58 protein-coding genes and 1 other RNA gene (1 of these 59 only partly in view) are annotated in these 54,738 nt (G+C 69.0%); 18 read left to right on the forward strand and 41 right to left on the reverse strand.

What is annotated here, in order from left to right:
* The 4 genes from IEY84_RS19235 to IEY84_RS19250 all read right to left on the reverse strand — a co-directional run.
* A protein-coding gene (locus IEY84_RS19235) for an AGE family epimerase/isomerase (protein ID WP_229788838.1) crosses the window boundary here: on the reverse strand, positions 1-618 show its 5' portion. It extends 588 nt beyond the left edge of the window; 618 of the gene's 1,206 nt are visible here — the first part of the coding sequence; its start codon is at positions 616-618; its stop codon lies off the left edge, out of view.
* Between the two features lie 5 nt (positions 619-623).
* Positions 624-1,496, reverse strand: coding sequence for a carbohydrate ABC transporter permease (locus IEY84_RS19240; RefSeq protein ID WP_183545921.1), 873 nt, complete (start codon positions 1,494-1,496; stop codon positions 624-626).
* Positions 1,493-2,452: a carbohydrate ABC transporter permease gene (locus tag IEY84_RS19245; RefSeq protein ID WP_183545923.1), complete on the reverse strand. Its 960-nt coding sequence runs from the start codon at positions 2,450-2,452 to the stop codon at positions 1,493-1,495. Before IEY84_RS19245 ends, IEY84_RS19240 begins: the two co-directional genes overlap by 4 nt.
* Positions 2,453-2,552: 100 nt before the next feature.
* A complete protein-coding gene (locus tag IEY84_RS19250; RefSeq protein WP_183545925.1) occupies positions 2,553-3,824 on the reverse strand; it encodes an ABC transporter substrate-binding protein in 1,272 nt (423 codons plus the stop codon).
* Positions 3,825-3,991: 167 nt separating this feature from the next.
* On the opposite strand from IEY84_RS19250, the gene IEY84_RS19255 reads away from it, so the two are divergent.
* Together IEY84_RS19255 and nemA are read left to right on the forward strand one after the other, a co-directional pair.
* Positions 3,992-5,164 (forward strand): ROK family transcriptional regulator, encoded by a 1,173-nt coding sequence (locus IEY84_RS19255; RefSeq protein WP_183545927.1) that lies wholly within the window; start codon positions 3,992-3,994, stop codon positions 5,162-5,164.
* Between the two features lie 23 nt (positions 5,165-5,187).
* Entirely contained in the window at positions 5,188-6,279 is a 1,092-nt protein-coding gene (nemA, locus tag IEY84_RS19260) for an N-ethylmaleimide reductase (RefSeq protein ID WP_183545929.1), read from the forward strand.
* Positions 6,280-6,398: 119 nt separating this feature from the next.
* Here the strand turns inward: nemA and IEY84_RS19265 are convergent, their stop codons facing one another.
* Complete coding sequence (locus IEY84_RS19265) at positions 6,399-7,040, reverse strand: NAD(P)-dependent oxidoreductase (RefSeq protein WP_183545931.1); 642 nt, start codon at positions 7,038-7,040, stop codon at positions 6,399-6,401.
* Between the two features lie 22 nt (positions 7,041-7,062).
* Positions 7,063-7,434, reverse strand: a complete 372-nt coding sequence (locus IEY84_RS19270) for a DoxX family protein (protein WP_183545933.1) — start codon at positions 7,432-7,434, stop codon at positions 7,063-7,065.
* Positions 7,435-7,539: 105 nt separating this feature from the next.
* Between IEY84_RS19270 and IEY84_RS19275 the strand changes: the two genes are divergently transcribed.
* On the forward strand, positions 7,540-8,157 hold the full coding sequence (locus IEY84_RS19275) for a TetR/AcrR family transcriptional regulator (protein ID WP_183545935.1): 618 nt from the start codon (positions 7,540-7,542) through the stop codon (positions 8,155-8,157).
* 95 nt (positions 8,158-8,252) lie between these two features.
* Positions 8,253-9,713 (forward strand): NCS2 family permease, encoded by a 1,461-nt coding sequence (locus IEY84_RS19280; RefSeq protein ID WP_183545937.1) that lies wholly within the window; start codon positions 8,253-8,255, stop codon positions 9,711-9,713.
* 28 nt (positions 9,714-9,741) lie between these two features.
* Here the strand turns inward: IEY84_RS19280 and IEY84_RS19285 are convergent, their stop codons facing one another.
* The 13 genes from IEY84_RS19285 to IEY84_RS19345 form a co-directional block, all read right to left on the reverse strand.
* A complete protein-coding gene (locus tag IEY84_RS19285) occupies positions 9,742-10,767 on the reverse strand; it encodes an Atu2307/SP_0267 family LLM class monooxygenase (protein WP_183545939.1) in 1,026 nt (341 codons plus the stop codon).
* A gap of 13 nt (positions 10,768-10,780) precedes the next feature.
* On the reverse strand, positions 10,781-11,527 hold the full coding sequence (locus IEY84_RS19290; protein ID WP_183545941.1) for an urease accessory protein UreD: 747 nt from the start codon (positions 11,525-11,527) through the stop codon (positions 10,781-10,783).
* Positions 11,508-12,248 carry an urease accessory protein UreG gene (gene ureG / locus IEY84_RS19295; protein WP_183545943.1) on the reverse strand — a complete coding sequence of 247 codons (741 nt, stop codon included), beginning with the start codon at positions 12,246-12,248 and terminating at the stop codon, positions 11,508-11,510. The genes IEY84_RS19290 and ureG overlap by 20 nt, the downstream gene beginning before the upstream one ends.
* An 88-nt stretch (positions 12,249-12,336) precedes the next feature.
* Positions 12,337-12,999 (reverse strand): urease accessory UreF family protein, encoded by a 663-nt coding sequence (locus IEY84_RS19300; protein ID WP_183545946.1) that lies wholly within the window; start codon positions 12,997-12,999, stop codon positions 12,337-12,339.
* A 5-nt stretch (positions 13,000-13,004) separates the two neighbouring features.
* On the reverse strand, positions 13,005-14,699 hold the full coding sequence (locus IEY84_RS19305; protein WP_183545948.1) for an urease subunit alpha: 1,695 nt from the start codon (positions 14,697-14,699) through the stop codon (positions 13,005-13,007).
* A complete protein-coding gene (gene ureB, locus IEY84_RS19310; RefSeq protein ID WP_308424457.1) occupies positions 14,699-15,043 on the reverse strand; it encodes an urease subunit beta in 345 nt (114 codons plus the stop codon). The genes IEY84_RS19305 and ureB overlap by 1 nt, the downstream gene beginning before the upstream one ends.
* Positions 15,044-15,066: 23 nt before the next feature.
* A complete protein-coding gene (locus tag IEY84_RS19315; protein WP_183545950.1) occupies positions 15,067-15,369 on the reverse strand; it encodes an urease subunit gamma in 303 nt (100 codons plus the stop codon).
* A 25-nt stretch (positions 15,370-15,394) separates the two neighbouring features.
* Positions 15,395-16,072 carry an ATP-binding cassette domain-containing protein gene (locus tag IEY84_RS19320; protein WP_183545958.1) on the reverse strand — a complete coding sequence of 226 codons (678 nt, stop codon included), beginning with the start codon at positions 16,070-16,072 and terminating at the stop codon, positions 15,395-15,397.
* On the reverse strand, positions 16,072-16,830 hold the full coding sequence (urtD, locus tag IEY84_RS19325) for an urea ABC transporter ATP-binding protein UrtD (RefSeq protein ID WP_183545960.1): 759 nt from the start codon (positions 16,828-16,830) through the stop codon (positions 16,072-16,074). Before urtD ends, IEY84_RS19320 begins: the two co-directional genes overlap by 1 nt.
* Positions 16,827-17,972: an urea ABC transporter permease subunit UrtC gene (urtC, locus tag IEY84_RS19330; RefSeq protein ID WP_229788839.1), complete on the reverse strand. Its 1,146-nt coding sequence runs from the start codon at positions 17,970-17,972 to the stop codon at positions 16,827-16,829. The genes urtD and urtC overlap by 4 nt, the downstream gene beginning before the upstream one ends.
* On the reverse strand, positions 17,969-18,853 hold the full coding sequence (gene urtB, locus IEY84_RS19335; RefSeq protein WP_183545962.1) for an urea ABC transporter permease subunit UrtB: 885 nt from the start codon (positions 18,851-18,853) through the stop codon (positions 17,969-17,971). The genes urtC and urtB overlap by 4 nt, the downstream gene beginning before the upstream one ends.
* 4 nt (positions 18,854-18,857) lie before the next feature.
* Positions 18,858-20,099, reverse strand: coding sequence for an urea ABC transporter substrate-binding protein (gene urtA, locus IEY84_RS19340; RefSeq protein WP_183545964.1), 1,242 nt, complete (start codon positions 20,097-20,099; stop codon positions 18,858-18,860).
* Between the two features lie 111 nt (positions 20,100-20,210).
* Complete coding sequence (locus IEY84_RS19345; protein WP_183545966.1) at positions 20,211-20,609, reverse strand: MarR family winged helix-turn-helix transcriptional regulator; 399 nt, start codon at positions 20,607-20,609, stop codon at positions 20,211-20,213.
* A gap of 95 nt (positions 20,610-20,704) precedes the next feature.
* Between IEY84_RS19345 and IEY84_RS19350 the strand changes: the two genes are divergently transcribed.
* A complete protein-coding gene (locus IEY84_RS19350; RefSeq protein WP_183545968.1) occupies positions 20,705-21,823 on the forward strand; it encodes a substrate-binding domain-containing protein in 1,119 nt (372 codons plus the stop codon).
* Between the two features lie 54 nt (positions 21,824-21,877).
* Positions 21,878-22,300 carry a carboxymuconolactone decarboxylase family protein gene (locus IEY84_RS19355; protein WP_183545970.1) on the forward strand — a complete coding sequence of 141 codons (423 nt, stop codon included), beginning with the start codon at positions 21,878-21,880 and terminating at the stop codon, positions 22,298-22,300.
* Positions 22,301-22,312: 12 nt separating this feature from the next.
* On the opposite strand, the gene IEY84_RS19360 is transcribed toward IEY84_RS19355, so the two are convergent.
* Both IEY84_RS19360 and IEY84_RS19365 read right to left on the reverse strand, forming a co-directional pair.
* Positions 22,313-23,611, reverse strand: coding sequence for an HNH endonuclease (locus tag IEY84_RS19360; RefSeq protein ID WP_183545972.1), 1,299 nt, complete (start codon positions 23,609-23,611; stop codon positions 22,313-22,315).
* A 489-nt stretch (positions 23,612-24,100) separates the two neighbouring features.
* Entirely contained in the window at positions 24,101-25,891 is a 1,791-nt protein-coding gene (locus tag IEY84_RS19365; protein ID WP_183545974.1) for an Asp23/Gls24 family envelope stress response protein, read from the reverse strand.
* A gap of 610 nt (positions 25,892-26,501) precedes the next feature.
* Here IEY84_RS19365 and IEY84_RS19370 point away from each other — a divergent pair.
* Both IEY84_RS19370 and IEY84_RS19375 read left to right on the forward strand, forming a co-directional pair.
* The gene (locus IEY84_RS19370; protein ID WP_183545976.1) at positions 26,502-27,422 is read left to right on the forward strand and encodes an AEC family transporter; all 921 of its coding nucleotides are present in this window, start codon (positions 26,502-26,504) and stop codon (positions 27,420-27,422) included.
* 102 nt (positions 27,423-27,524) lie between these two features.
* Positions 27,525-27,959 carry a DUF1707 SHOCT-like domain-containing protein gene (locus IEY84_RS19375; protein ID WP_183545977.1) on the forward strand — a complete coding sequence of 145 codons (435 nt, stop codon included), beginning with the start codon at positions 27,525-27,527 and terminating at the stop codon, positions 27,957-27,959.
* A 9-nt stretch (positions 27,960-27,968) separates the two neighbouring features.
* Here IEY84_RS19375 and IEY84_RS19380 read toward each other — a convergent pair whose 3' ends face one another.
* The gene (locus IEY84_RS19380; protein ID WP_183545979.1) at positions 27,969-29,588 is read right to left on the reverse strand and encodes a glycoside hydrolase family 13 protein; all 1,620 of its coding nucleotides are present in this window, start codon (positions 29,586-29,588) and stop codon (positions 27,969-27,971) included.
* 320 nt (positions 29,589-29,908) lie between these two features.
* On the opposite strand from IEY84_RS19380, the gene IEY84_RS19385 reads away from it, so the two are divergent.
* Positions 29,909-30,112 carry a cold-shock protein gene (locus IEY84_RS19385; RefSeq protein WP_091053181.1) on the forward strand — a complete coding sequence of 68 codons (204 nt, stop codon included), beginning with the start codon at positions 29,909-29,911 and terminating at the stop codon, positions 30,110-30,112.
* An 84-nt stretch (positions 30,113-30,196) separates the two neighbouring features.
* Here IEY84_RS19385 and IEY84_RS19390 read toward each other — a convergent pair whose 3' ends face one another.
* A complete protein-coding gene (locus IEY84_RS19390) occupies positions 30,197-30,679 on the reverse strand; it encodes a YbaK/EbsC family protein (protein WP_183545981.1) in 483 nt (160 codons plus the stop codon).
* Positions 30,680-30,689: 10 nt separating this feature from the next.
* Positions 30,690-31,388 carry a spermidine synthase gene (locus IEY84_RS19395; protein WP_183545983.1) on the reverse strand — a complete coding sequence of 233 codons (699 nt, stop codon included), beginning with the start codon at positions 31,386-31,388 and terminating at the stop codon, positions 30,690-30,692.
* Positions 31,389-31,579: 191 nt separating this feature from the next.
* Between IEY84_RS19395 and IEY84_RS19400 the strand changes: the two genes are divergently transcribed.
* Complete coding sequence (locus IEY84_RS19400) at positions 31,580-32,788, forward strand: MHYT domain-containing protein (RefSeq protein ID WP_183545985.1); 1,209 nt, start codon at positions 31,580-31,582, stop codon at positions 32,786-32,788.
* Positions 32,789-32,839: 51 nt separating this feature from the next.
* Here IEY84_RS19400 and IEY84_RS19405 read toward each other — a convergent pair whose 3' ends face one another.
* From IEY84_RS19405 to IEY84_RS19455, 11 genes are all read right to left on the reverse strand, one after another.
* Positions 32,840-35,812, reverse strand: a complete 2,973-nt coding sequence (locus tag IEY84_RS19405) for a bifunctional [glutamine synthetase] adenylyltransferase/[glutamine synthetase]-adenylyl-L-tyrosine phosphorylase (protein WP_183545987.1) — start codon at positions 35,810-35,812, stop codon at positions 32,840-32,842.
* A gap of 54 nt (positions 35,813-35,866) precedes the next feature.
* A complete protein-coding gene (locus IEY84_RS19410; protein WP_183545989.1) occupies positions 35,867-36,643 on the reverse strand; it encodes a type 1 glutamine amidotransferase in 777 nt (258 codons plus the stop codon).
* 109 nt (positions 36,644-36,752) lie between these two features.
* Positions 36,753-38,090 carry a glutamine synthetase family protein gene (locus IEY84_RS19415; RefSeq protein ID WP_183545991.1) on the reverse strand — a complete coding sequence of 446 codons (1,338 nt, stop codon included), beginning with the start codon at positions 38,088-38,090 and terminating at the stop codon, positions 36,753-36,755.
* A gap of 49 nt (positions 38,091-38,139) precedes the next feature.
* Positions 38,140-38,331, reverse strand: a complete 192-nt coding sequence (locus IEY84_RS19420; RefSeq protein ID WP_183545993.1) for a hypothetical protein — start codon at positions 38,329-38,331, stop codon at positions 38,140-38,142.
* Between the two features lie 11 nt (positions 38,332-38,342).
* Entirely contained in the window at positions 38,343-39,092 is a 750-nt protein-coding gene (locus IEY84_RS19425) for a hypothetical protein (RefSeq protein WP_183545995.1), read from the reverse strand.
* Positions 39,089-39,724, reverse strand: a complete 636-nt coding sequence (locus tag IEY84_RS19430) for a SatD family protein (protein ID WP_183545998.1) — start codon at positions 39,722-39,724, stop codon at positions 39,089-39,091. Before IEY84_RS19430 ends, IEY84_RS19425 begins: the two co-directional genes overlap by 4 nt.
* Before the next feature lie 71 nt (positions 39,725-39,795).
* A complete protein-coding gene (locus IEY84_RS19435; RefSeq protein ID WP_183546000.1) occupies positions 39,796-40,431 on the reverse strand; it encodes a maleylpyruvate isomerase family mycothiol-dependent enzyme in 636 nt (211 codons plus the stop codon).
* Positions 40,432-40,496: 65 nt separating this feature from the next.
* The gene (locus IEY84_RS19440) at positions 40,497-41,291 is read right to left on the reverse strand and encodes a MerR family transcriptional regulator (RefSeq protein ID WP_189129315.1); all 795 of its coding nucleotides are present in this window, start codon (positions 41,289-41,291) and stop codon (positions 40,497-40,499) included.
* 40 nt (positions 41,292-41,331) lie between these two features.
* Entirely contained in the window at positions 41,332-43,356 is a 2,025-nt protein-coding gene (locus tag IEY84_RS19445; protein ID WP_183546004.1) for an NAD(+) synthase, read from the reverse strand.
* Between the two features lie 62 nt (positions 43,357-43,418).
* On the reverse strand, positions 43,419-44,486 hold the full coding sequence (locus IEY84_RS19450) for a 3-keto-disaccharide hydrolase (RefSeq protein WP_183546006.1): 1,068 nt from the start codon (positions 44,484-44,486) through the stop codon (positions 43,419-43,421).
* A gap of 128 nt (positions 44,487-44,614) precedes the next feature.
* Entirely contained in the window at positions 44,615-45,211 is a 597-nt protein-coding gene (locus IEY84_RS19455) for a GNAT family N-acetyltransferase (RefSeq protein WP_183546328.1), read from the reverse strand.
* A 117-nt stretch (positions 45,212-45,328) separates the two neighbouring features.
* Here IEY84_RS19455 and IEY84_RS19460 point away from each other — a divergent pair, with 117 nt between their 5' ends.
* Together IEY84_RS19460 and panB are read left to right on the forward strand one after the other, a co-directional pair.
* Positions 45,329-45,865, forward strand: coding sequence for a GNAT family N-acetyltransferase (locus tag IEY84_RS19460; RefSeq protein ID WP_183546008.1), 537 nt, complete (start codon positions 45,329-45,331; stop codon positions 45,863-45,865).
* Between the two features lie 117 nt (positions 45,866-45,982).
* Positions 45,983-46,855 carry a 3-methyl-2-oxobutanoate hydroxymethyltransferase gene (gene panB, locus IEY84_RS19465; protein WP_183546010.1) on the forward strand — a complete coding sequence of 291 codons (873 nt, stop codon included), beginning with the start codon at positions 45,983-45,985 and terminating at the stop codon, positions 46,853-46,855.
* A gap of 74 nt (positions 46,856-46,929) precedes the next feature.
* On the opposite strand, the gene IEY84_RS19470 is transcribed toward panB, so the two are convergent.
* Positions 46,930-47,580, reverse strand: coding sequence for a potassium channel family protein (locus IEY84_RS19470; RefSeq protein WP_229788841.1), 651 nt, complete (start codon positions 47,578-47,580; stop codon positions 46,930-46,932).
* A 43-nt stretch (positions 47,581-47,623) separates the two neighbouring features.
* Between IEY84_RS19470 and IEY84_RS19475 the strand changes: the two genes are divergently transcribed.
* Complete coding sequence (locus IEY84_RS19475) at positions 47,624-48,841, forward strand: PQQ-dependent sugar dehydrogenase (protein WP_183546012.1); 1,218 nt, start codon at positions 47,624-47,626, stop codon at positions 48,839-48,841.
* Between the two features lie 17 nt (positions 48,842-48,858).
* Here IEY84_RS19475 and IEY84_RS19480 read toward each other — a convergent pair whose 3' ends face one another.
* The 3 genes from IEY84_RS19480 to IEY84_RS19490 are packed head-to-tail and all read right to left on the reverse strand — an operon-like array spanning position 48,859 to position 49,879.
* Positions 48,859-49,068: an SPOR domain-containing protein gene (locus tag IEY84_RS19480; protein WP_183546014.1), complete on the reverse strand. Its 210-nt coding sequence runs from the start codon at positions 49,066-49,068 to the stop codon at positions 48,859-48,861.
* Positions 49,069-49,103: 35 nt separating this feature from the next.
* Positions 49,104-49,415, reverse strand: coding sequence for a 4a-hydroxytetrahydrobiopterin dehydratase (locus IEY84_RS19485; RefSeq protein WP_183546016.1), 312 nt, complete (start codon positions 49,413-49,415; stop codon positions 49,104-49,106).
* A 41-nt stretch (positions 49,416-49,456) separates the two neighbouring features.
* On the reverse strand, positions 49,457-49,879 hold the full coding sequence (locus IEY84_RS19490) for a tetratricopeptide repeat protein (protein ID WP_229788842.1): 423 nt from the start codon (positions 49,877-49,879) through the stop codon (positions 49,457-49,459).
* 88 nt (positions 49,880-49,967) lie between these two features.
* Between IEY84_RS19490 and IEY84_RS19495 the strand changes: the two genes are divergently transcribed.
* Positions 49,968-50,159: a DUF1918 domain-containing protein gene (locus IEY84_RS19495; protein WP_183546018.1), complete on the forward strand. Its 192-nt coding sequence runs from the start codon at positions 49,968-49,970 to the stop codon at positions 50,157-50,159.
* Positions 50,160-50,174: 15 nt separating this feature from the next.
* Positions 50,175-50,539, forward strand: an RNA gene (rnpB, locus tag IEY84_RS19500) — RNase P RNA component class A.
* Between the two features lie 85 nt (positions 50,540-50,624).
* Here the strand turns inward: rnpB and IEY84_RS19505 are convergent.
* On the reverse strand, positions 50,625-51,476 hold the full coding sequence (locus tag IEY84_RS19505; RefSeq protein WP_183546020.1) for an alpha/beta fold hydrolase: 852 nt from the start codon (positions 51,474-51,476) through the stop codon (positions 50,625-50,627).
* 126 nt (positions 51,477-51,602) lie between these two features.
* Here IEY84_RS19505 and IEY84_RS19510 point away from each other — a divergent pair, with 126 nt between their 5' ends.
* The 3 genes from IEY84_RS19510 to IEY84_RS19520 are packed head-to-tail and all read left to right on the forward strand — an operon-like array spanning position 51,603 to position 54,066.
* A complete protein-coding gene (locus IEY84_RS19510) occupies positions 51,603-52,217 on the forward strand; it encodes a TetR/AcrR family transcriptional regulator (protein WP_183546022.1) in 615 nt (204 codons plus the stop codon).
* On the forward strand, positions 52,214-53,206 hold the full coding sequence (locus tag IEY84_RS19515) for an NADP-dependent oxidoreductase (protein WP_183546024.1): 993 nt from the start codon (positions 52,214-52,216) through the stop codon (positions 53,204-53,206). Before IEY84_RS19510 ends, IEY84_RS19515 begins: the two co-directional genes overlap by 4 nt.
* Complete coding sequence (locus IEY84_RS19520; protein ID WP_183546026.1) at positions 53,203-54,066, forward strand: alpha/beta fold hydrolase; 864 nt, start codon at positions 53,203-53,205, stop codon at positions 54,064-54,066. Before IEY84_RS19515 ends, IEY84_RS19520 begins: the two co-directional genes overlap by 4 nt.
* 40 nt (positions 54,067-54,106) lie before the next feature.
* Here the strand turns inward: IEY84_RS19520 and IEY84_RS19525 are convergent, their stop codons facing one another.
* The gene (locus IEY84_RS19525; protein WP_221208854.1) at positions 54,107-54,706 is read right to left on the reverse strand and encodes a TetR/AcrR family transcriptional regulator; all 600 of its coding nucleotides are present in this window, start codon (positions 54,704-54,706) and stop codon (positions 54,107-54,109) included.
* Positions 54,707-54,738 lie beyond the last annotated feature (32 nt).

Here is a 54,738-nt window from a genome sequence, read left to right on the forward strand (position 1 = left end):
CAGGTCGTAGTTGTGCGAGCGGGCGACATCGTGGATCAAGTGCTCGGCGATCGCCAGCGCCCGCTGGTGCCAGACACCGTCGCCGGTGACATCACCCGCGGCCAGGAACGCCTCCACTGTGTGCATGCTGGAGTTTGCCCCGCGGTAGGCCTCCCCCGAGCCGAGATCGCGCTCGAGACTGTCGACCACTCGGCCGGAGTCGTCGAGGAAGTGCTGCTGCATCACCCCGAGCGCCTCGTCGAGCAGGGCGTCCGCGCCCGGCACCCCGGCAGCGACACCGCTGCTCGCGGCCAAGATCACGAACGCGTGAGCGTACGCCTCCTTCAGCGTGCCGACCGGCGAGCCGTCTCCCGACACCGAGGCGTACCAGCCACCGTGCTCGTCGTCGCGCAGCGCGCCTGACAGCGCCCGGATGCCGTGGGCGGCGAGGTCGGCGGCGTCGTCGACGTCCCCGCGCAGGTGCGCGAGCGCGAAGACGTGGGTCATCCGGGCGGTGATCCAGGTGTGCACCGGTTCGGCCGGGTCCGGGCGGCCCGACTCGTCGAGCCACCAGAAGCCGGCGGGCGAGGCCGCCGACGGCCGGGCGAACCCGGCCAGCCGGCGGCACTCGGCGTCCATATCGATCATCCCTTGACCGAGCCTGCCATCAGCCCGCCCACGAAGTAGCGGCCGAGCAGGATGTAGATGATCAGGGTCGGGACCGACGCGATCAGCGCGCCCGCCATGCTGGCGGAGTAGTCCTGGAGCTGACCGCTCGCCAGGAAGTTCAGCGCGATCGTGACCGGCCCGTTCTGCGAGGTCGAGAAGAAGAGCGCGAACAGGTAGTCGTTCCACGCCGAGGTGAACTGCCACATCAGCACCACCACGAACGCCGGCGCGGAGATCGGCAGGATGATCGAGGCGTACGTCCGCAGCATGCCGGCGCCGTCGACCCGCGCGGCCTCGACGAGCTCGACCGGAACTCCGGCGTAGTAGTTGCGGAAGATCAGCGTCGTGATCGGCAGACCGTAGACCACGTGCAGCACGATCAGGCTCGGCACACCCGAGGGGACGCCGAGGTTGCCCATCAGCTGGACCAACGGCACCATCACGGCCTGGTAGGGGATGAACATCCCGAACAGGATCAGCGTGAACACCACGTCGGCACCCGGGAAGCGCCACTTCGAGAGCACGAACCCGTTCATCGAGCCGAGCACCGAGGAGATGATCGAGGCCGGGATGACCATCGCGAACGTACGCCCCAGAGCCGGTCCGAGCTGCTCCCAGGCGCGCACCCAGCCGGCCGTCTCCCAGGACTCGGGAAGCTTCCAGGCATTGGTGGGGGTCGCGTCGCCGATCCCCTTGAAGCTGGTGACGAACAGGACGTACGCCGGGAGCAGGACGACCAGCGCGAAACCGATCAGCAGGACGTACTTGATGGTTCGCCAGATCCCGCGCGAACGCTCGCCGGGAACCCGGGACGCGACGGCTGCCGGGATGGCATCTGTGGTCGTCATCGGCGACGCTCCTGACGGTAGGTGGAGACGAGGTAGGGCACGATCAGGACGGCCACGATCAGGAGCAGGACCGTCCCGATGGCGGCCGACCTGGCGTAATCACCGCGGGTGAACTCGATCCACATCTGGGTGGCGGGCACCTGGGTCGTGTAGTTGGTCTGGCCTGCGATCGCCATGATCAGGTCGAAGACCTTCAGCGACATGTGGCCGATGATGATGATCGCCGAGAGGGCGACCGGGCTCAGCTGCGGGAAGATGACGTGCCGGTAGAGCTGCCACTCGGAGGCGCCGTCGATCCGCGCCGCTTCGCGCAGCTCCTCGGGGATCCCGCGGAAGCCGGCGAGGAAGAGCGCCATCACGTAGCCGCTGAGCTGCCAGATCGCGGGGACGGCGATCGCGAGGATGCCCCAGCGCTCGTTGGTCCACCAGGGGTTCTGCAGGAAGTCGAGATGGAGGGTCTCGAAGAGCCGGTTCAGGCCGGAGGCCCGGTCCCCCTCGGCGTTGTTGAGCAGCCAGCGCCAGACCACACCGGAGGCGACGAACGAGACCGCCATCGGGAACAGGTAGATCGCCCGGAACAGCGACTCGCCGCGGGCCTTGCGCTCGAGCAGCCAGGCCCACAGGAAACCGAGGCACAGGGTGCCGACGAGGAACGTCGCGGTGTAGAGGAGCAGGTTGCGCAGCGAGTAGATGAAGTCGTCGTCGGTGAACAGGTCGCGGTAGTTCTCCAGCCCCGCGAAGCCCTGCGACGGCCCGATGTTGTGCCGGTCCTGCAGGGAGGTGTGGATGTTGGATCCGATGAGGCCGTAGACGAAGACGCCGATGACGATGACGGTCGGCAGGATCAGGAGTACGGGCGCGACCCACCCGCGACCGCCGGGGCGGCGGCCCTTGGGGCGTCTGGGCTGCTGGGACCGTCCGGGTCGCTTGACGGCGCCGGGCACCGTGGAGGACATGTGTCCGTCCTTTCACAAAGGGCGGCCGAGGAGCTGCGGCGGATGCTGCCCGCCGCAGCCCCTCGGACCGGGTGGATCATCAGGCTCGGACGAGCCCGGGTCACTCGGGCTTGTTGTCCTCGGCGGCCTCGACGAGGCCCTCCTGGAGCTCGGCGGCGTCGTTGTTGCTGCCGAACTTGGCGACGGCGGCGGTGATGTCGGTCAGCCAGTTGACCGAGGTCGCCGCACCGTGGGCGACCGAGGAGACGATCTCGTCCTCGGCCCACGACTTGATCGCGGTCTGCTGGTAGGCACCGAAGTCGGCGGTGTCTGCCGTGGTGCTGGCCGGGATCGAGCCCTTCGCCTTGTTGAAGGCCACCTGGCCCTCGTCGCTGGCGATGGTCTCGAGCCAGGCCTCGGTGCCGCTCGGGTTGGGACCGTCGACCGGCTTGGTGAACGAGTCGGCCAGGAAGTCGAAGACACCCTCCGTTCCGGGGACCGGGACCGCGGTGTAGTCGGTGTCGAGCGTCTTCTTCTGCTCCTGGAAGGCCGCCTCGGCCCAGTCGCCCATGACGTTGAACGCGGCCTGGCCGTCGATGACCAGCTGGGTCGCGTCGGGCCAGTCGAGCCCCTGACGGTCGGTGTTGGTCAGCGATAGCAACGTGCTGTAGTCCGCCAGCGCGGCCTCGACCTCGCTGCCGCTCCAGTCGGTGGTGCCGTCCCAGAGGCCGTTGTACGCCTCGGCGCCCAGATCGGCGAGGAGCACGGTCTCGAGCAGGTGGACCTGGGTCCAGTCGGTCGCGATCGAGAGCGGGATGATGCCCTTGGCCTTGATCTTCTTCAGGTCGGCGATCCAGGCGTCGAGCGAGTCGTAGGTCTTGTTGGCCTCGATGCCCGCCTTCTCCAGGACGGCAGGGTTGGCCCAGAGCATGTTGGCGCGGTGGATGTTCGAGGGGACGGAGTAGATGCCGCCGTCCTGCTTCAGCCGCTCGAGGAGACCCTCGGGGAAGCGCTCGTTCCAGCCCTTCTCCTCGTAGAGGTCGGTGAGGTCCTCGATCTGGCCGGCGTTGATGTAGTCGGTGAGCTCGGCACCGGCGTGCGCCTGGAAGGTGGCGGGCGGCTCGCCGTTCTGCAGGCGGGACTGGAGCACGTTCTTCGCGTCGCTGCCGGCACCACCGGCGACGGCACCGTTGACGAACTTCAGATCGGGGTTCTGCTCGTCGAACACCTTGACCAGGGCGTCGAGCCCGGCCTTCTCACTTCCCTCGGCCCACCAGGTGAAGACCTCCACCTCGTTGGTGTCGCCGCTCTCGCTGTCGCTCCCGCAGGCGGAGACCGCCAGCAGGCTCAGGGCGGCCAGGCCGGCAGCCAGGGCCTTACGCGTTGCGTTCATCTTGAATCCTCCGGTTGCGCGGCCGTCACGTCGGGGGTGATCTGGGTTACTCGCGGCCGCGTGCCGGGACAACGTACGCCTCGTGTTTCTGCCTAGTCAACGCATAACGCCAGACGTTTCCAACCTGAGATCTGTCGCAATTAGACATAATCACCTACAGTCTCGGCATGACCCCTCCGGAGTCGCGGCTGCGCGTCGCCAACCGTTCCCAGGTTCTGCATCTCCTGGGACGCTCGGCGCCGGTCAGCCGCGCCGAGCTCGCCCAGCGCACCGGGCTGTCTCGCAGCACCGTGTCGAGCATCGTCCAGGAGCTGCTCGCCTCCGAGCAGATCGTCGAGACCACAGGTGCCGCCCTGCCTCGCGGGGGAGGGCGACCGCCGTCGCTCCTCACCGTCAACGGTGCTCCCGGCACGCTCGTCGCTGTCGACATCGGCCACCGCCACGTCCGGGTCGCGGTCGCCGACCTGGCTGCGAAACCTCTCGCGGAGCACGAGATCCGGCTCGACGCCGACAACTCCCCCATCGAGACCATCGACCGCGCCGCCGCGATGGTGCGCGAGTGCCTGGTGGAGGCGGGCGTCGACCCGAGGACGGACCGGATCCTCGGCGTCGGCATGGGGATCCCCGGACCGGTCGACCCACACAGCGGCATCGTCGTCTCCCCCATCCTGGCCAACTGGATCGATCTGGCCCCGGGCCAGGAGATGGCCCGTCGCCTCGGCATGCCCGTGCACGTCGAGAACGACGCCAACCTCGGCGCGCTCGCCGAGTTCGTGCACGGCGCGGCCCGCGACGTCGACGACGTCATCTACGTCAAGGCCTCCAGCGGCATCGGCGCCGGGCTGATCCTGGCGGGCAAGCTCTTCCGGGGCGTGACCGGGATCGCCGGCGAGATCGGCCACGTACGGTTCGAGGAGAACGGCCCGATCTGCCGGTGCGGCAACCGCGGTTGTCTCGAGAAGGCGTTCGGCGGCTCCAGGCTCGTCGAGCTGCTGCAACCCGCCTATGCCGAGGCACTGAGTGTCGAACGGCTCCTCGAGCTCGCTCTGGAGGGCGACATCCGGGTCAACCGGATCCTCGATGACGCCGGCCGTGCCGTCGGCCGGGTGCTGGCCGACCTCTGCAACCACCTCAACCCGGCGCTGATCGTGGTCGGCGACACCATGCGCGACTCGGAGTCGTTCGTCCTCGGGATCAAGGACTCGATCGACCGTTTCACCCAACCCGACACCGCCGCAGCGCTCGAGGTGGTGCCCAGCGAGCTCGGCGAGAACGCCGGCGTCATGGGCGCGCTCGTCATCGCGAACTCGGCCGTTCCGGCGCAGCCGGGAACAATATGAGCAACCGCTCAGTTGAGCGCCACATGACTTCACTCTTCTCACCGTTGAGCCTGGGTTCGACCAACCTCCCCAACCGAGTCCTGATGGCACCGCTGACACGGATGCGCGCCAGCCAGCCCGGTGACGTACCCAACGCATTGATGGCCGACTACTACCGGCAGCGTGCCTCGGCAGGGCTGATCGTCTCCGAGGGCACCCAGATCTCGCCGCAGGGCAAGGGCTACATGGACACCCCCGGGATCCACTCGGCCGAGCAGGTCGAGGGGTGGCGGCAGATCACCGACGTCGTGCACGAGGCCGGCGGACGGATCGCGGCACAGCTGTGGCACACCGGCCGGGTCTCCCACGAGTCCTTCCACGACGGTGACCTTCCGGTCAGCGCCTCCGCGCTCCCTTATCGCAACCGCACGACCGTACGTGGCGAGGACGGCAACCCGACCCGGGTCAACTGCCCCACTCCCCGTGCCCTGGAGACCGAGGAGATCGCGGGCGTGATCGACGACTACCGTCGCGCCACCCGCAACGCCCGTGAGGCCGGCTTCGACCTGGTCGAGGTCCACGCCGCCCACGGCTACCTGCTGCACCAGTTCTCCAGCGCGAGCAGCAACGAGCGTACCGACTCCTACGGCGGCTCTCTGGAGAACCGCGCCCGCCTCACCCTCGAGGTGCTGGACGCGGTCGTCGGCGAGTGGGACACCGAGCACGTCGCCATCCGGATCTCCCCGATCGGCTCGTTCAACGGTGTCGAGGACCCTGAAGGCGCCGAGATGGGCCTCTACCTCGCCACCGAGATCGGCAAGCGCGGCATCGCGTTCCTGCATCTCTCCGAGCCCGACTGGGCCGGCGGCCCGGAGCTGAGCGACGACTACCGCAAGCAGCTGCGTACCGCACACCCCGGCCCGATCGTGGCCGCCGGCGCCTACACCTCCGAGAAGGCCGAAAGGCTCCTCGAGGCCGATCTGATCGACGCGGCCGCCTTCGGGCGTACGTTCATCGCCAACCCGGACCTGCCGCGACGCCTGCAGGAGAAGCTGCCGCTCAACGAGCAGAACCCGGCGACCTTCTACGGCGGCGGCAAGGCCGGTTACACGGACTACCCGGAGTGGAGCGCCTGAGTCCCTCGGGCCCCGCTAGAGCCCGCGCGGCGGAGAGCACCGACCCTGGTCTCCGCCGCGCCGCCCTACGGCGCCGATCATGTGGACCTCGGTGCTGAGCAGCTCGACCGCGTGCAGGGTCAGTTGCTGATGGCCGGCGCACGGCCTACGTACGCGAGGGACTCGGCCTGTGCCGCGGTGAAGGCGGCGATGTCAGCCCGGGAGACCGCGAAGCCGAGCCGGTCGCTGCCGAAGAAACCCGCGTGGACGTTGCCCGTCCTCGGCCCATCGGTCGGCCGGCTGAACCGGACGATCGTCCAGTCCAGGCCTGGATCCATGAGGGTCCGGCTCATGCCGGTCAGCTCCTCCACGGCACGCGGCCACACCGTCGTGGCGAGGAGACGGATCAGGCGCGTCGTCATGGTGGGCTTCTCCTGCGGGTCAAGGATCGACGGGGTGGCCTGGCCGACGACGCGGCGTACTCCATGCTTCTTCATCGCGGCCACGATGTTCTCCGTGCCACCGACGAGCGGGGTGCCGACCGCCTTGCGGTCCATGCTCGGGCCGAGGGTGGAGATGACGGCATCGGAGCCGGCGACCGCGGAATCGATGGCCTCGGCGTCGGACATCTCACCGATGACGAGGCGTACGTCGTCAGCCCAGGCCGACGGGATCTTGCGCGGGTTTCGGGCGTAGGCAGTCACGCTGTGGCCGCGGTCGAGCAACTCGGCCACGGTGAGGCTGCCGATGGCGCCGGTAGCGCCGAAGACGGTGACATTCATGGAGCGTTTCTCCTCAGACATGTCAGAAGGCGTACGGCCCGAAACGGCCCCAGGCGACGACGACCGCCACGAGGAGGATCGCGGCGTTGAAGACGATCGCGCCGGTCTCCTTGCGGCGGCGGTGAACGTTCATGGCAAGCACCATCACGACGGCCAGGCCGGTCGCGGCGAGCGGAGTCAGCGCGGGCAGTACGCCGAAGGCGGCGGGCAGGATCAGGCCGATCGCGGCCAACAGCTCCGTGAGGCCGATGAAGCGCACGGTGCCGGCCGAGTAGTCCTCCGCCCACGGCAGCTTCTCGGCGACTTTCTCCTTCGGCTGGGTCGACTTCATCACGCCGGCCATCAGGAACATCGCGGCCAGCAGGCCCTGCAGGATCCACAGGATCACGTTCATCGTGCTGTCTCTCTCGGAGTCGTTTAGTGGAGCGTGCGCTCCGTTTCGAGAACCATAACAACGTAAGTGGAGCGGGTATTCCGAATCCTCGGCTACGATGGACCCATGCGTGCCGATGCCGAGAGAAACCGTGAGCGAGTCCTCGAGGCCGCCCGCAGCGTCTTCGCGGAGCAGGGCCTGGACGCGTCTACGAACGAGATCGCCCGCCGGGCGGGCGTCGGCGTCGCGACACTGTTCCGCCGCTTCCCCACCCGTGACGACCTGGTGGGAGCAGTCTTCGCCGACCGGATGGCCGCCTACGTCGCCGCCACCGACGAGGCGTTGGCCGACCCCGACCCCTGGCACGGCTTCTGCGGCTACATCGAGCGGGTCTGCCAGATGCAGGCAGACGACCGCGGGTTTGCAGACGTGCTCACCCTCACCTTCCCGACCGCGAAGGCGCTCGAGGACGACCGTAACCGGGCCGCCGAGGGCCTCGGGGTGCTGTTGGAACGAGCCAAGGCGACCGGCAAGCTGCGCGAGGACTTCGCCCACCAGGACGTACCGCTGATCCTGATGGCGAACGCCGGCGTCGTCACGGCCACCCGTGACGCCGCGCCGGACGCCTGGAAGCGGCTCGTCGGCTATCTCATCCAGGCCTTCGCCGCGGAGGCTTTCCAGCCGCTGCCGGAGCCGCCGTCTCCGCGGCAGGTCTACCGCGCGCTCCTGCGGTTGTCGACGTAGGCCGGTTTCCGCCGCCAGTGAGGACGATCACGTGACATCGAACGCACGCCGATGCGGCTGCCCCACGAGCCGCCAGGATCTGCGAAGATTCCGCCGTGAGCACCTCGACCCCGGCACCTACCAACGCCGTTGACCGGTTCTTCCAGATCAGTGCCCGCGGCTCCACGGTCGGACGCGAGGTCCGCGGTGGCGTGGTCACCTTCTTCACGATGGCCTACATCGTCGCGCTGAACCCGCTGATCCTCGGGTTCGCCGAGGACATGAACGGGGACCTCCTGGGCGGCGCCAGCGGGGACAACCTGGCCGCGATCGCGGCCGGGACCGCGCTGGTGGCGGGTGTGATGACGATCCTGATGGGTGTCGTCGCCAACTACCCGATGGCGCTGGCGACGGGGCTCGGGCTCAACGCGTTCGTGGCGTTCTCGGTCGCCAGCCAGATGACCTGGGCGGACGCGATGGGCCTGGTCGTGATCGAGGGTCTGGTGATCCTCGTGCTCGTGCTGACCGGCTTCCGAGAGGCCGTCTTCCATGCGGTGCCGCGCGAGCTCAAGACCGCGATCTCCGTCGGGATCGGCCTGTTCATCGCGTTGATCGGCTTCGTCGACGCCGGTTTCGTACGCCGCATCTCCGACGCCGCGAACACCACCGTCCCGGTGCAGCTCGGCCCGACCGGGCAGCTCGCGGGCTGGCCGGTGCTGGTCTTCGTCATCGGCCTTGCTCTGGTCATCACCCTGTGGGTGCGCCAGGTCCGCGGCGCGATCCTGATCTCCATCGCCGCTACCACCGTGATCGCGATCATCGTCGAAGCCGTGGCGGACCTGGGCGCGAGCAGCGCCGAGAACCCGACCGGCTGGTCGCTCAACGTCCCGGCCATCCCGGACAAGATCGTCGACTGGCCCTCGTTCGCGACGCTGGGCGAGTTCAACCTGCTGGGTTCCTTCGAGAACGTCGGCATCGTGACCGCCATCCTGCTGGTCTTCACGCTCATGCTCGCCGACTTCTTCGACACGATGGGCACGATGACCGCGATCGGCTCCGAGGCCGGACTGCTGCAGAAGGACGGCACCCCGCCGCGTACGCGCTCGATCCTGGTCGTCGACTCGCTGGCCGCCGCTGCCGGTGGTGCCGGTGGCGTCTCCTCCAACACCTCCTACGTCGAGTCCGCCTCCGGCGTCGGCGAGGGCGCCCGCACCGGCCTGGCGGCCGTCGTCACCGGTGTGCTCTTCCTGCTGACCACCTTCCTGGCCCCACTGGTCACGGTGATCCCGTCAGAGGCAGCCGTGCCCGCTCTGGTGCTGGTCGGCTTCTTGATGATGCAGCAGGTCAAGGACATCGACTGGGCCGACCCGGACATCGCCATCCCGGCGTTCCTGACGATCGCGCTGATGCCGTTCACCTACTCGATCTCGGTCGGTATCGGCGCGGGTTTCCTCGCGTATGTGCTGATCAAGGTCGTACGCGGCAAGGCCAAGGCCATTCATCCGCTGATGTGGCTGGTCGCGGTGATGTTCACCATCTACTTCGCGATCCACCCGATCTCGAGCTGGCTGGGCTGACCTCCTGGGCTGAGCATGCCGGGCTGCCTCAGCCCAGCATGTCCTTGACGAGCGGCACGACCTGGGTGCCGTAGAGCTCGATCGAGCCCATCAGGTCCTCGTGGCGCACCTGGCCCTGGTCGTACTTCAGGTCGAACCGGTCGACGCCGAGCACCTTGATGGTGCCGGCCAGCTTCCGGGCGACCGTCTCCGGCGAGCCGACGTAGAGGGACCCGCCCTCGATCTCGCGCTCGAAGTCGCCGGGCGAAGGCGGCGGCCAGCCGCGCTCGCGACCGATCTGGGTACGCATCGCCAGCCAACCCTCGTAGACCGTCTCGCGCGCCTGCTCGTCGGTCGCCGCGACGAACCCGGGCGAGTGGACGGCGACGCGCTGCCGCGACACCCCGAACTCGTCCTGGGCGCGCTCGAAGAGGTCGATGTAGGGCGCGAACCGGTCGGCCGGACCGCCGATGATCGCCAGGAAGAGGCCGAAGCCGTGGCGGGCGGTGCGTACGACCGACTCCGGGCTCCCGCCGACGCCGACCCATGCGGTCAGGCCGTTCTCGGTGCGCGGGAAGACCTCCTGGTCGGTGAGTGCCGCGCGGGTGCGGCCCTCCCAGGTGACCTTCTCCTCCTTCAGCAGGGCGGCGAGCAGCTCGAGCCGCTCCTCGAAGAGCTCCTCGTAGTCGGCGAGGTCGAAGCCGAACAGCGGGAACGACTCGGTGAACGACCCACGCCCGGCGACGATCTCCGCGCGGCCCTGGGAGACCGCGTCGAGGGTGGCGAACCGCTCGAAGACCCGCACCGGGTCGTCGGAGCTGAGCACGGTCACGGCGGAGCCGAGCCGCAGTCGCTCGGTGCGGGAGGCGACCGCGGCGAGCACCATCTCCGGGCTGGAGACGGCGAAGTCGCGGCGGTGGTGCTCTCCCACGCCGAAGAAGTCGAGCCCGACCTGGTGGGCGAGCACGCCCTCCTCGACGATGTTCCGGATCACCTGCGCGTGGTGCTGCGGCTTGCCCTCGGCGTCGCGGGTGACCCCGCCGAAGGTGTCCAGGCCGAACTCGATGTCAGTCACGCCTGTTGAAACCTCAACCAGTCGTGGCGCATTCCCAGGGCTCTGCCGGGACCTCGTGGGTCTCGCCGGCCAGGTGGCGCCACAGGGTGCCGCCGCACTCCAGGTCGAGACGGCCGTCGGGGCAGGCGTCGGGCGGTACGTCTCGCCCGAGCGCCGTGACCGACGCGAGCACGCGGTGTTGGCCGAGGATGCCAGGCGCCAGCGATCTCGCGTCCAGGTCGAGGGACTCGATCAGGAGCGGCCGCCCGTCGGCCTGATGGGCCGACCAGGTGGTGGCCACCCGGCCGGGGCGCTCACGGTGGCGGCCGAGGACGACGGTCTCGCGCAGGGCGAGCCTCGCACCGGGAGCGAGGGTGACCCGGGTGTCACGGGTGACGTCGGCGCCGGCGGAGACGACGAAGGGCTCCCCGGCCCAGACCAGGCTAGCGTTCGCGGCGAGGGTGATCGCGACCGTCCAGGAAGCGTGGCCGCCGTCCATGTCGTAGGCGACCGTCCCGGCCGGCTCGATCAGGGTCAGGCTGGCGCCCTCCCCCACCTCGACCTCGACCGTGACCTGGTCACCGGCCAGGAGCATCGCGCCGTCGGGGACCAGCGAGATCCGCGCCGAGCGGGCGTCGCTGGCGAGCAGCATCGGCCGCAGTGCCGGCGCGGTCGAGGGTCCGGTGACGTCGGTCTCGACGCGCACGCGGCCGCCGTCGACCGCCCCGACCCGCACGCGGGTCAGGGAGCCGCTGGCCAGGTCAGGCGTGCTGGTGGTCATGTTCGTGCGTGTGGCTGGTGCCGACCGCGTGGAAGTGCGGCGCCATCGGGCCCGGGTCGGCCGGGACCAGCGCACCGCCTCGGTGCCGAGTCAGCTCGGACCTCACCCACGTCACCAGCGCCTCGACCGAGGCCGGGTCGGTGCGGGAGAGCGCGATGACCGGACGACCCTCTCGGACCGACCCCGCGTCGGAGACCATCGCGACCGGGTCGACACCGACGTACGGGGCCAGGTCGGTCTTGTTGACCACGAGCAGGTCGGCGCGCTCGATGCCCGGGCCCCCCTTGCGGGCGACGTCGCCACCGCCGGCGACGTCGATCAGGAAGATCTGGGTGTCGACCAGCGCCGGGGAGAAGGTGGCGGTGAGGTTGTCGCCGCCGGACTCGACCAGGACCACGTCGAGCGGCGCGAACTCCTCCTCGAGCTCCTCGACGGCGATCAGGTTGGCGGTGACGTCGTCGCGGATGGCGGTGTGGGGGCAGGCGCCGGTCTCGACCGCCCGGATGCGCGCCGGGTCGAGCACGCCGGCGGAGCGGAGGAAGCGGGCGTCCTCGTCGGTGTAGATGTCGTTGGTGACCACACCGATCTCCAGATCGGCGGAGAGCTCACGGCACAGCAGCGCGATGAGCGAGCTCTTGCCCGTCCCAACAGGTCCGCAAACCCCGATCCGCAGTCCCCTGGCCGCTTCGCTCGGGGTCGAGTCGGCTCGTTCTGACGTCAATCCATGCCGAGTCGGCTCGTTAGAACGAGCCGACTCGCGCTCTGATTCGGTCAGGATGAGCCGACTCGGCGTGTTTCTCGTCGTCTGTTCAGGCACTGAACAACCTCCTGGTCGTATGGGCGTGGGTCTGGGCCCACAGATCTAGCTGGGGCGCGCTGGGCGCCGGGATGTGATGGGGCTCGGTGAGCGGGGCGACGCCGGTGGCGAGCCGCTCGGCCTCCGGGAGCAGGTCGTGCACCCACGAGGTGGCATCGAGCGGGTCGAGGGGCAGCAGCTTGAGGGATGCCGAGGCGACCGTCTGCAGATCGTCGTACGCCACCAGCCGGCCCAGCGAGGTCGGCGCGATGCCACCGGTGGCGGCCGCCGCGGCTAGGACGAGCGGGCGGCAAGGCCGCTTGAGGCCGGCCACCTCCGCGACGTGCGTCGAGTCCGGAAACAGGCGCCTGACCAGCCGCAACAGTGCGCGACCGAGGGTGCGCGAGGTGTCCCGCATCGGGGCCGCGGGGGTGCGCGCCGCCCAGGCATCCAGCACCGGCTCCAGCGGCAGACCAGCGCGCAGCCGGTGCAGCGCCACCACCGCCGTGCCCGCCTCGACCCTCACCACGCTGGCCAGTCGCGACCGCATGAAGACCGGCACCTGATCGGCGGTGAGGCCGGAGCGTACGGCAGCCTCCAGCTGGCCCGACTGGGTGTGGCCGGCGACAGGGAGGCGGGCGTCGGCGAGCAGCATCATGAGCAGGTCGTCGGACATCGCGCTCAGAACATCGAGTAGAGCTGCGTCAGCGGCAGCTCGGTCGCGGGGGCGGGCTCGATCAGCTCGCCGTCCACGTGGATGCGGAAGGTCTCGGGCTCGACCCGGATCTCGGGGGTCGCGGAGTTGTTGACCATGTCGGCCTTGCCGATTTCGCGGGTGGGTGAGATCCCGACGAGACGTCGGCGCAGTCCGAGGCGATCGGCCAGCCCGGCCTCCAGCGCGGACGGGGCGACGAACGAGACCGCGTGGTCCGCTCCCGGCCCCACCAGCGTCGGTCGCATGAGCACCGGCTGCGGGGTCGGGATGGAGGCGTTCGGGTCGCCGAGGGCGCCCCAGATCAGGGCGCCGGACTTCATCACGACCTCGGGCCGGATGCCGAAGAACCGCGGGTCCCACAGGACCAGGTCGGCCATCTTGCCGGGCTCCACGGAGCCGACCTCGGCAGCGATCCCATGGGCGATGGCGGGGTTGATCGTGTATTTCGCGACGTACCTCTTGGCTCTGATGTTGTCCGCCTTCCCACCCAGCGAGCCGAGCCGGGCCTTCATCGCGTGGGCGACCTGCCAGGTGCGGCACACGACCTCGCCGATGCGGCCCATCGCCTGCGCGTCGGAGGAGGTGATGGACAGCGCGCCGAGGTCGTGCAGTACGTCCTCGGCGGCGATCGTGGTCGCCCGGATCCGCGACTCCGCGAAGGCCAGGTCCTCGGGCACGCGCGGGTTGAGGTGGTGGCAGACCATCAGCATGTCGAGGTGCTCGGCGACGGTGTTGACGGTGTGCGGCAGGGTCGGGTTCGTGGAGCCGGGGATGACGTACGGCAGCGAGGCGACCGTGAGGATGTCGGGCGCGTGCCCTCCCCCGGCACCCTCGGCGTGGAAGGCGTGGATGGAGCGGCCGGCGATCGCTGCGACCGTCGACTCCAGGTAGCCGGCCTCGTTGAGCGAGTCCGAGTGCAGCGCGACCTGCAGGCCGTGCTCGTCGGCGGCCTTGAGGGCGGCGTCGATCGCTGCCGGGGTCGAGCCCCAGTCCTCGTGGACCTTGTAGGCGGCGGCTCCGGCCAGCGCCTGCTCGGCCAGCCCGGCCGCGGAGACGGTGTTGCCCTTGCCCATCAGCAGCAGGTTGACCGGCATGTCGTCGAGCGCGCGGTGGATGGTCTCCAGGTGCCACGGTCCGGGGGTGACCGTGGTGGCCTTCGAGCCCTCCGAGGGTCCGGTTCCGCCGCCGCCCACGGTGGTGATCCCGGTCGAGATCGCCTCGACGATCTGGGACCGGGACAGCAGGTGCACATGGACGTCGATCGCCCCAGCGGTGAGGATCTTCCCCTCGCCGCTGACCACGTCGGTGCCCGGTCCGATGACCAGGTCGGGGTGGACGCCGTCGGCGATGTCGGGGTTCCCGGAGCGGCCCAGGGCGACGATCCTCCCGCCGCGGATCCCGACGTCGGCACGGACGATGCCCCAGTGGTCGAGCACGAGCGCGTTGGTGATCACGGTGTCGAGAGCACCCTCGGCCCGCGGCACCGTCGACTGGTTCATCGACTCGCGGATCGACTTGCCGCCGCCGAAGACCGACTCCTCGCCACCCGCGGTCAGGTCGTCCTCGACCTCGATCCAGAGATCGGTGTCACCGAGGCGCACCTGGTCGCCGGTCGTGGGGCCGTAGAGCGCGGCGTACTCGCTCCTGCTGATCTCCACCATCACGCACCGCCCTCGGTGGTCGAGCCTGTCGAGACCACGGAGATTCCGGGCACGATGCGCGCACCCTTGAACGCGACGATCGCGACCTCACGTGACGCCCCCGGCTCGAACCGGCGCGAGGTGCCGGCGGGGATGTCGAGCCGGAACCCCTCGGCCGCCTCGCGGTCGAAGTCGAGGGCGGAGTTCACCTCGGCAAGGTGGATGTGGGAGCCGATCTGGACCGGCCGATCGCCGGTGTTGAGAACCACCAACGTACGCCGCTCCGACTCGCTCCGGTCGGTGTTGAGCCGGATGGTGCCGTCGGCGACGCGTACGGCTCCGGGACCGCTGGACTGCATGGACATGCTGGGCTCCTCAGGGCTGGGCGTCAGGCGATGGGCTGGTGGATGGTGACGAGCTTGCGGCCGTCGGGGAAGGTCGCCTCGACCTGCACCTCGACGAGCATGTCGACCACGTCGGGCATGACCTGCTCGCGGGTCAGCACGGCGCGGCCCCGCGTCATCAGGTCGGAGACCAAGGCACCCTCGCGTGCCCGCTCGATCACCCAGGTGGAGAGCAGGGCGACGGACTCGGGGTAGTTGAGGAGCACCCCGCGGGCAAGCCGGTCGCGAGCGACCATCCCGGCCACGGACAGCAGCAGCTTCTCGGTGTCGGACGGGGTCAGATGCATCTCGCCAACTCTCTGGACGGCCGGCCTAGACGGCCAGCTGGGATCGGACGTGGTCGTGCGCCTCGGAGCCGCCGTCACCGCGGGCGGTGATCCGGCCGGACTCGAGGATGTAGTAGGCAGAGGCAGTACGCAGCGCGAACCCGACGTGCTGCTCGACCAGCAGCACGGTGAGGTCGCCGCGACCGGTGAGCTCGGCGATCACCCGTTCGATCTCGGCGACGACGTTGGGCTGGATGCCTTCGGTCGGCTCGTCGAGGATGAGCAGCCGCGGCCTGGTCAGCAGCGTTCGCGCGATCGAGAGCTGCTGGCGCTGGCCGCCGGAGAGCAGCCCGGCCCGCCTGCCGAGCAGGTCCTTCAGCGCGGGGAACAGGTCGAGCATCTCGCTGATCCCGGCCCGGTCGCCGACCAGCTGGAGGTTCTCCAGCGCCGTCATGTCGCCGAAGCTCTGCTGGCCCTGCGGGACGTAGCCCAGGCCCCGCTTGACGCGTGCGCTCGGCCTCAACCCGGTGACGTCCTCGCCGTCGAGCAGCACCCGTCCGCTCTTGGCCCGGACCAGCCCGACCGCCGCCTTGAGCAGGGTCGTCTTGCCGGCGCCGTTGTGTCCCATCAGCGCCACCGCGGCGCCGGTCGGGACCTCGAGGCTGACCTCGTGGAGCACCGTGGTGCGGCCGTAGCCGCCGGTGACCGACTCGATCCTCAGCATCAGGCGTCCTCCCCTGTGGTTTCGGTGACCGCGGCGACGGTGTCGCCCAGATAGACCCGCTGCACCTCGGCGTCCTCCCGGATCTCGGCGGCGGTGCCCTCGGCAATCACCTTCCCGGCATGCAGGACCGTGACCACGTCGGCGAAGCGTCGTACGAAGTCCATGTCGTGCTCGATGACCACGACCGTCCGCTCCGGGCTGATCCGGCGCAGCAGCTCCCCGGTCGCCTCCCGCTCCTCGGCCGACATCCCGGCGACGGGCTCGTCGAGCAGCATCACCGAGGAGTCCTGCACCAGCAGCATGCCGATCTCCAGCCACTGCTTCTGCCCGTGCGAGAGCACGCCCGCGGGCCGCTCCGCCAGCTCCGTGAGCCCCACGGTCTCCAGCACCTCGGCGACCTGCTCGGACATCCCCCGCCGCGGCAGCATCAGCCGCCACCGCGCCCGGTGCACGCCGGCTGCGATGTCGAGGTTCTGCAGCACGCTGAGCTCCTCGAAGACCGTCGCGGTCTGGAACGTACGTCCCACCCCGAGGCGGGTGATCTTGTGCGATGCCAGCGTGAGCAGATCGCGTGTGCGATAACGCGCTTCACCACTTCCGTGCGCCAGACCGGTCAGGGCGTCCACCAGCGTGGTTTTTCCGGCGCCGTTGGGGCCGATCAGGAAGTGCAGCCGGCCCGGCTCGAGCGTCAATGACACCCCGTCGATCGCCACGAACCCGTCGAACTCGACCCGCAGGTCGCTCACCGTCAGCGTCATCGCGCTGCCGCCTCCTCGGATGCTGACCGAGTTACCTCGGTCTCGCCCTGCTCCCCTCGTGGAACTCCACGAAGTAAGTGATCGCCCACCGAGTTACCTCGGTGAACATTCGCTCTCCTCACCAGCCCCAGCAGCTGCGCCAGCCCGCCCGGCAGCAGCAGGATGACCAGCACGAACAGCGCCCCCTGGAAGTAAGACCACGACCCCGGAAAGGCCTCGGAGAGCGAGGTCTCCGCATACCCGATCAGGAGCGCGCCGACGGCCGGCCCGAGCAGCGAGGCACGCCCGCCCAGCGCGACCCCGGCGAGCAGCCCGATGGAGGCGACCACGCCGACGTCGTCGGGCGAGACGATCCCGGCGATCGGCACGAAGAGCGCGCCGCCGATCGAGGCCAGGACGGCCGCGATGACGTACGCCGCCAGCTTGACGTTGGCTGGGTCGGTGCCGAGGAACCGCACCCGCTCCTCGCCGTCGCGGACGGCGACCAGCAGCTCACCGAAGCGGGTGCGGTAGAGCCAGGCCATCGCCAGGATCGAGACCAGCAGAATCCCGGCGGCGATGAAGTAGAGCATCCGCTTGTTGGCCGGATCGAACAGGGCGAACCCGAAGAAGCCCTGGAAGTTGTTGAGGCCGTTGGCGCCGCCGGTGGTCTTCACCTGGCCGACGAGCAGGATCGCGAAGGCGGCGGCGAGCGCTTGGCTCAGGATGGCGAAGTACGCCCCCTTGATCCGCCGCTTGAAGACCGCGAGCCCCAGCAGGCCCGCCACCAGTGCCGGGAGGACGAGGATGACGACCAGAGCGAGCCCGCCGTTGCGCAATGGCTCCCACCAGCCCGGCACCGTGGCGTCGCCGTAGAGCGCCATGAAGTCCGGCACTCCGCCGGGGCCGGCGTCGGCGAGCTTGAGGTGCATCGCCATCGCGTAGGCACCGATGCCGAAGTAGAGCCCCTGGCCGAGCACCAGCATCCCGCCACGGCCCCAGGCGAGGCCGATACCGACCGCGGCGATGGCGTAGCAGCAGTACTTCGCGAGCAGGCCGAGGCGGAAGTCGGACAGGACCGCCGGGGCGAGGACGAGCAGGGCGACCGCGAGCAGAAGCCAGCCGACGTACGGATAGGCGTGTTTCAGAGTGGGGAGTCTCATGCCAGGCTCCTGGTCCGGACCGAGAGGATGCCCTGCGGACGCAGCTGCAGGAACGCGACGATCGCCAGGAAGACGATCACCTGGGCGACCGAGCCGGTCAGGGCGTGAGCTAGGAACGCCTGGAGCAGGCCGATCCCGAGAGCCGCGACGATCGTGCCCTTGAGGTGCCCGATGCCGCCGACCACGACCACGAGGAACGCCTGGACGATGTAGGACGTGCCGAGGTTGGGGCCGGTCGAGCCGAGCAGCGTGAGCGCCACCCCGGCGACGCCGGCCAGGCCGGACCCGATGAAGAAGGTGGCCCGGTCGGTACGTCGGGTCGAGATGCCGATGGTCTCGGCGAGGTCGCGGTTGCCGACGGTCGCCCGGATCTGGCGCCCGAGGGCGGTGAACCGGAGCACCGCCAGCAGCGCCGCGACGCAGAGCCCGGCCAGGACGATGATGAAGAGCCTGGTCAGCGGGAAGTCGTAGCCCAGGATCGGGATCGACCCGTCGAGCCAGCCCGGCGCGGGCACCTCCTTGGCGGGAGCCCCGAAGATGTCGCGGGCGACCTGCTGCAGGATGAGACCGACGCCGTAGGTGACCAAGAGCGTGTCCAGCGGACGGGCGTACATCCACCGCAGCACGCTCGCCTCGAGCGCCAGCCCGAGCAGGCCACCGATCACGAACCCCACAGGGAGCGCGATCAGCAGACTCAGCTCGGTGCTGGCGACGATGGTCGAGACGACATAGGCGGTGTACGCGCCGGCCATGATGAACTCGCCGTGGGCCATGTTGATCACGCCCATCTGACCGAAGGTCAGGGTGAGCCCGAGGGCGATGAGGAGCAGGACCGCACCGGCGGAGATGCCGGTGAAGACCTGGGCGAGCAGCGCGTCCAACGGGCTAGTTCTTCCACCAGTCGTAGGACTTCAGGTACGGGTCCGGCTCGATCGGCTTGTCGCTGGACCAGACCGTGTCGATCAGGCCCTCGGAGTTCACCTGGCCGATGAGCGCGGTCTTGGCGATGTGGTGGTTCTCGCCGTCGACCTCGACGGTGCCCTCCGGCGCGTCGTAGGTGACGCCGTCGGAGGCGTCGATGACGTCCTCGACCTCGAACGAGTCGGCCTTCTCGACCATGCCCTTCCACAGGTGCAGCGAGGTGTAGGCCGCTTCCATCGGGTCGGAGGTGACCGCCTTGGCGCCGTTGGCCGCCTTGAAGTCGGTGACGAACTTCTGGTTCGCCGGGCTGTCGATGGTCTGGTAGTAGTTCCACGCGGTGTACTGCCCCTCGAGGTTGCCCACGCCGACACCCGGGACCTCCTCCTCGGCGATCGAGACCGAGAGCACCGGCATCGCCGAGGCGGTCAGGCCCTTGCCCTTGTACTCCTTGAAGAAGGCCACGTTGGAGTCGCCGTTGAGGGTGTTGAAGACCGCGTCCGCGCCGGCGGCCTTGACCTTGTCGACGACCGTGCCGAAGTCGGTCGAGCCTAGGGGCTGGTACTCCTCACCGAGGACCTCGATGCCGTTGGCGGCGGCGTACTGTTTGATGATCTTGTTGGCCGTGCGCGGGAAGACGTAGTCGGAGCCGACCAGGAAGATCGACTCGATCTTCTTCTCCTGCTTGAGGAAGTCGAGGGCAGGGATGATCTGCTGGTTCGTGGTCGCGCCGGTGTAGAAGATGTTGTGCGAGGACTCCAGGCCCTCGTACTGCACCGGGTAGAAGAGCAGCGCGTCGTTGCCCTCGAAGACCGGCAGCATCGCCTTGCGCGAGCTGGAGGTCCAGCCGCCGAAGACGGCCGCGACGCAGTCGTCCTGGATCAGCTTGGTCGCCTTCTCGGCGAAGACGGTCGGCTCGGACTGGCCGTCCTCGCTGACGATCTCGAGCTTCTTGCCGAGCACGCCGCCGTCGGCGTTGATCTCCTCGGCCGCCATCGACAGGGACTTGAAGACGGTCGTCTCGCTGATCGCCATCGTCCCGGACAGGGAGTTGAGGAAGCCGATCTTGATGGTGTCGCCGCTGGTGTCGACGCAGCTCTCGCTGGTCGCGGTGTCACCGGTCTTGGCGCCGCCGCAGGCAGTCGCGGTCATGCCCAGAGCGAGCACCGAGCTGGCCGCGAGGAGGCGGCTCGAGAATTTCGTACGCACGGGGGAGGTCCTTCCATCGGACAATTGCTCTCGAATGGAAGGAATCTAGGGATGGGTTGTTTCGCTGGCGTATCGGACTCTGTGAGGATTTGTTTCCAGACGGAAACGCCTTCAGGGCAGCTTCTCGAGCACCGTCCGCAGGTCGCGGGCCACCCTGGCCACGGCCTCGTTCTGCTGCTGGGCTCGGATCTCCCGGGCCGCCGAGGCGCCCACCGGCGAGAGCGCGACCACGGCGCGGCGCTTGTCCTCGGCATGGATCTTGCGCAGCACCAGCCCGCGCTCGACCAGCCGGTCGACGTGCCGGGTCAACGTGCCGGCCGGGAGCGCGGCGCCGTCAGCGAGACGCGTCATCGTCTGGCCCGGATCGTCGAGCAGCACACTGAGGATGCGCCATTGCTCCGCGGTGAGGTCGAACTCGGCGTACGCCTCGGCGAGCGCACGCTCGATCCGGCGCTGTGCCCGGGCGAGCAGCACAGCAAGATCCGTGACTGCCGTCTCGGCAACCTCCATGAGTCCTCCCCACGATCGCTGTCTGCCGTACCCTAACCACCCAACGGCTCAATGGTGAGTCATCAGGGCAACATTCCGTTCGGGAGCAGGCGTCGATGACCCCACCGTCGTTCACCCCGGCGTCCCATGCCCTGCTGGGCCTCGCACCCCGCCCGAAGGGCGCCGTCTCGATCGCGTTCGTCGTCCCGATGCAGGGTCCGACCGGCATCTACGGCCCCGGCTGCCTGGCCTGCGGCGAGCTCGCCGCGGAGGAGCTCAACGCCGGCGGCGGGATCGCCGGGAAGCCGGTCGAGCTGGTCGCGATCGATGCCGGGCGCGCACCCCACGAGGTCGCCGCCGAGGTCGCTCGGCTCGTCGACCTCGGCCGGGTCGACGCGATCGCGGGCTGGCACATCTCCGCCGTACGCCAGGCGATCACCGCCCGCGTCGGCGGCCGAGCGCTCTACGCCTTCGCCGCCATGCACGAGGGCGGCGACGACACTCCTGGGGTCTTCATGATCGGCGAGCGCCCGGTCAACCAGCTGCTCCCCGCCACCACCTGGATGCGCGCCAACCACGGCGTCTCCCGCTGGGCGGTGGTCGGCAACGACTACGTCTTCCCGCGCGTCACCGGGTCCACGGCCCGGGCGGCGCTGCGCGGTTCGCACTCGGAGGTCGTGAGCGAGACGTACGTCCCGCTGGGCACCCGCGACTTCGCCGGTGTGCTGCGTGGTCTCGAAGGTGGCGAGCAGGACGGGGTGATCATGCTCCTGATGGGGCAGGACGCGGTGCACTTCAACCGCCAGTTCGCCGCCGCCGGACTGAGCTCGTCGCTGACCCGGCTGAGCCCCGCGGTCGAGGAGAACACCCTGCTCGCCGGTGGCGCCGGCGCCAATGCCAACGTCTTCGCGGCCGCCGCCTACTTCGACGGCCTCACCACCCCCGAGTCGGCCGGCCTGGCCGAGCGCTACTACCGCCGCTTCGGTGAGTACGCGCCCTCCCTCAACGCCGTGGGCGAGTCCTGCTACGAGTCGCTGATGTTCCTGCGTCAGATCGGCGACGCCTGCGGTTCCCTCGAGGTCGAGCCCGCGCTGCGCCTCACCGACCACCACACCTACTCCAGCCCCCGCGGCCTGATGCGGATGCACGGCAACCTCGTCGACCAGGACGTCTACATCGCCGCCGCCGACGGCCTCCGCTTCGAGATCCAGGAGCAGATCGCGTACGCCTCCTAGCTCTCGCTCCGATCCGTTGACTTCGAGCGCGCTCCAACTCCTAGCGTGCGCGACATGACGTACGACAACCCGACCCAGGACCCCGCCGCCCGCGCCGCTCGCCACGAGCACGGCCGCCAGATCCTCGACGCCGTTGACGGCGAGGCCGGCGCCCGAGTGATCGACTCCCTCGCCGACATCGCCCCAGAGCTCGGCCACCAGGTGGTCGCCTGGGGCTTCGGCGAGATCTACGCCCGCCCCGGCCTCGAGCCGCGGGACCGACAGCTCGTCACCCTCGGCATGCTCACCGCCCTGGGCGGCTGCGAGCCCCAGCTCGAGGTCCACATCAACGCCGCCCTCAACGTAGGTCTGACCCCCGAGCAGATCATCGAGGCATTCCTCCACTCCGCCGTCTACTGCGGCTTCCCCCGCGCCCTGAACGCCACCTTCACCGCCAAGAAGGTCTTCGCCGAACGCGACCTCCTCCCCCTCGCCTGACCGCGACACGGGTCAGGCGACGAGGGTGTGGTCGACAAGTACGTCGCGCAGCACGAGCTCAGCCCGGGACAGTGGCGGCGGATCCGGTTTCCAGGTGTCTGGAGGCGGGCTGATGTAGGTGTGCCCAGTAGGTGTGATGGTGATGATGCTGCCGTCGGGTCCGGGTCTGGTCTGCCAGCCGAGGGCTTCCTTCGCTTGATTGCCCCTTTCGCAGAGACCCTGCAGGTTCTCCGCTCTGGTTTCGCCGCCGTCTGCGTGGCGCTCGACGTGGTCGATGTTCCGGATCGGGGCGTCGCAGCCGACGGTGCGGCAGATCCCGCCGTCGCGGGTCGTGATGAACTCCGCCAGCCCGTCAGGTGCTTTCCGGGAGCGGGACTCCATCGCGACCAACTGGCCGGCGGGGTCGGTGAACAGTCTCCGCACAAACACCTCGGCGTCCGAGAGTGCTTCACGGGCCCAGCCTGCGAGGACGGGTCCATAGCCCTCCACCATGGCGGGCTGGTCGCTCTCGTTGGTGAGGGTGTCGGCGGTCATCACGATCTTGACCTCGATCCGAGGCTTCATCCCTTCGGTGCCGGCGCGTCCGGTGACCCTGTCGACCAATGTGTCGGCCATGACCTGACCGCGAGTTCGCTCATCACCAGCCGCCTGCGCAGCCTTCGCAGCTTGGTCCAACGCCGCATAAACAGCGACACCGTCCTTGACTGGGAGCAGTGCGCCGAGCCAGGTCATGGTGTCCGGTGCGGGTCGGACGCTGACCCGGCGGTCCCTCTCCGCGTTCGCTGCTCGGTTGACGACGGATTCTTGGTCGAGGGTGATGGCGAGCTTCTTGGCGGCGTTCTCGAGCTGCCGTAGGCCCATGGCCACGACCTTCGGAGCCTGCCCGTCGTCACCGAGTGCGCAGAGCTGGTAGTCGATGACTCGACGGTCCTCGACCGACAGGCAGGCGGTCTCGCGGGCGAGGATGGTGGCCTGCCACTGCGAGAACAACCCGATCTTCATCAATGCGTACGTGTGTGGCATCTCCGCCACCAACACCTTCGCCAGCCCCAACGCGCTTGCACCTTTGGCGGGTGAGACCCGCCGCGCCAACGCCACCTGGGACGCGACGCCCTCGCCGAGCTTGCGGGCAGGGACCCCTGCTTCGGCCTGGCGTGCGCGGACAGCGTCCTCGAGGCGTACCGCCGCTTCTGCCTGCACCGCTTCAGCGATGCACTTGACCTCTTCGAGCCGAGTGATCCAGTCGACCAGCTCACTCTCGGACGCACCCAGGGGCGGCCCGGTCAGGAGTTGGTCGATGGTCTCGTTCATACAGCCAATTATATGCGAAACGGCACGTCGCCGCTACCTGTTTGTGCTGGTCAAACCCGAATTACGCGGTCCACGAACAGGTAACGTGATCTCCGCGCCACACCCTCGCCGCCGCCCCGATACTGGCGAAATTCTTTCTCGATCAGGTGCCGGGTCAAGGACCGCGGAGCGGCCGGCGAAGCCGGCGGGCCGAAGGCCCGTCCTTGAGGCGGTGGCTGATCGAGAAACAATCAATACAAGGGTCGGCGGCGAACCCAGAAACGAAGAAACGGTCACATTGGCAAGGTTTCCCGAACCAACCGTGTTGGTCTCGACACGCCTCCGCCTAGCGGCTCCGGCGGCTCGACCAGCGGGGCGGCTCCGGCGGCTCGACCAGCGGGGTGGCTGCGGCGGCTCGACCAGCGGGGCGGCTCCGGCGGCTCGACCAGCGGATGGGCGAAAGCCTCGGAGCACGACGCGCTCCGAGGCTCTCATGCCATCCGGCGAGCATCAGGCGATGTGGAAGTCGCTCACGTTGATGTCGACGGCCTCGACGTCGATGTCGAAGTAGTCCTCGACGGCCTCGATGACCTGGGTGCGAATGGCGACGGCGTTGGCCTTGACGGGGGTGCCGTACGCGATCACGTAGGACACGGTGATGTTGGCGACGTCGTCGGCGATGTCGACCACGGTGCCCTCGTCGTCGATGGCGTGTACGCCGTCGACCTTGGCCACGATGTGGTGGACCAGGCGCTCGACGAGACCCTCGCTCACCGTCGACTTCCCGCGCTCCTCGCGGGCGGCACGGGCGGCGCGCAGCACACCGGTCAGGGTCGAGTCGGCGGTCGGCTCCGGCTCGATGACCGGCTCCGGCGCGAAGCCGGGCGCGGGGGTCTCGGACACGATCTCCTCGACCGCGGCGGGCTCCTCGACCGACTCGGTCTCCTCGGTGACGGTGTCGACGGCGTCCTCGGTCGGCGCCTCGTCGACGATCACCTCGGTGCCCTCGACCTCGGTCTCCGCAGGCGCCTCCTCGACGATGTCGGTCGGCTCGACGGCCGCCTCGACCTCCTCGACGCCCTCGGCAGGCTCGTCAACAGTCTCGACGGTCTCGTCGGCCTCGGCAGCCGGGACGACGTCCTCGGTCTCCACCGGCGCCTCCTCGACAGCGATCTCGTCGGAAGCAGCCTCGACGGCCGGCGCCTCATCCTCGACGACGTCCACACCCTCCGCGTCGCCCTCGACAGGCTCGATCACGTCAGCAGCCTCGTCGACAACCTCGTCAGCCGGCTCGGCGTCGACCTCCAGCGGCTCGGCCAGGTCGGCCGATTCGAACGTCTCCTCTGCCTCGACAGCAGTCAGCTCGTCCTCCGCCTCAACGACGGTCTCCTCGGTCACCTCGGCCTCCGGCTCGAAGGACTCCACGCCCTCGACCTTGGACGCCTCACCCTCGTCCGCGGCCACCACGGCGGCGTCCTCTACCTCGGTCGGCTCCTCGACAGCGACCTCCTCGGCGAGCGCCTCACCCTCCGGCTCGACGACGGTCTCCTCGGTGCCACCCTCGACGACGTCGGTCACCTCGACGTCGGCCTCGTCTGACTCGATCGTGTCGGCGGGCACGAAGGTGTCCTCGGCGTCGACCTCGACCTCGGTCACCTCACCGGTCTCGGTGGCCTCGACGACGTCCTCGGTCGCACCTTCGACGGCAGCCTCCTCAGCGACGACCTCGTCCGCAGCTTCCGTCACCTCGGCGTCGGTGGCGTCGACGACTGCATCGCTCTCGACCGGCGCTTCCTCGACAGCGGGCTCCTCGGCAACGGTCTCCTCGACCTCCTCGGTGGTCACGGCGGCAGGGGCTTCGGCGTCGAGGCCCTCGAACGGCCCCTCGGTCTCGACCGCCTCGCCCGGAACCTCGTCAACAGGAGCCTCGACGGGCTTGGTCACGGCGACCTCACCTGCGACGTCGCGGTCCACATCGCCGCTGATCTCGACAGTCTCGACGGCGAGCTCGGCGACCTCGGCGGCCGGGGCCTCCTCGGTGTCGGTGACGACGTGCCCCGGGTCGGAGAGCGGGTCGACCGCCGGGACCTCGGAGATGGGCTCGATGACGGGCTCGGTGACGGTGTCAGCGACCGGCTCGGCGACCGGCGAAGCCGGGGGCTCGGTGACGTACACGCCGGCCTCGGTGGTGGCCAGGTTCTCGCCGGAGCCAGGGGCGGAGACGTCGGTCGACTCGCCCTCCCCTGCCTTCGGCTGCTCGTTCTTGTGACGGTTGAAGATGCCGCTGATGAAGTCGGACATGGCTTCGCATTCCTTCGGGTGAGGGGAGGGTCGTGGTCGAGCGCTCACAGCTGGGCGTGATGCTAGGGCCGGCGCGCGGTGAGTGGGGTCACGCGCCGTGGTTCCTATGTCTTGTACACCAACGGTGACCGCGGTGAGGAGCGCCTGTGTCAAACCTTCCGGGGACATTCGCCCAGCGTTCAGCCGCCGTCGGAGACCCGCCGGGAGCACGCGCTGTAGAACGACGGAAGAGCACGTACGTCACGACGATCCGACCGGGCGGTCGCGAAGCGGACCGGGCGTCCGGTCGAGTGGCGGGCGCTCGGGCTCGGTGCGTTCCCGTCACTCCCCCCCCGCACCCTGCGGCACGTACGTCGGCGCAGTGGGTCGGCTCCGCCGACCTCGGTCCCGCGGAGCCGTCCTTCTTCGCCGCCGACGGGTTCCACGCCTCGCCGGCAGGCTATGAACGCTGGGCGCAGGCGATCTGCGACCGCGTCGATCTGTGACGCCGAACGTCGGTCTCAGGGATCACACCGTGCAGGGCGCGGACCGCGCCGCGGTCTAGGATTCTTTACATGCCGTTCCCCCTCGAGCCCCGTGTGCCACTCGTCGTACGGCACGACAGCTAGTCGTGACAGGGGTCTTCACCGGCTTCGCCACGATCAGCGTCCTCATCGCCCTCGGCGCACTGCTCGCCCAGCTCAAGATCCTCGACCAGCAGGGCCAGCGCACCCTCTCGACGCTCGCGTTCTACGTCGCCAGCCCGGCCCTGCTGATCACGGTGATGGACGACAGCGACCTCGGTTTCGTGTTCTCGGGCAATCTGGTCGCCGTCGCCGGCGCCGTGCTGGTCTCGGCCACACTGATCGTCACCGTCGCACGCCTACGTCGCCGCGACCTGGGCACCACGGTGGTCGCGACCCTGTGCGGCAGCTATGCCAACGCCGGAAACCTCGGCCTTCCGATCGCGTCGTACGTCCTGGGCGACCCGATCCTGGTCGCGCCGACGCTCCTGCTGCAGATGCTCGTACTCCAACCGCTGGCGCTGGTGATCCTCGACGCCGACGCGAGCACTACGAGACTCTCGTTCTGGGCGGTCGTACGCCGCCCGCTGACCAATCCGATCACCGTCGCCTCCCTGATCGGGGTGGCGCTCTCCGTGACCGATCTCGACCTGCCGGTCGCGGTCTCCGACCCGCTGGACCTGGTGGCAGGCATGGCGGTCCCGTCGATGCTGATCGCCTATGGGGTCGCGCTCCGGCTCGGCCCGCTCCCGGGGCGCGGGGTGCCGCCGCTCGACCTCGCCGCCGTGGTCGCGACCAAGCAGGTGGTGCAGCCGGTCGCGGCGTACGTCATCGGGCGTTTCCTGCTCGGGCTCGACGCCGAGGCGCTGCTGGCGGTGACGGTCCTCTCCGCCTTGCCGACGGCGCAGAACGTCTTCGTCGTCGCGCAGCGCTACGACCGGGCCGTGCTGCTGGCGCGTGACGTGATCTTCGTCAGCACACTGGCCACGGTGCCGGCGATCATGCTGGTCGTCCTGCTGCTCACCTGAGACCAGACCAAAGTCACTTGCGACCGCACCCCTTCCGGCGTACCCTCGCGATATATCGGGACACTTCGCCGACAGTCGATCGGCTGCAGCAAGGGAGACGACATGAGCAACCTCGACAACCTGCGGGTGAGCGAGGCCGAGCGGGAGGAGGCGTCGGCGAGGCTCGCCGAGCACTACTCGACCGGCCGGCTCTCCGGTGACGACTACTACGAGCGCCTCGACGCGGTCTGGTCAGCGCGGGTCCGCGCCGACGTGGAGATGCTCTTCACTGACCTACCCAGGAGCATGCCGCAGTCACCACAGGCCGTTCGCCGCCCGCGCCGGAACCGCCGGCGGGCCTTCCCGCTGGTCGCCTGCTTCCTGCTCGTGTCGATCGGCCTGGTCGTGATGGGCGTCCCGTGGTGGATATTCGCGGCGATCGCCGGTGGAGCGCTCCTGTTTCGCAACAAGCACAGCCACGAGAAGCACAACCGGAGCCACCACGGGACGACGCGCGCCTGCCGGCACGCCCACGGTCAGCCGGGCGCGCAGCGGTAGGACGTCGGGTCAGTCGACAGGAGCGAGGATCCAGACCGCGGCGTCGGTCGGCAGGTCGCCCACGACCGGATCACCGCTGTACATCACGATCTCGCCCTCGGGCAGCGGCGTCGGCTCCATCCCGCAGTTGAGGACGACGATCAGGTCGCGGCCCGCACCCTCGGAGCCACCGACCCCGCCGCGCCGGAAGGAGACGACACCCTCCGGCGCATCCAGGATCTCGACATCCTCATCGGCGCCGAGCGCGTACGTCCGCCGGGCGCCGAGCGCCGCCCGGTAGAACTCCAGCGTGGAGTCCTTGATCCCGTTCTGAGCCGCCACGGTCAGGTCCACCCACTCGGCCGGCTGCGGGAGCCATGGCTGCGTCGGCAGCTTCTCCTCAGGCACCTGGCTGAACCCGAAGGGCGGCTCGAACCCGCTCCACGGCAGCGGGACCCGACATCCGTCGCGACCACCCTCGCCGGTCTCCGACCACGGATCCTCCTGATATTCGGGCGGCAGATAGACCTGCGGCAACCCCAGCTCCTCCCCCTGGTAGAGGTACGCAGATCCCGGGAGTGCCAGCATCGCCAGCGTCGCGGCGCGCGCTCGGTGGAGCGCCTGGAGCCCGTCGCCGTAGCGCGAGCGGTGGCGTACGACGTCATGGTTGGACAGGACCCAGGTCGGCGCCGCACGCGACGGGCCGAGGGCCTTCAGCGTCGACTCGATCACCTCGGTGAACGCCTCGGCCGACCACTGTGCCTGCAGCCAGGAGAAGTTGAACGCCTGGTTGAACTCGTCGGCACGCACGTAGCGGCGCAGCTCCGCCGGCCCGGGGGTCCAGGCCTCGGCGACCATCATCCGGTCACCGTCGAAGGAGTCGATCAGCTTGCGCCAGTCGCGGTAGACCTCGTGGACGCCCGGGTTGTCCCACATCGGCGCATCGGCGACACCCCGCTGGTACATCACCGCAGCGTCGGAGGTCGGCGCGAGTCCCTCGGGGACGACCTGGTCGCGTAGATCCTTGAACAGCCCGTGGGCGATGTCGACCCGGAACCCGTCGACGCCCCGCTCCAGCCAGAAGGTGAGGATCTTGGTGAACTCGGCGACGACCTCGGGATTGTGCCAGTTGAGATCGGGCTGGTCGTCGTCGAAGAGGTGGAGATACCACTGCCCGTCCTCCACCCGCGTCCAGGCGGGACCGCCGAAGACCGAGCGCCAGTTGGTCGGCGGCTCCTCGCCGTTCTCACCCCGGCCGTCGCGGAAGATGTAGCGGTCTCGTGCCCGCGACCCCGGCGCTGCCGCGAGCGCCTCCACGAACCACGGGTGAGCCGAGGAGGTGTGGTTGGGCACCAGGTCGACGATCACCTTGAGGCCCAGCTCGTGAGCCCGGGCGAACAACCCGTCGGCGTCGTCGAGAGTGCCGAAGATCGGGTCGACGTCGCAGTAGTCCGCGACGTCGTAGCCGTGGTCGTTCTGCGGCGATGTGTAGAACGGGCAGATCCAGATCGCGTCGACACCCAGTGCGGCGAGGTAGCCCAGGTGATCGGTGATGCCCTGAAGATCACCGAGCCCGTCGCCGTTCGAGTCCGCGAACGAACGCGGGTAGATCTGATATGCGACGGCCTCGCGCCACCATGGCTGGTCCATATGTCCCACTCTCGTCGGTTGGCTGACCACTACCCCGATCTTGTCGATGTGATGCTCGGGGTTGTCAAACGGACGGTCCGCACGACACCGCGCTGCGACGTTCTCGAGGCCGGAAACGCCGAGATGAGGGGGGTGCCCGAAGTCGGTCCGTGGCATGTAGGCTTGTCTGCGTTGAAGGAGGCGTCCCCACGCGCTTCGCGGTTGCTCTCGGTGACCGTTCGTGCAGCACTTGGTCTTCCGCAGAAGCAGAAATCAGGACTCGTGGATTCAACGCCCAAAGGGCGGCACGGAGTCGCCCTGTTTACACAAGGATTAGATTCATGACTCAGGGAACCGTGAAGTGGTTCAACGGCGACAAGGGCTTCGGCTTCATCGCCCAGGACAACGGGGGCGACGACGTCTTCGTGCACTTCTCCGCGATCCAGACCAACGGCTACAAGACGTTGGACGAGAACCAGCGCGTCGAGTTCGACGTCACCCAGGGCCCGAAGGGCCCGCAGGCCGAGAACGTCCGCCCGGTCTGACCAAAGACCTAGCTGACTTTCAGCAAGACAGCCCCGCTCCTGCTTCGGCAGGGCGGGGCTGTCCCCTTGAGAGGGGCGACCCGGTCAGGCCGTGTCGGGAAGCTTCGTGACGTCGACCCAGCCGCGGGCCTCGCTGATCGTCTCCAGGTCACCGAGAGTGAGCGCGATGGTCGTGTTGGCGCTCCCGGCGGCCGGATAGACCATGTCGAAACGCTTCAGGGAGGCGTCGAGCCAGACCTCTGCGGACGGTGGATTGCCGAACGGGCACACGCCCCCGATCGCATGGCCGGTCATCGGCTCCACATCCTCGGCCACGAGCATCCGTGCCTTGGTGCCGAACTGAGCCTTGAACTTCGCGTTCGCGATCTTGGCGTCGCCGGCCGCGACGACGAGGATCGCAGCGGAGCGGTCCTCGGTGTAGAGGCTGATGGTCTTGGCGATCTCCGCGGGCGAGACACCCAGCGCCACCGCAGCGAGCTCGACGGTCGCCTTCGACTCCTGTGACTCGATGATCTCCCCACCGCGTCCGAATCGGTCCAGATGTGCGCGGGCCAGCTCGATCGACATGACCACCAGCCTACGTGCGTACGCCTCCGCCGAAGGAGTCGGTGACGGCGCGGCCGGTGAAGATGCGGTACTCCATCGGCGACGGCGATCCGAACGGCGAGCTCGGCAGGGCGCCGCAGACGATCACCAGGTTGCCGGAGCGGCGGCCCTTCATCGTCGCCGGCTCGACGCCGATGACCATGTCACCGAGGTCTCGGGCGGCCGCGACGAAGTTCCGCACCCGCGGGAAAGGCGCTCGGTCGACGAGGTTGACGACGAAGACCCCGGTGGGCGCGAGCACACGGCCTACGTCCTCGACGAAGGCGGCGTCGGTGAGCTCGTCCGGGGTGCGACCGCCGTCGAAGGCATCCAGGATCACCATGTCGGCGAAGTCGTCGCGGACGCCTCCGATACCGCTCTTACCGTCGACCGGACGCACCTTGATCCCGCTGCGCGGCGGCAGCGGCGCCTCGCTGCGAACACGCTCGATGATCTCGACCGAGGGCTCGAGCACGATCTGGGAGGAGCGTGGACGGGTCGCGTGGACGTAGCGCGGCAGCGTCATCGCGGCGCCGCCGACGTGCAACACCCGCGCTGGCCCTGGCGGAAGACGGTCGATAACATCCCCGATACGTCTCATGTAGTCGAAGACGAGACGAGTAGGGTCGCCCAGATCGACGGCCGACTGCTGCATGTCGTCGAGCTCGAGCACATATACATCACCAGGCATAGCTCAGATACCCTACCCCCGCGTGGAAATAGGGGACCTGTTCCTCTATTGTGACCTGCGCTACAGCGGAACGATAGCCCGTTACGAATGCGTTCGGATACCCCCTAGGGCATACGAGAGCATGTCTCCAGATCCCCCTCCGCCGATCCCCCATACTCAATCCGGCGAGGAACGAGAGGAAGTCAGACAGCGTGACAACCATCGAAGAAGTCACGATCGGGGCGTTCAGCCAACCCCTGGTCGGGATGTCATTCATCATCTCCGTTCTCGGATCATGGGTCGGTCTGACCTGTGCGAGCCGCGCCCGCCGAGTCGACGGCGGCATCGGGTCCTGGCTCTGGCTCTTCGGCGCGGCCGCCTCGATCGGCGGTGGCGCGATCTGGTCGATGCACTTCATCGGCATGCTGGCCTTCGACAGCCATGTGGCGTACGCGCTGGACGTCGGCATCACCCTGATCTCGCTCGCGGTCGCCATCATCGCCGCGATGGTCGGCATGCTGATCGCGACCGCGCTCCGCGGCAACGCGGGCTACATCGTCGGTGGTCTCGTCACCGGGGCCGGCGTGGGTGCGATGCACTACACCGGCATGTACGCCATGGACATGAGCGCCAAGATGGTCTGGAAGCCGACCGTCGTCGTCATCTCCATCGTCATCGCGCTGGCCGCCTCGGCGCTCGCGCTCTTCTTCACCTTCAACGTGAAGTCCCGCCTGATGCGCGTCGGCGCCGCTGTCATCATGGGCATCGGCGTGTGCGTCATGCACTACACCGGGATGCTCGCGCTCGAGATCCACAGCTCGCCCGACGACAAGCTCGGGCACGTCAGCGGCGCCGATCCGGTTTACCTGGCGATGCCGATCTTCGCGATCTCCGCGGGCATGCTGATCGTGATCGGCTTCGGCACCATGTTCGCGGGCATCAACGACGACCTCAACGATCCCTGGACCCCGGACCAGCGGATGGGCTCCGAGTCCGGCCCCCACCCGATGGCGCAGCGCGCAGCGATGGGAGGGCTGCCCGTCACCGGTCAGCCGCAAGCCCTCCCCCAGCAGCAGCTTCAGCAGCCCCGGCAGTCGCTCCAGCGGCTCCCGACCCGCCAGCCGGCGGCCTCCGGCAGCCCCCAGGCGGGTCAGGGCATGGGCGAAGGCATCGGCGAAGGCATCGGCAGCATGTTCGGCCAGCGACCCCAGCGCCCCACCCAGCTGCGGCCGCAGAACGGGCGCTGGACCCCTCGGCCTTACGCCCAGCAGGCGTCCGAGAGCTTCTCCGGGCCGCAGCCGAATCTGTTCAACCGCCAGGGCGAGCCCGGCGGCCAGCCCGCCGGCGAGGCCGACGACGAGTCGCAGCCTCGGCCGCAGCGCCCTCCGGGCTGGTTGCCGCCGCGCAACAACAACCTGTAGACGCACGTGGGGGTAGGGGCGGCGCCCCTACCCCCACGCTGCTGTCGCGATTCACTCCCAGAAGACGCGCTCGACCACACCATGGGCGAGACGAGTCATCCGCAGGTAGTCGTTGACCAGCTCGTCGGTGGCGCCCGCCGGATAGCCGAGGATGGCCGCCACGGCATGCTGCTCGACCGGCCCCGCTGGCAGCGAGTCGGCCGGACGCCCGCGCGCGAGGGTGACGGCGTTGCGCACCCGGCTCACCATCCGCCACGCCTCGATGAGGGTCTCGGCGTCGTCCGCCTCGATCAACGCGGCGTCGCGGGCGGCCTGCAGCGCCTCGACGGTGCGTGGTGTGCGCAGCCCCGGGACTGCGTAGGCGTGCCGTAGCTGCAGCAGCTGAGCGGTCCACTCGATGTCGGCGAGGCCGCCACGGCCGAGCTTGAGGTGGGTGTTGGGATCGGCACCGCGCGGTAGCCGCTCATGGTCGACGCGACCCTTGATGCGGCGCACCTCGATGATGTCGTCCTCGCTCAGCCCGCCCTCGGGATAGCGCAGCGGATCGATCATCTCGGTGAACGCCTCGCGCACCTTCGGGTCACCGACGACCGCGTCCGCGCGCAGCAGAGCCTGCGACTCCCAGATGCCCGACCACTTGGCGTAGTAGGCGGCGTACGCAGGCAGGGTCCGCACCAGCGGGCCCTGCCGCCCCTCGGGGCGCAGGTCGGCGTCGATCTCCAGGGGCGGGTCGGCACCGGGGAGGGCGAGCAGTCGGCGCAGGTCGGCGATGACCTTGAGCGCGAACTGGGTCGCCTCGTCAGGGTCGGCTCCGTCGACCGGCTGGTGCACGAAGAGCACGTCGGCGTCGGAGGCGTAGGAGAGCTCGAACCCGCCGTAACGGCCCATCGCGATGATGGCGATCCGGGTCGGTGGCTCCTCGATCCCGCGCCGGGCGACCTCCTCGGCCACGACCGTGCGCAACGATGCCTCGAGGGTGGCGTCGGTCAGCCTGGACAGGGCGGCGCCGATGGTGTCGATCCCGGCTTCGCCGAGGAGCTCGGCTGCCGAGATCCGGAACAGCTCTCGGCGCCGGATGGCTCGGATGTGGCGTACGGCCTCCTCCGCGGAGGTGGTGGTGCGCCGCCGCGCCGCGCGGGCGACCATCTCGTCGGTCAGCGCCTCCGCGGACAGCGGCGCCAGATCGTGGCCCAGCAGGCGCAGCGCCTCCGGCTCTCGTTCCAGCAGCGCGGTGGTGTAGCGAGAGGTGGACAGGATCGTGGCGAAGTGCTGCGCGACCAGGCCCTCGTCGCGCAGGGAGCGCAGATACCAGGGCGTGGCCCCGAGCGCGTCGGAGATACGGCGGAACCCGAAGAGCCCGGCATCGGGATCGGAACCCTCGGAGAGCCACTGCAGCATCACCGGCAGCAGTGCCCGCTGCAGCGCGGCCCGTCGGGAGACGCCCGTCGTGAGCGCCTCCAGGTGTCGCAGCGCGGCCTTGGGGTCGGCGTAGCCCAGCGCGGTCAGCCGCTCTTCGGCAGCCTTGGTGGACAGATGGACCTGCCCCGACGGGATCCGGGCGACAGCATCGAGGAGCGGGCGGTAGAAGAGCTTCTCGTGGAGGCGGCGCACCTCGATCCGTTGATGGCCCCACTCCTTCTTCAGCCGCACCACCGGATCGCGCAGGTAGCCCAGCGAGCGCGCCAGCCAGCGCAGCGAGGCCTCGTCGTCGGGGACGACGTGGGTGCGCCGCAGCCGGCGGAGCTGGAGCCGATGCTCCATCCGCCGCAGGAAGGCGTACGCCTCGTGCATGGCCTCGCCGTCCTCGCGCCCGACGTAGCCCGCACGGGTCAGCGCCGCGAGAGCGGAGAGCGTGGTCGGCTCGCGGATCCCCGTGTCGGTGCGGCCGTGGACCAGCTGCAGCAGCTGGACGGCGAACTCCACGTCCCGCAGCCCACCGGCGCCGAGCTTGAGCTCGCGGTCGGCCTCCTTGGAGGGGATGTGGGCGATGACGCGGCGCCGCATCGCCTGGGTGTCGGCGACGAAGCCGTCGCGCTCGGCGGCCTTCCACACGAACGGGTTGACCGCGTCGACGTACGCCTGCCCCAGGTCGAGGTCCCCTGCAGCAGGCCGAGCCTTGAGCAACGCCTGGAACTCCCAAGTGCTCGCCCAACGCTCGTAGTAGCCGACATGGCCGGCGATCGTGCGCGAGAGCGCACCTGCCTTGCCCTCGGGGCGCAACGCGGCGTCGACTGGCCAGATGGTGCCTTCGCCGGTGTGGGCCGAGCAGACATGGATCAGGTTGCTGGCGAGCTGGGTGGCGACCCGCAGCGAGACGTCGTCGCCGACTCCGTCGGCCGCCTCGTGGACGAAGATCACGTCGACGTCGGAGACGTAGTTGAGCTCGTGGCCACCGCACTTGCCCATCGCGATGACGGCCAACCGAACGGACCGCGCCTCCTCCCCCACCCGCGTGCGGGCGACCGCCAGGGCGGCATCGAGGGTGGCGCAGGCGAGATCCGAGAGCTCGGCGGCAACGTCGTCGACCGGGAGGTGATGGGCCAGGTCGCGGGCGGCGAGCCGGAGCAGCCACCGGCGGTATTCGACGCGCAACGCGTCGACCGCGTCGGCGTCCGGGATCGTGGCCACCGGGCACTCGTCGTCCGCCTTCGCACCGACCGCCTCGAGCAGCGATGCCCGGAAGACGTACGCCGCAGGCCTGGTCGTGCCAAGGGTCGGGTCCGCGAGCTCGCGCCAGTGACCTGGCTGGCGAGCCAGGTGGTCGGTCAGCGCGGGCGAGGCGCCGAGCACCGACACCAGCCGCATCGCGGTCCCCTCGTCGGCGGCGAGCTCCTCGACGAAGCCGTCCCCCTGGGTCTCGGCGAGCATGACCAGGCCGGCCAGCGCGGCGTCGGGGTCGGCGGCGTGGCCCAGGATCGCCAACAGCTCCTGGATGCCGGGGCCGAGACCTGCCAGATCCGCCAAGGCGGTGTCCGGATCGTTGAAGCCGAGTCGGAGCAGCTCGCCCTTGCCTGGCAACGTCATGGACCCGATTCTGTCACCCAGGGTTTCATGCCGCTGGCGGGGTGCTGCGCTACTTCACGCGCTCCAGGGCCGGGGGGCCGGGATGACGCCGCCACGGGTGCCACCGGGGGCGACCGCGGCGGCACGCTCGCGGACCAGGCGGGCGAAGCCGAAGGCCAGCGGCTGCCAGGTCTTGATCAGCTCGTTCTCGGCGAAGGTGGCCGTCGCGACCACGTCGTCGACGCTGCGGCCGATCTGCTCGAGCTCGTCGACGGACTCGTCGGCCCACACGGCGACCGCCGCGGCGTCGACCTCGGGGTGGAACTGCACGCCCCACACGGTCGGCGCGAGCCGGGCCGCCTGGACCTGCCCGTCGATCGAGCTGGCCAGCTTGACGGCGCCTTCCGGAAGCTCCCCGACGATGTCGCGGTGCCAGTGCATGGCGCGGTCGTCGCCGGCCAGCAGGCGCATCAGCGGGTCGAAGAGCACCTCAGGCTCCCAGGTGACCTGGCGAACGCCCACGGTCAGCCCGAACGGGCTGCGCTCCACCGTCCCGCCGAGAGCCGTCGCGGCCAGCTGGTGACCCAGGCAGATCCCGAGGGTCGGGATCCCGGCCTCGGCTGCCTGGGCGATCCGCTCGCGCGTGACCTGCAGCCAGGGGTGTTCGTCGTCGGAGTCGGCGTCCATCGAGCCACCCATGACGAGCAGCCCCGAGTAGGAGGCGTCGAGCGATGAGAGCTTCGGGATCGGCTCGGCGTAGGCCCGGCAGACGTCGACGCACATGCCCGCCTCTGCCAGCCAATGGCCGAACAACGCCGGCGGAACTGTCTCCTCGTGCTGGATGACAAGCACTCGGGGAAGACTCAACGACATCACTCCCACTCTCCCGTTCGATCCAGTGTGGCAGCACCGGATCGGAAGTGTGGAATCGCCCCGTAAAGAGGTTGACAGCGCAACCTATTTAGATGACGGGCAGCATCCTGGAGCGCTCGTAGGGGGTCACCTGCTCACGGTAGGCGGCCCACTCCGCGCGCTTGTTGCGCAGGAAGAAGTCGAAGACGTGCTCGCCCAGCGTCTCGGCGAGCAGCTCGGAGTCCTCGGCCACCCCGATCGCCTCGTCGAGGTTCTCCGGCAGCGGGTCGATGCCGAGGCTCTTCCGCTCGCGCTCGGTCAGCGCCCACACGTCGTCCTCGGCCTCGCGAGGAAGCTCGTAGCCCTCCTCGATGCCCTTCATGCCCGCCGCCAGGATCACCGCGAAGGCCAGGTAGGGGTTGCAGGCAGCGTCCAGGGTGCGGACCTCGATCCGGGTCGACTGGCCCTTGAGCGGCTTGTACATCGGCACCCGGACCAGCGCGGAACGGTTGTTGTGGCCCCACGCGACGTGAGCCGGGGCCTCTCCCCCGCCGATCAGGCGCTTGTAGGAGTTGACCCACTGGTTGGTGACCGCGGTGATCTCCGGGGCGTGACGCAGCACGCCGCCGATGAAGCTGCGGCCGGTCTTGGAGAGCTGGTATTCGGCGCCCGGCTCGTAGAAGGCATTGGCATCGCCCTCGAACAGGCTCACGTGGGTGTGCATGCCCGAACCCGGGTGCTCGGTGAACGGCTTGGGCATGAAGCTGGCCCAGATGCCCTGGCTCAGCGCGACCTCGCGGACGACCGTACGGAAGGTCATGATGTTGTCGGCGGTGCTGAGCGCGTCGGCGTAGCGCAGGTCGATCTCGTTCTGGCCCGGGCCGCCCTCGTGGTGGCTGTATTCCACCGAGATGCCCATCGCCTCCAGCATGGTGATCGCCTCGCGCCGGAAGTCGGCGCCCATCGACTGGGCGGTGTGGTCGAAGTATCCGCTGGAGTCGACCGGGACCGGCTCGACACCGCCGACCGGCTTGTCCTTGAAGAGGTAGAACTCGATCTCGGGGTGCGTGTAGAAGGTGAAACCCTTCTCCGCTGCGTTGGACAGGGTGCGCTTGAGCACATAGCGCGGGTCGGCGTAGGACGGCGAGCCGTCGGGCATCACGATGTCGCAGAACATCCGTCCGGTGGACGGGCCGTCCGTACGCCACGGCAGGATCTGGAACGTGCTCGGATCCGGCAGCGCCAGCATGTCGGCCTCGGTGACCCGGGCGAACCCCTCGATCGCGCTGCCGTCGAAGCCGATGCCCTCGGCGAAGGCGCTCTCGAGCTCGGCCGGCGCCACCGCGACCGACTTCAGATAGCCGAGCACGTCGGTGAACCACAGCCGCACGAAACGTACGTCCCGCTCTTCGAGTGCCCGGAGCACGAAGTCCTGTTGCTTGCCCATGCGTGAACACTAACGGTCGGACGTTACAGGCGGGATCTCCGCGCCACGGTCAGCGGCCGGGACCTCTGAAGATCGAGATCACCAGCGCCACCCCGAACCCCGCCAGGGCCGCTCCGAGGACCGACCAGGCGGTGCTCGTGCCGCCTCCGCCGAGATAGCCCATGCCGGTCAGCGCCAGTGCTCCTCCGGCCAGGAGGAGCACGGCGGCCACCAGGAGCCCAAGAGCCTTACCCACAGTCATGACACCGAAATCTAGGTGATGACCAAGGCGAGGGTCACCAGCGAGGTCATCCAGGAGACGAAGCTGCCGACCAGGAAGTACTCGGTCACGTCGTTGATGCTCGGCCCCTCGTGCTCACCGCGGAACGACTGCAGCTCCGGCCAGCGGATCAGGCCCTTGGCCGCGACCACCAGGCCGGCGGCGGCGAGGTTGCCGGTGAGGCCTAGCCCGAAGATCGTCAGTCGCTCGAGCGGGCCCAGGAGCCGGCCGCCCTTGAGATTGTTGCCGTCGACGCCGTCGAGCGGGTTGGCCACCTTGGCGACGTCGAGGACGAGCTGCACCACGACGTTGCCGGTCGAGACCTGGACCAGCAGGCCGCCGAAGACGAGCAGCACCGCCTCGGGGCGCGCCGCCTCGACCCAGACCCAGGGCGCCTGCTCCGCCCACGCGGCGACCGGTCCGCCGACCTCACCGGCCACCGGGGCCAGCAGGATCCCGACGAAGATCGCTCCGCCGAGCAGGGCCAGCGGGATCCCGGGATGGGGGTTCTTGTCCGCGCCCTGAGGCGGGTGGGCCAGGAAGCCCCACAGCACGGCGATCCCGGCGATCACGATCACCGCCGCCAGGTCACCTCCGAAGAGAGCCGAGAGCAGGCCGAAAGCGATCACCGCGGCTGCCCCGATCGCCTCGGGGACCCAGCGGATCCGCTTGAACGGATCGATGATCGAGTGGGCGAAGTCGACCGTGCCGACCCCGATCAGCAGCAGGGCTATCCAACTCATCTGACCCCTCCCAACAGCTCGTCGGCGCGCACGATCACGGCGATGCCGTCGCGGCGGACGCGCTGGGAGACCGCGGAGGGGGTGATGTCGAGCTCGGCGGCGATGGCCTTCTGAGGCATGGCGGAGAGCATGCCAGAAAGCACCGACACCGAGGATCGATCCAGGCGAGAAAAGAGCTCGTCGCGCGAGACCAGAGCGGCGTTGACCGCGGCCGGGTCCGGCCCGCCCGCGTCCTCCGCCGGCTGATACCAGGTCCGTACGCTGCGGGATGCCGCCTTGTTCTCGGCGTTCTCCGCCGCCTCGATCGCCGCCCGCGCCGACCACCACCCCGGCCCGTCCTCGACCCGGGGGTCGTCGCTGAGCACCCGGGTGGCGCCCCAGCTGATGCCGTGGCGTACGCCGACCACGGGCTCGAGCGCGATCCGCAGCCGGAACGTGGCCTGGATCGCGGCGCCGACGGTCCCGAAGGCTCCCTGGTACTCGTCGCCGACCGTGATCCGCAGCGGCGTGATCGGCTGCCACCTCTCGTTGATCTCCTCGACGGCCTCGGCGAACACCGCGTGGACCTTCGCGCGGTCAGCCTTGGTGCGCGAGCCCACGAGGTCGCCGATCACGGTCGCCACAGAAGCCATGCGTAGATCATACCTTCATTCTGGTGATATGAAGGTATTTGCTTTATTTGATTTGAGTGAAGCTATCTTCTTCACCGTGAGGCCGTGGGCATCACGGCCGCCCCCGGTCCCGTGAGCTCGCCTGGCCAGACCGGGCGGCCGGACAGCGCGAGCACGAGCGCGATCGCGCTGCCGCGGACCTCAGGACCGGTCCCGATCGCCGTGTCGGCGTCGGTGGCCACGAGACGTACGCGCTCGGCTAGCTCCTTGCCGCCGCCCCACTTCTGCGAGGTCTTGGCCAGGTAGTGCAGCGCCGTGGCGACGTGCTCGACCGGGTAGTCGCGCTGGAGGCCCAGGGGCCGCCGGATGTCCTCGCCGTGGGCGAACTCCTCGACCAGGCGGGTGGCGAGCGGGGCCGGCGGGGTCGCCGTCCGACCGGCGACCCGGCGGAACGCCGCCAAGGTCTCGGCCGGATCGTCGGCGCGCTCCCGATCGACGCCGGTCTGGTTGTCGCGGTCGAAGTCGCCGCGAGCGGCGATCATGCGGCGTACGAACCCGAGCCGTGTCGTCGTCGCGACGTCGAACATGTGGGCGAGCACGTCGTGCACGCTCCAGCCGACACACAGCGATGGTGTCCCCCACTGCGCGGGCGCGATCACCCCGAGATCGTTGATCAACGCCTGGCGTTCGGCATGCACGACGGCCCAGACCGCGCTCTTCGACGACATACTGCGGACGCTATCGCTACTCCGCGTTCCGCGCTCCCGCATTCATCGCCGGCCTCCGCCCCTCGCTACTTCACCGGCTGCTGCAGCTCGGTGACCCAGGCATCAGCGTCATCCGGCATCTCGAGGTAGATCTCTCGGCACGGGCCGGCGAACTCCAGACCGGAGTCGGTGACGTGGCGGGCCAGCTCCTGCCAAGCCTCACCGATCCGCGTCATCGGACCGCGGTAGATGGCGGTGACCGCGCGGTCGCAGGCCGGCAGGGTGCCGACCTCCAGCCCATCGACGCGCTTTCCGCCGAGGTCGGCTCCGGCGCCGAAGCTCATCCCGTCTCCGACGGCGTCGTACCAGCCGATCGCCGGACCGGACGGTTCGATACCGGCGGCCGCGAACGCACCGTAGACGCGCCCGAAGAGCGGGCCGACCCGCTGCCCGACCTCTGCGGTCTCGTCGACGCGGTCGGTGAGCTGGGTGAGGGTGAGGGCCGCGAGCGGCTTCTCGGTGTAGGTGAGAGTGGACATGGCGTCTCCTTCCAACAGTCGAAGACGTCGCTCCACCTCGCCGAGGCGCCGGCCGTCGGCCTCGATCTGCGATCGCAGCTCGTCGCGGCGCCGTTGCAGCAGCGCGGCGAGCTCGGCCGGCGTACGGCCCTCATCGAGCAGATCGCCGACCTCCTCGAGCGAGAAGCCCAGCGACCTGAACGCCACCAGCGCGTCGGCCCGGGCAAGCAGTGCGGGCTCGTAGAACCGGTAGCCGCTGTGCGGGTCGACGCGGGACGGCGAGAGCAGACCGAGGGAGTCGTAGTGCCTCAGCATGCGCACCGACACCCCGGCGAAGCGGGCGAAGTCTCCGATACTCAACATGACACGTTCAGCCCATCGCCTGACACTGTGTGAGAGTCAACTACTCCACAGGAACCCTGGCCTCGATCTCGGCGAGCCAGGCTGCCGGGGAGGCGTCCGAGGGCATCCGCCAGTCGCCGCGAGGCGACATGGTGCCGCCGTTGGAGACCTTGGGACCGTTGGGGAGGGCCGAGCGCTTGAACTGGTTGGCGAAGAAGCGCCTCACGAAGACCTCGAGCCAGGCGCGGATCTCCTTCATCTCGTACGCGGTCCGCTTTGCCTCCGGGAACCCCGGGGGCCACTCGCCGGCGTCGACGTCGTGCCAGGCGTTCCACGCTAGGAAGGCGATCTTCGAGGGGGTGAAGCCGTTGCGCACGGTGTGGAAGAGGGTGAAGTCCTGCAGGGCGTACGGCCCGATCTTCTGCTCCGTCGACTGCAGCTCCTCCCCCGGCACGAGCTCGGGCGAGATCTCCTGGTCGAGGATCTCCTGGAGGACCTCGTCGGCGGCGCCGTCGAACTGCTCGGTCGTGATCACCCAGCGGATCAGGTGCTGGATGAGCGTCTTCGGTACGCCGGCGTTGACGTTGTAGTGCGACATCTGGTCACCGACGCCGTAGGTCGCCCAGCCGAGCGCGAGCTCGGAGAGGTCGCCGGTGCCGAGGACGATGCCGCCGCGCTGGTTGGCGATGCGGAAGAGGAAGTCCGTACGCAGCCCCGCCTGGACGTTCTCGAACGTCACGTCGTAGACCGGCTCGCCGTCGCCGGCAGGATGGCCGATCTCCTTGAGCATCTGGGTCGCCGTCGGCCGGATGTCGAGCGTCTCGTAGGTCGTGCCGAGCGCCTCCATCAGCTTGATCGCGTTGGACTTGGTGTCGTCCGAGGTCGCGAACCCGGGCATGGTGAACGCCAGGATGTCGCTCGTCGGGCGGCCGAGCCGCTCCATCGCCTTGGCCGCGACGATCAGCGCATGGGTCGAGTCGAGGCCGCCGGAGACGCCGATGACGATCTTCGTGTCCGGGCCGATCGACTGGAGTCGCTTCTCCAGCCCGGAGACCTGGATGTTGTAGGCCTCGAAGCAGTCCAGCGCGAGTTTCTCGGGGTCGTCGGGGACGAACGGGAACCGGTCGACCTTGCGCCGCAGCCCGCCACCGACCAGCGGCGGACTGAGCTCGAACTCGATCTCGGAGTGGTAGGCCCCGTCAGCCCGGCGGTTGTCGTCGAAGGTGCTCTGCCGGATCCGCTCAGCGCGGATCCGCTCCAGGTCGACGTCGACCACGGTCCTTCTGGGGCCGTCGGGGAACCGCTCGGTCTCACCCAGCAGGTCGCCGAGCTCGTACGCCATCGTCTGCCCGTCCCACGACAGGTCGGTCGTCGACTCCCCCGGCCCGGCGGCGGTGTAGATGTACGCCGCCGCGCACCGCGCGCTCGCCGACTGCACCAGCAGGCGGCGCGCATCGGAGCGTCCGACGGTGACCGGGCTGGCGGAGAGGTTGAGCAGGACGGTCGCCCCGGCCAGCGCTGCCTTGGCGCTCGGCGGCACCGGGACCCACATGTCTTCGCAGATCTCGACGTGGAAGACGAGATCCTTGACGTCGGTGCACCGGAAGAGCAGGTCGTTGCTGAGCGGCACCTCCTCGCCGCCGAGCATGATGGTGCCGTCGACATCGTGGCCGGTGCCGTACCAGCGCTTCTCGTAGAACTCCCGGTAGTTCGGAAGGTAGGACTTGGGCACGACGCCCAGCACCTCGCCGCCGTGGATCACGACCGCGGTGTTGAGCACCCGGTCGCCATGGCGCAGCGGGGCGCCGACGACGATCACCGTCAGCAGCTCCTCGGAGGCCACCACGATCGCGCTGATCGCGGCGCGTACGGCATCGAGGAGGGTCCGCTGCAGAACGAGGTCGTCGATCGAGTAGCCCGAGAGGCACAGCTCCGGGAAGACCGCCACCGCGACGCCCTCGTCGGAGCACTCGCGAGCCTGCGCGATCACCTCGCGCGCGTTGGCGGCCGGGTCGGCGACGGAGATCGGGATGGTGCACGCAGCAATCCGTGCAAACCCGTGGGAGTAGGCGGAGTAGAAGTCCACACCCCGAGTCTAGGGTCTGGCCACCCAGTCACCCGATGCCCCGCCGCCGACCGCGTACGACCTCAGGACAGGTCGCGGATACGGACGTTGCGGTAGGACACCACGTCCGGGGTGCTGCCGTGCGCCTGGATCCCGACGTGACCGATCAGTCCTCGGCTGCTGGAGTCAGGGTCGTTCGGACGACCGGGGAACGGCAGCCCGGGCAGGTTCTCGAACTCGTTGATCACGACGCCGTTGCGGATCACGGTGTAGTGCTGCCCGACGACGCGGATCTCGAGGTCGTTCCAGGTGCCCTTCGGGGTCGGTCGCGCCTGGGCCAGGTCGAGATCCGCGAAGCCGTAGATCGAGCCGGTCTTGCGGGGGTCGTTGCTGCCACCCTCGGGCGAGTCGTTGACCTGGATCTCGTGGCCGCAGTTGACCGCGATCCAGGAGAGGTTGCCGGTCTCGCCGCCGTTGAACGTGGTCGGGCATCCCTCGACCGGGCCCCACAGCTCGGGGAAGCGCACCTGGACGCCGCTGTTGCCGCGGGCCGAACCCGGGGCGTCGTCGCGGAACTGCAGTCGCAGCGAGAAGTCGCCGAACTCCTTCTCCGGATACCAGAGGGTTCCGAACCCGCCACCTGCTCCGGCGCGGCTGCGGATGGTGCCGTCCGAGATCAGGTCGAACCCGCCGTCGCCGGCGTAGGCCCAGTCGTCGAAGGAGCCGGCCGAGCCGTCGAAGAGCACGTCGTACCCCTCGACCTTCCCGACCTGCGAGCGGGCCGCAGCCGACTGCAGCTTGCTGGCCTCGGCCTGCGTCACCTCACCGGTGGCGACCAGCTCGGCGGTCACGCTGCGTACGTGCGTCACGAAGGCCCCGTGAGTCGGCCACGTCCGCTCGTCGTCGATGACGTCGTTGACGGTGCAGCCGGAGCTCAGGGCGCTGTTCGCGACGCCGCTGTCGAGATCGAGGAAGACCACGCTCGAACGGGCATCGGGTGCCGGACAGGTCATGGTCGCCGACGCTGTCCCAGCAGGACTCGCAGCGGCTGCTCCGACCGGACCGCCCAGGCACAGGGCGGCGGCCCCGAGGACGGCCGACCCGAGGGCGAGGCGGGTCCGCGTGCGGCGTGAGGGGAAAGTGTGAGACATCGAGACTCCGAACGTCGGGACGCCGAATGAATTGTGATGCGCGTCACGCCGGATGCTAGTGCCGCCTGCCAGCGACTTTCAACCGTTTCTGAACGACTTTCGCGGACAGTTTTCGAAAGTGGGTCCGCTCATCCGCCGAGGTGCTCCGAACGCAGACGGGACATGACGATGGCGTCGACGTAGCCGCCGTCGTATCGAAGCGCCTCTCGCTGGACGCCCTCGACGCTGAACCCGGCCTTCTCGTACGTACGCTGCGCCCGCGGGTTGAACGCGTAGACGCACAGCTCGATCCGGTTCAGCGCCGTGGTGCGGAAACAGTAGTCGACGATCAGGCGGGTGGCCTCGGTGCCGAGGCCACGGTTGCGGCCCTCGGGGCCGATGAGGATGCGGAAGTTCGCCGAGCGGTTGCTGGTGTCGACCTCGTTGATGGCCGCCTCGCCGACGAGCATGCTGGTCTTCTGGTCGACGATCGCGAGGTCGAGTCGATCCGGCTGGTCGTCGCGGGTGGCGTACCACTCTCGCAGCTGCTCGTCCGGAACCGCGCTCGCCGCGTCGGTCGCCGCGGCCTCGGTGTCGCCGTGGACCGACCCGGTCAGTCTCAGCACCTCAGGGTCAGCGAGGATCCGCGCCATCGTGTCGACATCGCCATCGAGGAACGGCCGCAGGACGACCGCGCTTCCGACGAGCGTCGGCTTCTCGGCGAACCAGCCGGCATCTGTCTCCATCACGGCGCTGATCATCCACTGCGATCGCTCCAGGGCGCACCTGGGATTTCGCCGGAGCGGCCCTCGAGCGGCCATAACCAGGAGCGCCGATACTGTCGTCCCGGCTAGCGTGGCCCCGTGCTGATCCGACGTGAGCGTCCCGAGGACGTAGCCGATATCCGTGCGGTCACCGCCGCGGCCTTTGCCGACGTGGAGCACTCGGCTCCACCGGTCGAGGCCGATGGAGTGCCAGGAGAGGCGACGCTGGTGGGGTGGCTGCGCGACGACGCCGGCTGGATCCCGGAGCTGTCGCTGGTCGCCGAGGTGGACGGGAAGGTAGTCGGCCATGTGGTGTGCACCAGCGGTGACCTCGCCGGCCGGCCTGCGCTCGGCCTCGGACCGGTGAGCGTGTCCCCTGATCGTCAGCGGGACGGAGTCGGCTCGGCCCTGATGCACGCGGTCCTGGGTGGAGCCGACGCGTTGGGCGAGCCGGTCGTGGTGCTGCTGGGATCACCGGACTACTACGGGCGGTTCGGCTTCGTGCCGGCGTCGAGCCTCGGCATCGACGCGCCCGACCCCGCGTGGGGCGACTACTTCCAGGCGCGGCCGCTGGCGGCGTACGACTCGTCCGTCCGAGGGAAGTTCACCTACGCGGCACCCTTCGACCGACTGTGAGGCTGCGCGGGCGGCGAACGTGATCACCGCCACAGCGCGCACAGGACATCTGGACCTACGCTGGGAGTAGTCCGTGGACTCCATCAGGGAGCTGCGAGATGACACCAGAAAGGCTCGATGATGAGCACGAACCCCTCTGCTGAGGAGACCGCGCCCTACGGCACCGGCCCTGGCGGCAACGCGCCGGCCAAGCCCGTACGCAAGGTGCGCACGCATCATCTTCGCGAGATGAAGCATCGTGGCGACAAGATCACGATGCTCACCTCCTACGACATGTACTCCGCCCAGATCTTCGACGAGGCCGGCGTCGACCTGCTGCTCGTCGGCGACTCGGCCTCCAACAACGTCCTCGGCAACGAGACGTCGCTTCCGGTGACCGTGGACGAGCTGCTGCCGCTGACCCGCGCGGTCTCGCGCAGCGTGAAGCGGGCGATGGTCGTCGGCGACCTGCCGTTCGGTTCCTACCAGGCCTCGCCGGAGCAGGGCTACCTGACTGCCGTGCGGTTCATGAAGGAGGCCGGCGCCCACTGCGTGAAGCTCGAGGGCGGCGCCGAGATGGCTCCGGTGATCAAGAAGCTGGTCGAGGGCGGCATCCCGGTCATCGCCCACATCGGCTTCACCCCGCAGTCCGAGCACGTCCTCGGCGGCTACCGCGTCCAAGGTCGCGGCGACACCTCCGACCGGATCATCGATGACGCCAAGGCCGTCCAGGAGGCCGGCGCGTTCGCGGTCGTCATGGAGATGGTCCCCGGCGACGTCGCCGCGCAGATCACCAAGGAGCTCGAGATCCCCACGATCGGGATCGGCGCCGGCCCCGACTGCGACGGCCAGGTGCTGGTCTGGCAGGACGCCTTCGGCATGCGCGACGGCAAGATGGCCCGCTTCGTGAAGCAGTACGCCGACGTGAAGTCGGTCCTGTCCGAGGGCGCCGAGGCCTACATCTCCGACGTCAAGGGCTCGACCTTCCCCGGTCCCGAGCACACCTTCTGAGGGTCCGCTCCGATGTAGCGGTCAATCTGGGCCGTTCGCCGGCTCGGGGTCGGCCCAGATTGTCCGCGGAACTCCTAGAAGCGGCGCGTCCTGGCGGCGGCCAGGCCGACCAGGCGGGCGACGACCATCGCGACGTAGAAGACCCCGGCGATCTGCTCGATCATCACGACCGAGCGGGCGTGCGGAAGCACGGGCACGATGTCGGAGAGGCCGACTGAGGTCAGCGTGGTGAAGGAGAGATAGAGCAGGTCGAACCACTGCCGGTGGTCGCCGAAGGAGCCGGGCCAGATCACCTGGACAGCGGCGTACAGATAGGCGAAGGCCCAGGCCACCACGGTGAACGCCGCCCCGGTCGCGAAGAGCTCGTCTCGGGTCACCACGTCGTCGTGGAAGAGGTAGCGGATCATCGCGTAGGAGACGAACAGATAGAACGGGACGTGGAAGAAGGCCGAGGCCAACACGACCCAGCCCTCGTTGGGAGCGACCGACTCCCACACCGCGAAGATCGTCGCCGGGCCGCCGAAGATGCAGGCGGCCCAGGAGAAGGCCGGGGTGAGGCGTACGGCCGCGACCGCTGCCAGCAGGAGCAGCAACTGCAGCACGCCCAGCCCCGCGCGGCCCGCGGTGGAGCCGTCGAGGAAGGGGTAGGCCAGGATCGCCACGACTTGTCCGAGCAGCAGTACCGCGGACGGATGGTCGCGCATCGCTCTGATCACCTTCGTCACAAGCGCACACCCTAAAGCCCATCTGGCCAGTACCGTCGGCACCATGCGCGCTGACATGGTCCTCGCCTCCGTGATCGCTCTCGGGCTTTCGACCGCGGCCTGCGCCGGTGACTCCGACCCGGCCTCCACTCCCCCGCCGCTGAACCCGTCGGGCTCGGCGAGCGCATCCCCGAGCGCGAGCACGTCGGCGCCGCCCGCGTTGCTGCCGGTCTCCGACCGGGTCCCTGAGCTCGACGTCGAGGTCGTCAACGACGAGCTCGACCATCCCTGGGACGTCGCCGACATCGGAGCGGGACGGTTCCTGGTCACCGAGCGGGAGCGGGCGGTCCTCTCGCTGGTCAAGGACGGGGAGCGGCGCGAGATCCCGTTCGGGGACAGCGACATCTGGGTCTCCGGCGAGACCGGCCTGATGGGGCTCGAGATCGACCCCGGCTTCGAGGAGACCCGCCGTATCTACACCTGCCAGGGGTGGAACGGTGGTGAGGACGTACGTGTCATCTCCTGGACCCTCGACGCCGGACTGACCCGCGCCAGCCAGGAGCGGGCGCTCATCGACGGCTTCCCCACCTCATCAGGGCGGCATGGTGGCTGCCGGCTGCTGATCAGCGCCGACGGGGCGCTGTGGGTCGGCACCGGCGACGCGGCGAACGAGGAGAACCCGCGCAGCCTCGACTCCCTGGGCGGGAAGACGCTGCGGCTCGACCCGGAGACCGGCGAGCCGTGGCCGGGCAACCCGTGGGCAGGTGACCAGGGCCCGCGGCGCTACATCACCTCGTTCGGGCACCGCAACGTGCAGGGGTTGGCGCAGCGCGCCGACGGCACCGTCTGGGCGATCGAGCACGGGCCCGACCGCGACGACGAGGTCAACGAGATCACGTTGGGTGGGGACTATGGCTGGAACCCGGGCTCCGGCTACGACGAGTCGGCGCCGATGACGGATCAGGATCTTCCTGGCAAGCAGATCGAGGCCGCTTGGGCCTCCGGCAACCCGACCGTCGCGACCGGTGGTGGCACCTTCATCCCAGTCCAGGACCGGTGGGGTGCCTATGGCGGAGCGCTCGCGGTCGCCGTGCTCAAGGACCAGGAGCTGCGGATCCTCGCCTTCGACGAGTCCGGGAAGCTCACCGACGACCGGTCGCCCGAGGTCATGCAGGACCACGGGCGACTGCGTACGGTCTCGTTGGCGGCCGACGGCGACCTCCTCGTCACCTCCGACAACGGCGGTGGCGAGGACGTCCTGCTTCGCGTCACCCCACGCTGAGGCTCAGCTCGGTCGGCTCACTCGGACTCGGTGCCCGCGTCGCCTTCCCAGGCCTTGTCTTCCTTCTCCCAGCGCTCGTTGTTCTCCTGAACCTTCTCCAGCGCCTGGGAGGCCTCGGCGTGCGAGGCGTAGGGGCCGAGGCGGTCCTTGGCCTTGCAGCCCTCGTACGGCTCGACGGTCTTGTGGATGAGGCAGTAGTAGTACTCGCCAGCGTGCTCGTCGCTCATGGCACCAACCTACCGTCCCGTCAGGGGCGATGAGGTCAGAGCGAGCTCTCCGCCGAGAGCCCGTTGATCACCTTCGCCATCGCGATGTCTCGACTGGTGACGCCGCCGGCGTCGTGGCTGGTGAGCCGGATCTCGACGTACGGGTAGCGCAGGTCGATGTCGGGGTGGTGGTTGGCCTCCTCGGCCTTCGCCCCGATCGCGTTGACCAGCGCGAGACCGGTGACGAAGTCACCGGTCTCCACGCGGGCGACGATGCTGTCGGCTTCGCCGCTCGTGTCGTACGTCCAGCCGGCGAGCTGCTCCTGGGCGACCTGCTCGGCGTTGAGGGTCGTGGTGTCAGGTTCCATGCCCCCACCCTGCCATCGCCGTGGTCGTCCCGTCACCCGGGTCATCCTTCGCGCTGCGCCAGCCGGTTGCGTACGCGGTAGACGGCTGCGTGATGGTCGTAGTCGTCGCTCATCACGGCCGCCAGGCGCAGCGGTCCGAGCGCGTCCTCGAGGCGGTCCTGGCGCTCCAGGACACGACCCAGCGAGTGCTGGCTCCAGGCGTCGCTGGGGTCGCGCTCGACGAGCCAGCGCAGCTCAGCCTCCGCCTTGGCGAGCTGGGCCCGCAGCATGTAGGCCCATGCCCGCATGCTCCGCAGCCCGAAGTTGTCGGGGTCGCCTTCCAGCGCCGGCTCCAGGATCTCCAGCGCCTCCACCGGGAAGCGCCGCGAGAGCAGGTCGTGGGCTGTCCGGTAGGCCACCTCGTGGGCGCTCTGGCCCGGGAAGATGACCGCCGGGGCCACGTACTCGAACTCGTTCTCTGTCATCACACCCTCCGAACGCGGTACCCCCATGCGGTATTCCATCCGCACCCGCCATGGGAGCACCATTGTGACGGATAGGAGGTGAACGCGCATGCACGCATCAGTAGGTGACCACCTCGTCGTCCTGGGCCAGCACGTCGGGGACCACACGCGAGAAGCCGAGATCATCGAGGTCAGCCACCCCGACGGCAGCCCTCCCTACCTCGTACGCTGGAGCGACAGCGACCACGAGTCGCTGGTCTTCCCCGGTCCAGATGCCCACATCGAGCCCGCCGCCCACTAGACTTTTGATCGCGGACGGGCTGGCCGGGCGATCGCGTCGTAGAGATACGTCGAGGAAAGTCCGGGCTCCACAGGACAGGGTGGTGGCTAACGGCCACCCGGGGTGACCCGCGGGACAGTGCCACAGAGAACAGACCGCCGCTACCCTCCAGGTAGCGGTAAGGGTGAAACGGTGGGGTAAGAGCCCACCAGTCCTCGTGGTGACACGAGGAGCTAGGTAAACCCCACCCGGAGCAAGACCAGACAGCGTACGACGGTGTTAGTTCACTGGGAGGGCGGTCCGCCCGAGTGCGCGGGTAGGTTGCTAGAGGCCATCGGCAACGATGGTCCGAGATGGATGGTCGCCGACTACAGAACCCGGCTTACAGGCCAGCCCGTCCGCTTTTATAGGCCTGACCTGGCCGACCGCTTGTCGGCGGAGTAGATCCTCAGCCGCACGAAGTCCGGCCGGCTCATCGCTGCCCGCTCAGGCCGCAGACCCGGTCTTCGGGCCGAGGAAGTCCAGGACCTCGGGGACGAACTCGTGGTGATACTGGAACACACCGCCGTGACCGGAGGCCGGGTAGATCCGCAGGCGGGAGTCCGGCAGCCGGGCCGCCATGTCCTTGGAGTGCTCGCTGGCGACCATCAGGTCCTTGTCACCGTTGGCGACGAAGACCGGGATCTTGATCTGCCCCAGGTCGTCGGCGGGATGCATCCCCCCGCTGGTGATCGCGCGCAGTTGGGCCAGGCGCGCCTGCGAGGAGATCGGCTTGTCAAGACCCGTCGTACGCTCCGCGAGCCGCTCGAAGTAGGCGTTGGCCGCCCTCTTGCCCTCGGTGGTGCGCGGGAAGAAGAGGAAGTGGCGCGGGTCCTTCCGGGCCAGGAACGCCTTGGTGTAGGCGCCACCGACGATGAACGGCATCTTCCAGATGCCGCCGCCACCGCGCGGGCCGCTGCCGGCGACCACCATGCGGCGTACGAGATCGGGCGCCTGGAGGGCGACCATCTGGGCGACGGCACCGCCGAGCGAGAAGCCGATCAGGTCGACCTCCTCGTGGCCGAGCGCGCGGATGAAGGCGATGGCGTCGGCACCCATCTCCTCCATGTCGTTCGGCACCCGGCCGCCGGTCGCGCCGACGCCGCGGTTGTCGAAGGCGATCACGTGGTGCTGCGCGGCGACCCCGTCGAGGACGCGCGGGTCCCAGTCGTCGAGGACGGCGGTGAAGTGGTGCAGGAACACCACCGGTACGCCGCCGGGCTTGCCGAGCTCTCGATAGGCGAACGACGTGCCGCCGACATCGATCGTCTTGTTGGGAGTGGTCGCCCAGGTCGTCATGGCCTGCTCCTTCGTCGGGCACCTGCCGCGGAGCGCGGGTGCTTGAACTTTGCGGATTGCATTACGATCATAATAGTATGATCGTAATGTTACGGTTCTGACAGTCCCCGGACGGAGATTCACCTCATGGCGAGATACAGCCCGGAGCACAAGGAAGCGACGCGGCGCCGGATGATCGAGACCGCCGGCCGCCGGTTCAAGAGCGACGGCATCGACGGATCCGGGATCGCGACCCTGGTCGCCGACGCGGGGCTGACCAACGGTGCCTTCTATGGTCACTTCGCCTCCAAGGACGACCTGGTCGCCTCGGTCGTGACTCAGCAGCTCACCGATCAGGTCGCCGTCGTGGACGGGCTGCCCGCCGGGCTCGCCTCCGTCGAAGCCTTCCTGCGCGACTACCTCTCCCCCGCGCATCGCGACGATCCCGCCGGCGGCTGCCCCTCCGCCGCCCTCCTGGACGAGATCGGCCGCTGCGGCGAGGCGACCCGCCAGACCTACACCGACGGAGCCCGCTCGATGATCGAGGCGATCACGCGTCACCTCGCCGCCGGCGGCACCGACGGGGCCGACGAGCGCGCGATCGGCATCCTCACGCTCCTGGTCGGCTCCCTGCAGCTGGCTCGCGCCGTCACCGACGCCGAGCTCTCCGACCGCATCCTCGCCGCGGCTTACACCCAAGCCATCACCATCGCGGGAGCCCGTCCGGGTCCCGCGACAACACTCACCCAGGAGTCACCATGAAGGCGTTCGTCGTCACCCACTACGGTCCAGACGGGCTCGAGGCAGCCGACGTCCCGGCGCCGACGGTCGGACCTCGCGACGTCCTGGTCGACGTCCGCGCCGCGAGCATCAACCCACTCGACAAGATGGTCCGCAACGGCGAGTTCAAGCAGCTGCTGAAGTACCAGCCGCCCTTCACCCTCGGCCACGACGTCTCCGGCGTCATCACCGAGGTCGGGTCGCAGGTCCGTGACTTCAAGGTCGGCGACGAGATCTACGCCCGCCCGCGCGACCTGCGCATCGGCACCTTCGCCGAGCAGATCGCCATCGACTCCGACGACGTCGCCCCCAAGCCGAGGTCGCTGTCGTTCGAGGAGGCCGCAGCCGTACCCCTGGTCGCGCTCGCCGCCTGGCAGGCATTGGTCGGCCTGGCCAGCGTCAAGCCCGGCCAGAAGGTCCTGGTCCACGCCGGCGCCGGCGGCCTCGGCTCCACCGTCATCCAGGTCGCCAAGCACCTCGGCGCCCACGTCGCCACCACCGCCGCCACCAAGGACATCGAGAAGGTCCGCGCGCTCGGTGCCGACGAGGTCGTCGACTACACCAGCACCAACTTCGCCGAGGTCATATCCGGCTACGACGTCGTGCTCGACTCCCTCGGAACCGCCAGCCTCGAGAAGTCGCTGACCGTCCTGAAACCTGGCGGTCTGGCGATCAGCGTGGTCGGCCCACCCGACCCGCACATGGCGGACCAGCTAGGCACGCCGCTCCTCAAGCCCGTCATGGCCCTGTTGAGCCGCAAGATCCGGTCCCGCGCCAAGAAGCTAGGCGTGCGCTACTCGTTCCTCTTCATGGAGGCCAACGGCACCCAGCTCACGACCCTCGCCGCGCTCTACGACGACGGCATCCTCAAGCCGGTCCTCGACCGCACCTTCGGTTTCGCCGACACGATCGAAGCGATGGCGTACGTCGAGCAGGGCAAGGCCAACGGCAAGATCGTGGTGACCCGATGAGCACCCCCGGCGAGCCTGCCGTCACCTCCTACGAGCAGGCCCCGACCCGCTCCGTCACCGTCGGCGACGTGAGGTACGCCTACCGCGAGCTCGGCCCGAAGGGCGGCGTACCCGTCGTCTTCTTCGTGCACCTCGCGGCCACGCTGGACAACTGGGACCCGCGCATCGTCGATCCCATCGCCGAGAAGCGACACGTCATCAACTTCGACCAGCGCGGCGTCGGCGCCTCGACAGGAGAGGTGCCCGGCACCATCGAGGAAGCCGCCGATCACGCCTACGAGCTCATCGCGGCACTCGGGTTCGAGGAGATCGACATCTTCTCCTTCTCGATGGGCGGCATGATCGCCCAGGACCTGATCCTCGAGCACCCCGGCCTGGTCCGCAGGCTCGTGCTGACCGGCACCGGGCCCAGGGGCGGCAAGGACATCGAGAAGGTCGCCGGGGTCACCTACCGGGACATTCTCCGCGCGACGCTGACCAGGTCGGACCCCAAGGAGTTCCTCTTCTTCAACCGCGACGCGGCCGGGAAGTCGGCCGCGAAGGCCTTCATCAAGCGGCTCCAAGAACGCACCGTCGACCGTGACCGGCCGGCCACCATCAAGGCGCTGCGCACCCAGCTGAAGGCGATCCAGAAGTACGGTCGCTCCGCCCCGTCGGACCTGTCGGCGCTCACCATGCCGACGCTGATCGCCAACGGCGACCACGACCGGATGGTGCCCACGGCTCTCTCCGAGGACCTCCATCGCCGCATCAAGGGCAGCCAGCTGATCATCTACCCCAACTCTGGCCACGGCGGGATCTTCCAGTTCCACGAAGCGTTCGCCCCGGTCGCAGCGGACTTCCTCGGCAGCCCGGCATAAGGCAGTCGGTCAACCGAACCGGGCACTGGTTTGAGGACTCTCAGTCCCCGGAACCGGCGATCGCCCATCCCGACCGCAGCATCTCCCGGATCCTCGGCTCGACCGCATCGTCAGCCGAGATCGCGCCGGCTGCCCAGACGGCGGCGAGCGTACCGAGATAGAGATCTCTACCTCGCACGTCGGCCCGCGCATATCCGTCACGCTTGGCGGCCGTCAGGAAACGGTCGGTGGTCGCGATGACGTCGTCGCACCGGGGCGTCAGGGACGTGCGTTCGGCCTGCGCCGTACGCAGCGGCTCAGGCAAGCCCTCATAGACGCGCATCCATGCTGCGACGGCGACGAGCCAACGCTCCAGCGCTTCACGGGAATCCACCTCTTCCGCCTCGATCACGGCTGCCTCTTTCGCCAGGTCGGGCCCACGGTCATCCAGAACCGCCGACAACAACGCATCCCTGGTAGGGAAGTTGCGGTAGAGCGTCGCGGGACCCACCTCGGCCTTCTTCGCGATGACGTTCATGGAGACGTCCAGCCCGAGCTCGGCGAAGCATTGGGCGGCCACCTCGAGGATGTGGGTGCGATTGCGCTGCGCATCCGTGCGCGGCTGACGACCGGTGGCAGATGAGCCCATGTCCAGGATCACTTCCCTTCAACTTGCATACCGGAGAGCCTCTC

Origin of the sequence: Nocardioides albus (genome assembly GCF_014648255.1) — a bacterium.
In the GTDB taxonomy this organism is placed as follows: Bacteria; Actinomycetota; Actinomycetes; order Propionibacteriales; family Nocardioidaceae; genus Nocardioides; species Nocardioides albus.

Excerpts from the sequence above, each read along its gene's own strand:
- IEY84_RS19520 (WP_183546026.1), top strand. The coding sequence starts at position 53,203 with ATGAGCACCCCCGGCGAGCCTGCCGTCACCTCCTACGAGCAGGCCCCG.
- IEY84_RS19455 (WP_183546328.1), bottom strand. The coding sequence starts at position 45,211 with ATGGAGACAGATGCCGGCTGGTTCGCCGAGAAGCCGACGCTCGTCGGA.
- IEY84_RS19395 (WP_183545983.1), bottom strand. The coding sequence starts at position 31,388 with ATGCCTGGTGATGTATATGTGCTCGAGCTCGACGACATGCAGCAGTCG.
- IEY84_RS19510 (WP_183546022.1), top strand. The coding sequence starts at position 51,603 with ATGGCGAGATACAGCCCGGAGCACAAGGAAGCGACGCGGCGCCGGATG.
- IEY84_RS19350 (WP_183545968.1), top strand. The coding sequence starts at position 20,705 with ATGACCCCACCGTCGTTCACCCCGGCGTCCCATGCCCTGCTGGGCCTC.
- IEY84_RS19495 (WP_183546018.1), top strand. The coding sequence starts at position 49,968 with ATGCACGCATCAGTAGGTGACCACCTCGTCGTCCTGGGCCAGCACGTC.
- IEY84_RS19505 (WP_183546020.1), bottom strand. The coding sequence starts at position 51,476 with ATGACGACCTGGGCGACCACTCCCAACAAGACGATCGATGTCGGCGGC.
- ureB (WP_308424457.1), bottom strand. The coding sequence starts at position 15,043 with ATGTCCATGCAGTCCAGCGGTCCCGGAGCCGTACGCGTCGCCGACGGC.
- IEY84_RS19385 (WP_091053181.1), top strand. The coding sequence starts at position 29,909 with ATGACTCAGGGAACCGTGAAGTGGTTCAACGGCGACAAGGGCTTCGGC.
- IEY84_RS19405 (WP_183545987.1), bottom strand. The coding sequence starts at position 35,812 with ATGACGTTGCCAGGCAAGGGCGAGCTGCTCCGACTCGGCTTCAACGAT.
- IEY84_RS19380 (WP_183545979.1), bottom strand. The coding sequence starts at position 29,588 with ATGGACCAGCCATGGTGGCGCGAGGCCGTCGCATATCAGATCTACCCG.
- IEY84_RS19300 (WP_183545946.1), bottom strand. The coding sequence starts at position 12,999 with ATGTCCGACGACCTGCTCATGATGCTGCTCGCCGACGCCCGCCTCCCT.
- nemA (WP_183545929.1), top strand. The coding sequence starts at position 5,188 with ATGACTTCACTCTTCTCACCGTTGAGCCTGGGTTCGACCAACCTCCCC.
- IEY84_RS19315 (WP_183545950.1), bottom strand. The coding sequence starts at position 15,369 with ATGCATCTGACCCCGTCCGACACCGAGAAGCTGCTGCTGTCCGTGGCC.
- IEY84_RS19365 (WP_183545974.1), bottom strand. The coding sequence starts at position 25,891 with ATGTCCGACTTCATCAGCGGCATCTTCAACCGTCACAAGAACGAGCAG.
- IEY84_RS19255 (WP_183545927.1), top strand. The coding sequence starts at position 3,992 with ATGACCCCTCCGGAGTCGCGGCTGCGCGTCGCCAACCGTTCCCAGGTT.
- panB (WP_183546010.1), top strand. The coding sequence starts at position 45,983 with ATGATGAGCACGAACCCCTCTGCTGAGGAGACCGCGCCCTACGGCACC.
- IEY84_RS19345 (WP_183545966.1), bottom strand. The coding sequence starts at position 20,609 with ATGGAGGTTGCCGAGACGGCAGTCACGGATCTTGCTGTGCTGCTCGCC.
- IEY84_RS19245 (WP_183545923.1), bottom strand. The coding sequence starts at position 2,452 with ATGTCCTCCACGGTGCCCGGCGCCGTCAAGCGACCCGGACGGTCCCAG.
- IEY84_RS19360 (WP_183545972.1), bottom strand. The coding sequence starts at position 23,611 with ATGAACGAGACCATCGACCAACTCCTGACCGGGCCGCCCCTGGGTGCG.
- IEY84_RS19425 (WP_183545995.1), bottom strand. The coding sequence starts at position 39,092 with ATGAGTTGGATAGCCCTGCTGCTGATCGGGGTCGGCACGGTCGACTTC.
- urtC (WP_229788839.1), bottom strand. The coding sequence starts at position 17,972 with ATGAGACTCCCCACTCTGAAACACGCCTATCCGTACGTCGGCTGGCTT.
- IEY84_RS19270 (WP_183545933.1), bottom strand. The coding sequence starts at position 7,434 with ATGAACGTGATCCTGTGGATCCTGCAGGGCCTGCTGGCCGCGATGTTC.
- IEY84_RS19490 (WP_229788842.1), bottom strand. The coding sequence starts at position 49,879 with ATGACAGAGAACGAGTTCGAGTACGTGGCCCCGGCGGTCATCTTCCCG.
- IEY84_RS19305 (WP_183545948.1), bottom strand. The coding sequence starts at position 14,699 with ATGGTGGAGATCAGCAGGAGCGAGTACGCCGCGCTCTACGGCCCCACG.
- IEY84_RS19440 (WP_189129315.1), bottom strand. The coding sequence starts at position 41,291 with ATGTTGAGTATCGGAGACTTCGCCCGCTTCGCCGGGGTGTCGGTGCGC.
- IEY84_RS19250 (WP_183545925.1), bottom strand. The coding sequence starts at position 3,824 with ATGAACGCAACGCGTAAGGCCCTGGCTGCCGGCCTGGCCGCCCTGAGC.
- IEY84_RS19475 (WP_183546012.1), top strand. The coding sequence starts at position 47,624 with ATGCGCGCTGACATGGTCCTCGCCTCCGTGATCGCTCTCGGGCTTTCG.
- IEY84_RS19415 (WP_183545991.1), bottom strand. The coding sequence starts at position 38,090 with ATGGGCAAGCAACAGGACTTCGTGCTCCGGGCACTCGAAGAGCGGGAC.
- IEY84_RS19320 (WP_183545958.1), bottom strand. The coding sequence starts at position 16,072 with ATGCTGAGGATCGAGTCGGTCACCGGCGGCTACGGCCGCACCACGGTG.
- IEY84_RS19290 (WP_183545941.1), bottom strand. The coding sequence starts at position 11,527 with ATGACCACCAGCACGCCTGACCTGGCCAGCGGCTCCCTGACCCGCGTG.
- IEY84_RS19420 (WP_183545993.1), bottom strand. The coding sequence starts at position 38,331 with ATGACTGTGGGTAAGGCTCTTGGGCTCCTGGTGGCCGCCGTGCTCCTC.
- IEY84_RS19485 (WP_183546016.1), bottom strand. The coding sequence starts at position 49,415 with ATGGAACCTGACACCACGACCCTCAACGCCGAGCAGGTCGCCCAGGAG.
- IEY84_RS19450 (WP_183546006.1), bottom strand. The coding sequence starts at position 44,486 with ATGTCTCACACTTTCCCCTCACGCCGCACGCGGACCCGCCTCGCCCTC.
- IEY84_RS19480 (WP_183546014.1), bottom strand. The coding sequence starts at position 49,068 with ATGAGCGACGAGCACGCTGGCGAGTACTACTACTGCCTCATCCACAAG.
- IEY84_RS19275 (WP_183545935.1), top strand. The coding sequence starts at position 7,540 with ATGCGTGCCGATGCCGAGAGAAACCGTGAGCGAGTCCTCGAGGCCGCC.
- IEY84_RS19265 (WP_183545931.1), bottom strand. The coding sequence starts at position 7,040 with ATGAATGTCACCGTCTTCGGCGCTACCGGCGCCATCGGCAGCCTCACC.
- IEY84_RS19435 (WP_183546000.1), bottom strand. The coding sequence starts at position 40,431 with ATGTCGTCGAAGAGCGCGGTCTGGGCCGTCGTGCATGCCGAACGCCAG.
- urtD (WP_183545960.1), bottom strand. The coding sequence starts at position 16,830 with ATGACGCTGACGGTGAGCGACCTGCGGGTCGAGTTCGACGGGTTCGTG.
- IEY84_RS19515 (WP_183546024.1), top strand. The coding sequence starts at position 52,214 with ATGAAGGCGTTCGTCGTCACCCACTACGGTCCAGACGGGCTCGAGGCA.
- IEY84_RS19430 (WP_183545998.1), bottom strand. The coding sequence starts at position 39,724 with ATGGCTTCTGTGGCGACCGTGATCGGCGACCTCGTGGGCTCGCGCACC.
- IEY84_RS19355 (WP_183545970.1), top strand. The coding sequence starts at position 21,878 with ATGACGTACGACAACCCGACCCAGGACCCCGCCGCCCGCGCCGCTCGC.
- IEY84_RS19390 (WP_183545981.1), bottom strand. The coding sequence starts at position 30,679 with ATGTCGATCGAGCTGGCCCGCGCACATCTGGACCGATTCGGACGCGGT.
- IEY84_RS19375 (WP_183545977.1), top strand. The coding sequence starts at position 27,525 with ATGAGCAACCTCGACAACCTGCGGGTGAGCGAGGCCGAGCGGGAGGAG.
- IEY84_RS19240 (WP_183545921.1), bottom strand. The coding sequence starts at position 1,496 with ATGACGACCACAGATGCCATCCCGGCAGCCGTCGCGTCCCGGGTTCCC.